The organism is Nitrospirota bacterium (assembly GCA_023229435.1).
Classification (GTDB): Bacteria; Nitrospirota; UBA9217; order UBA9217; family UBA9217; genus JALNZF01.
Map to the genome: position 1 here is coordinate 1 of JALNZF010000014.1, position 57,671 is coordinate 57,671.

A 57,671-nucleotide genomic window follows, 5' to 3' on the forward strand; every position below is an offset into this window, starting at 1 on the left:
AATGATAGAATGTTTCATGACCTGCCTCCTTGGTGTGGCTCTGTATTTGGGAACTGGGTTCCCAAGTATAACCCACGTTGCAAGGGGCAGGTCACTTGATTTTCAACTGTCAACCATTATGTCTATATGTTCTCAGGCAGGACATCTGCACACGTTTCCCATCTCCTATTTCCCACTTTCCTGCTTTCTCTTAGCTATCTCTATCTCACGCAACTCTTTATCGGTAAACCCGAAATAGTGCCCAATTTCGTGGATCACCGTATCCAGGACCACCTTTTCAATCTCCTCGGGCGATTTGGCAACACTCTCGATCGTGCGCTGGTAGATAACGATGCGGTCCGGAAGCATATTGCCGTAATTCCATCCCCTCTTCGTAAGCGGCACTCCCTGATAGAGACCTAATAGCGTACCGGACCGTATCCCCATATCGTTTAACAGCTCATGGGAAGGGAGGTCTTCCACTTCAACGGAGATATTGGCGAGTTTCTTTTTAAACTTTTGGGGAAGTTTGATGAGGGAATTCTGAACAAGTATTTCGAATTCGGGTCGGTCCATGATTATCGATGAGGAAAAGGCGTCTCTCGCAGAGCACGCGGAGAGCGCAGAGTTAAATCAAAACCTTTAAGTATTGGTTTTAACCCAGAACTTTGTCAAGCTTTTCTCTGCGAACTCTGCGTCTCTGCGAGAAAATGTCTTGCCGTTTTGAGAAGAATCTGATTCTTTATTTACTAAGACTGAAAAACACTTCCCTGCCCCGATACACTGCCGCGTCTCCCAGTTCTTCTTCGATCCGTATGAGCTGATTGTACTTGGCGATGCGGTCCGTGCGAGAGAGAGATCCTGTCTTGATCTGTCCGGTGTTCGTCGCAACAGCAAGGTCCGCGATGGTCGAGTCTTCGCTCTCTCCGGAGCGATGCGAAATGACGGATGTATAACCCGCACGCTTCGCCATCTCGATGGCATCGAGGGTCTCGGTAAGCGTGCCGATCTGGTTCAACTTGATCAGGATCGAGTTGCCGATCCCTTCTGCGATGCCCTTTTTGAAGATCGAGGTGTTGGTCACGAAGATGTCATCGCCCACGATCTGGACCTTCTTGCCCAACCGGTCGGTCAGGAGCTTCCATCCCTTCCAATCCTTCTCCGACATCCCGTCCTCGATGCTGACGATGGGATATCGCTTCACCCACGCTTCGTAGAACGAGACCATCTCTTCGGATGACATCTTTTTCCCTTCACCCTTCAGATCATAGACCCCGTTTTCGTAAAACTCGCTTGCCGCGGCGTCAATCCCGAGAAAAACATCCTGCCCCGGCTTGTAACCGGCCTTTTCGATGGCCTCAAGGATCACCTGCACCGCCTCTTCGTTCGATTTAAGGTTCGGGGCAAATCCACCCTCATCGCCGACCGAGGTATTGTATCCTCTTTTCTTAAGGACTGATTTGAGATTGTGGAACACCTCTGCGCCGATGCGTATCGCCTCGGTGCAGGATGGAGCGCCGGCCGGAATGATCATGAACTCCTGGATATCGACATTGTTGTCCGCATGCGCGCCGCCGTTCAGCACATTCATCATGGGAACAGGCAATTCCTTTGCATTCGGGCCGCCGAGGTAATGGTACAACGGCAGGCCTGCATCCTCCGCGGCGGCCTTGGCCACGGCAAGCGACACGGCAAGCATGGCATTCGCGCCGAGTTTGCCCTTGTTCTCGGTACCGTCGATGTCGATCATGGTCCGGTCGATCACGGCCTGCTCGATGGCATCCATTCCCATGACTGCAGGACCGATCACCTCAATCACGTTGTTCACCGCGTTCTGGACGCCCTTTCCCTGGTAGCGAGTACCGCCGTCCCTGAGTTCAAGGGCCTCGCGCTCACCCGTTGACGCGCCGCTCGGCACAATGGCCCGGCCCATAGCACCGCTCTCAAGGATGACATCGGCCTCCACCGTGGGATTGCCCCGCGAATCCAGCACCTCGCGCGCATACACATCGATGATCTCGCTCATGGAACCTCCCTTTCGATAATGTGGAGTGCGGAGTGCCGAGTGCGGAATGAAGACAATCAGCGACTAATTCCGCACTCCGCATTCCGCAATCCGCAATAAACTCACTGCCCCAGGATGAACTGCTTCCCGGCTTCGATTAATTCTTTTATCATTTCCTCGGAAGAGGATTCGACATACACTCGCACCACCGGCTCTGTGCCTGACGCGCGCATCAGGACCCAGCTGTCGTCCTCAAGCATGTACTTGGTCCCGTCTGCGGTGGTCTTCTTACCCTTTACCCGGAGCCCGCCGAACTCGTTCAGGGGTTGACTGAGCCGCGCATATACTGCCGCGTGATTGGCTTCGGTAAGTCGTATATTGACCCGGTCGTTTAAAATGACGCCTACTTCCTTGTAGAGCCTTTTCAGCATATCATGGATGGTTTTTCGTTCGCTGGAGACCATTTCAGCCACCAGAAGACAGGCAAGAATGCCGTCCTTTTCCGGCACGTGGTCCTTGATCGTCATCCCTGCGCTTTCTTCACCGCCGAAGATGATCTTTCCCTGTACCAGCAGGTCTCCGATAAACTTGAACCCCACTCCTGTTTCGTACACCTCTATGCCGTGTTTCTTGGCTACCGCGTCGATGAGATGGGTGGTTGCAATGGAGCGGGCAGCGCCGCCTTTCCATCCCCGGGTCCGACAGAGGTAATCCAGGATCAGGGCAAGGACCTGATTCGGATTAATGTAGGACCCGTCCGGGTCCATGATTCCAAAACGGTCTGCGTCGCCGTCTACCGCCAGTCCGAGGTCAAATCGTCCCTTTTTCATCGTTGCCGAAAGTTCCGCGAGGTTTTCCTCGGACGGTTCGGGAGAGCGTCCGCCGAACAGTGCGTCGCGCTGTCCATGCACGACCGTGACCGCACAACCGGCGTCCCCGAGCACGCTGTCCAGATAGTCCCTGCCCGTCCCGTAAAGCAGATCAACCGCGACCTTCAATTTTGCTTTTTTTATAGGTTCAAAATCGATCTTTTTTCTGAGGTCATCAAGATAGGCCTTGCGGAGATCGGCGTCATCCACCATCCCTTTTTGTCTTGCCTCGGCCAGCGACATGGTTTTTATGGAGTTCTTATCAATAAGAGCGTTGGCCCGCGCTTCAATGTCTTTCGTGGTTTCAGGCAGTGCCGGACCGCCCCAGGCTGCTGAGAATTTCAGGCCGTTGTATTCAGGCGGGTTGTGACTGGCAGTGAAGTTGATGCCTCCCGCGGCCTTTCTGCGAATGATGTCGAAGGCGACCGCCGGGGTGGGGACATCCCTGTTCGAGAGAAAAGAGCGAATCCCGTTCGCCGCAAAGACCCTGACGGACTCCGCGGCAAACCGCTCGGACAAAAAGCGCGTATCATATCCTACGACCACGCCCTTGTCTTTCAGCCCCTGTGCAATAAGGTGGTCGGCGATCGCCTGGGTCACCGCCCGTACTCTGCTGAAAGTAAAATCATCAGCGATCACGCCGCGCCAGCCCGAAGTACCGAACTTTATTTTTTCAATCGCCATATAAAACAAAAAATATCACAAATAATCATTCATTGCAACTTAAAACAATTGAATTCGCAAACCACTCCCCCTCACCTCGGTCCTCTCCCTCGTTGGGGAGAGGAAACTCCCTCGCCCCTTGCGGGAGAGGGCGGGGGTGAGGGGTCTATTCATCGGTGATAGCGGTTATCTTATCGATAGATGTCAGATCCTTATTATTTCCGCTTTCAACTCGTCCCCCACCTCAAGGAGGGCAACGGAATTATACGGCGCATGCCGTTTATCGGTCGGGCTTCCCGGGTTCAGAAAATACACGCCGTTCACCTTTCCCCAGAAGGGCGTGTGCGAATGCCCGTAGACGATCAGGTCTATATCATCGAACTCTTTCCTGATCATTTCTCGCTGGAGCTCTATCTTATATTTACCGTGAATAAGGCCAACGCTGTATTTCCCGAGGGGAATGACCTTTTTATCCGGAAGATGCAAATGGACCTCGGAGCCGTCCATGTTGCCGGCGACCGCCTCGACGGGCGCAATGGTCCTGAGTTCATCGAGCACCGACATCTCGAGGATATCGCCTGCGTGGAGAATGAGGTCGACGCCCTGAAAGACTTGAAAGACAACTGCCGGCAGGGACCGCATGATGGCGGGAACGTGGGTATCGGAAATCACGCCGACTCTCATAATGGGCGCGCTGTTCTTTTCTTCAGCTCCTCTTCGATATTCCGGAGCGCGATCTCTTCCTGTTCCTTGGTCTGCATATTCCGGAGCACCGCCATCCCGCTCTTCATTTCCTGTTCACCGATGATCAGCGTATGGCCGGCCCCGGATTTGTCCGCTTTCTTCATCTGGCTCTTGAGGCTCGCGCCCATGTAATCCATCTCAACGGGTATCCCGGACGATTTGAGGCGATGGATGATCGGAAGTACCAGCGCCACCGCGTCCGGTCCCAGCGCGGCGATGAAAAGCGCGGGTCGGGGAAACACTACTCTGCCGGTATCCATGAGTGATATCGCCCGCTCGACGCCGAGCGCAAAACCGATCCCCGGGGTTGCGGGGCCGCCGATCTCCTTGACCAGGCCGTCGTACCTGCCTCCGGCGGCCACGGTGTTCTGCGCGCCCAAATGGCCCATCACCAGTTCGAATGTCGTGCGGGTATAATAGTCGAGTCCGCGTACCAGACGTTTATTGACCTCGAATGGAATGCCGAGCGTCTTAAGCCCTTGTTCCACGGTCTCGAAATGCGATTTGCAGGGATCGCAGAGATAATCGAGCATCACCGGCGAGTCCGTGAACTTGTCCGCATCCACCTTGCAATCCAGAACGCGAAGAGGGTTTGTCTCGTACCGCCGTTGGCAATCCGCGCACAGGGTCGGCAGCTTTGCCGTTAGATACTGTTTGAGTGCGTCCCGGTATGCACCCCTGCACTCGCTGTCTCCCAGAGAATTGATCTGCAGGCTCAAGCCGCTGATGCCGAGTCTGGCGAAAAGTGTGTGCAGCATCGCCAGGACCTCGATATCGACATGAGGGTGGTCGAGTCCAAGCGCCTCAACGCCGATCTGGTAGAACTGGCGGTACCGGCCTTTCTGCGGACGCTCATGCCGGAACATGGGGCCGAGGTAATACAGCTTCGTAAGCTGGGCATCGGCATACAGTTTGTGTTCAATGAACGCGCGCACCACGCCGGCGGTCCCTTCCGGCCTGAGCGTGATCTTTCTGCCGTCGCGGTCCTCAAAGGTATACATCTCCTTCTCAACAATGTCCGTTGACGCGCCGATGCTCCGGGCGAACAGTTCCGTATATTCGAACACCGGGACCCGTATCTCGGTGAACCCGTAGTCCTCGAACAGCTTGCGCGCCGTCGCTTCGAGGTATTGCCACACCGGCATGTCCTGCGGCAGCACGTCTTTCACGCCTTTGATCGCCTGGATCGACATTCAGACTCCTTTTATCATTGTGGATTCCCGAATATGCTCACGATAATGTCTTGATTGATACACGATAGTGGCCGGATATGCCGCAATACCTAGCGCTGCAGCGGAATACCGTTACGCATGGCCAGGTTATTGCGTGCATGATTTCGGTGAGCTCGAATGGTCGGCAAATAATCGGCCCGTCCCTGTTTTGCGATGACTTTGCGGATGACTTCAGTATAGAACACGCAAGAAGCGGTTGTCAACGATATTGTTCGCAACGGCAACAAGAGAGTGTATCCTATGACCCCTTGAGGCGGTCAGATAGTATGTATATTTTCAAACGACACCATTGACTTTAACTCGACTATTGATCATAATAACATCAGTTCCCTGAGTGATGAGCGGGTCGGATGATCCCTGAAGGAAGGACCGGTACTTGCGAGATGATTGGAAACCCCATGCATCAAAAAGGTTTCGCGATATCAGCAGTGCTCTCTCTTCTGTTCCTGGTCCACCTGGAGCTGTCTGTCCATGCCGCGCCGCCCATCCCTTCCGCCGCAGAGGCGCCCCAGCCCGGCCCCGCAAAGAGTGAATTCAGCATGGGTGTTTTCCCCTTTCTATCGCCCTCGATCATCGAAAGTATCTTTGCGCCGGTCGCCGCGGAATTAGGTCTGGCCCTTGGCCGCCATGTTCATATGTACAGCGCTTCGTCCTTTGATATTTTTATGGAACGATTACAGCGCCGGAAATACGATATCGCCCATGTACATCCTTTTGACTACGTTCGTATCGCGGCCCCGGCGGGATATCTTCCCATAGCCACCCGTAATGAGAAACTCTCCATGCTGTTCGTCGTGCTTGATAACAGCCCCATTCGCTCAGCCCGTGACCTCAAGGGGAAGACCATTGGCATCGCGTCATCTCTGTCGACCGCCGACTATCTGGCAAGGATAACGCTGAATCAGGCAGGCTTCCGATTGGGGAAAGACGTTACCCTGAAATATTTCAGCGATCATCTTTCGTGTCTCCAGCAGCTCCATATCGGGACCATCAGCTCCTGCGCCACGACAAGCGCCGTCATGCGAGTTTTTGAGGCCCGGAATAACGTGAAACTGCGGGGATTCATGCGGTCGCCGTTGGTCCCCCATACCCTGTTTGTTGTCCACTCCCGGGTGCCGCAAAAGGACCGCGACACCATCACCAGGACCATTCTCTCCACAACGCTTTCCGAGGTCCCGAAAGATCTGAAAGAACTGTTCGTGGAACAAAATGGCAAATACTTCAAGCCCGTTACGGATGCCGACTATGACATAGTGCGTACCTATCTTGACCGCCTGGAAAAAGAATGAAGCGGACCCTCTCCCTGAAATATCGCATTGCCTCGATCATCATCCTGCTGGCGGGGCTCATGATCGTGGCCGTGCTCTGGCTGTCGCTCTCCTTGTCGGTCTCGTCCAGGCACCGGGAACTCGCCGTAAAAGAAGACGCCTATCTCATGCTCCTGAAGGACGCCTGCCACGCAGCCCTGATCAAGGAAGAATACATGGATCTTCAGCCTTATATAGCGGGGCTCCGGCAGGACCCGCAGGTCGAGCACATAATCCTGGCTGACCGCAACAACCTCGTCCTTGTCAGTACGGACCCCTCCGAGGTGGGTCGCCCGATGCCGGCGCTGGACCGCGAAGTTGATCATGTCTGGCGCTCCCAGGAAATCACCAATCCGACGGGCAGGCTTGGCCTCCTTGCCATGCGGTTTTCGGAAACCGCACTCAAGACTGCGTACTATCGGACGCTCATCTTCAGCATCCTCATTGCCATCGGCGGCTTGACCGTCATGGCGTTCGTCGGTCTGTGGCTCGGAACACTCCTGACGAAACGTCTGGAAGTCCTGGCGGGCGCCGCTCGCCAGATGGCGGAGGGGGACCTGAGCGTTGCCCTTGCCGCCGACGGCGCCGATGAAGTGGCCGAATTGAACCGGCTGTTCAACACGATGGCGGGCAGACTTGAGACTACTATTAAAGACCTTAAAGACGGCGCCGAATATATTCACGCGCTTATGAACAAGGCCCTTGACGCCATTGTTACCATCGATGAGCAGGGCGCCGTCGAGTTGGCCAATCCGGCGGCGGAAAAAATCTTCGGATATTCTTCGGATGAGTTGTTCGGAATGAATATTTTTAAGTTGCTGCCCGGACTCCCGACAGAACAGGGGGAGAGTTCTGCATTACACTCTTTGTCGGCTATAGGGAGTACATCCGATGTAACAGCGCAAAGAAAGGACGGCACACGCTTCCCGGCAGAGCTGTCGGCGAGCGAAATGTGCCTGAGAAACAAGTGCGTAACCATCGCCATTATCCGCGATACAACGGACCGCAAGCAGGCCGAGGAGGAAAAACAAAAGCTCCAGTCCCAGTTGCTGCATGCCCATAAGATGGAAGCCGTGGGCCAGCTCGCGGGCGGCATCGCCCACGACTTCAACAACATTCTTACTGCCATCATCGGCTACGGCAGCATTATCCTCATGAAGATGGGCGCCGATGATCCCCTGCGGTCCCATATGGACCAGGTCCTCAAGGCCGCGCAACGGGCGGCCAACCTCACAAAAGGCCTTCTCACCTTCAGCCGGAAACAGGTCATCAATCCCCAACCGGTACAGCTGAACACCGTTATCGAACAGGTGGAAAAGCTCCTCCTCCGGCTCATCGGTGAGGACATTGCGCTCAAGACCGTCCTGACAAATAAAACCACCCTTGTGCTGGCCGACACGGGACAGCTCGAGCAAGTACTGATCAACCTTGCCACCAATGCCAGGGACGCGATGCCCAACGGAGGGGACCTCACCATCGTGACGGACCATGCCGATATCGACGAGCGTTTCATCCGCACTCATAGCTTCGGGAAAAAGGGCAGTTACGTTACGGTATCTGTTATGGATACCGGTTTCGGCATGGACGAAAGCACCCGGCAGAAGATCTTCGACCCGTTCTTCACTACCAAAGAAGTGGGCAAGGGCACCGGACTCGGCCTCGCCATCATTTACGGCATCATAAAGCAGCACAATGGATTCATCCGCGTCTCCAGTGAACTCGGCAAAGGGACGACGTTTACGATCTATCTGTCTCTCATAAAGACCACTGCGAGATCAGCGGCCCCTTCAGAGCTGGCCGCCCAATACATGGGCGGCACGGAAACCATTCTGCTCGTTGAAGACGATGTGACCTTGAAGAACCTGTCCAAAAAGATCCTTGAGGAATCCGGCTATACAGTCATCGAGGCTGAGGATGGTCAGGACGCCATTGACAAATTTCGGACACACTGGAACAGGATAGACCTTCTCCTGACCGACATCATCATGCCGAAGAAGAACGGCCGGGAGGTATACGAGGAGGCGAAGCGGATCGCACCGCGCATCAAGACCCTTTTCATCAGCGGCTATCCCTCCGAGATCATCCGGAATAAGGGCCTGCTCGAAGATGGCCTCATTTTCGTTTGTAAACCCTTCACCCCCCAGGAACTGCTCCAGACAGTAAGGACCGTCCTGGACAAGTGACAATGCATTCATGCCCTGATCAACACAACAGCCACACCGTATTGCTATTCCCGATTATTCCCAAAGCCCGCCCTCGAATGATTTATTCGGGGGCCTAAAGCCGGGGGAATCCAGGTTTTTCAGGATAATTACAAATCAAAAACTAAAGGTTTGTTGTCATTCTCCGTCTTATTTCATATCGTTTTGCACCGTGGTTCCGCGCGTTCTACTGCATCTTCTCCACTATTTTTCTGAAATAACGGCAGTTTTCCACAAGATCCGGGCCATGCTTGAACAACCCACCACCAATCAGAAATATCAGGTCCCGACCGTAGGTCTCGAACATCTCCGGCACATTATCGAGGCTCATGCCGCCTCCCGGTGCGGGGAATATCTGTTTGAGATGACCCATCGGCGCCGAGGTTGCGTCTGCAATCTCTTTGCATTCCTCACGGCTGAATGAGAAGCGGCCTCCAAAATTCGGGAAAATGGTAGCGTCCGCGCCCGCCAGTCGTGCAAGCTGGCCGAAGATGACGCCGTGGGAGATGCCGTTCCGGCTGGTCACAAAACTCCCCTGGAACGCCGGATGCGTCAGGGTCGGCAGCGCGAGCGATTCATCGTCCGCCAGTTCCCTCATCAGATCAAAGCCGACCAGTCCCGGCGCAGCCATCAGGCCGCCTGCCCCCGCGTCTTTTGCGATCCTGGCCCTCTTCACGATCTCTCGGTGAGGAGCGGTAATATTCGCCACGTAGATACTGCGTTGACCGGTTTCCCGGTTTGCCTTGTGCACAGCCTCAGCGCACCGTTTTACCCGTTCCTCGAACGGCGAGCAGCTTTGATCGGTCAAGCCATGGTCGTCCTTGATGATGTCCATGCCTCCCAGGACGAACCGGTATGCAAGGTCCGCAAGCTCCTTTGACGAAAGACCCATGGGTTTGATCGCCGAGGAAAGCAACGGTCGCTTTGGGACATTCAAGAGGCTTCGGAGACCCTGCCTGCCGAAACGCGGCCCTTTGAAACAGCGAAGAAGTGATTCAGGGAGAGAGAGATGTTCCACCCTGATGCCGGGTTTGATGCTGCTGTTGCCGAACACGACATTCAGGAACTGCGTCAGTTCGCCTGCCGCTATCTCCACGGCATAGCTGATGACCGCTCTGAAGCTTTCACCGTCCCAGGCGTCGAATGATTCGATCCTTCCAAAGACATGCTCCCTGATGATCCCTTCCGGTACTTCATCAGCGGGAAATTCCACGGTCTGTTCAATGCAGATATCCTCCGCCCTGGCACGAGCGTCTTTCTCGCTGCCGAACAACCGGTAGGTGACGGAGAAGCGGTCGCCGGAAAAGAGCGTGGATGGGGTGCAGGTATTCTGGATAATAGACATCGGATGCGGCTGTGCTCCTTTGATCAAAGAGATTTGATGAACCTACTGTTATTGCATTCGGGCTACCACTCAATGGGGAAATAATCTTTAAGAAATTTTCCGCACCAGTGTTTCCCTGTTGCAATTCCGTCAAAGAAGGGATCGCAGACCCTGGCGGCTCCATCGACAATATCCAGGGGTGGCTGAAAATCATGCACTTGTTGCTTGTACTGGGAAAGCTCCGCGGGATCTTCATCCGTGACCCAGCCCGTATCAACGGCATTCATAAAGATGCCGTCTTTGGCCAGGTCTTCCGCCGACGTATGGGTCATCATATTCAGGGCTGCTTTCGCCATGTTCGTGTGGGGATGGCGCGGGTCTTTTTTGAACCGGAAAAACTTTCCTTCCATTGCCGTCACGTTGACAATATGCTTTTGGCCGGTATAATCACGCCGCATTAGCGATGACAGCCTGTTGCACAGCACAAAGGGCGCCACGGCATTCACCAGCTGCACTTCAAGCATTTCAGTTGTCGGGATCTCTCCCAAACGCAGGCGCCAGCTGTTTGTCTTGCGCAGATCAACCTGTTGAAGATCCGCATCGAGCTTTCCTGCAGGGAATAGTTCCTCAGCCGCGAGCGAGCTGTCGTGGCTATACGGGACCTGTGACAGCCGGGCCGATTCGCGCAAACCGATCCCGGGGTTCTGATTATGCCACGCAACAGGAAGGTCGGAGTTTTGGCCGTTATCGTTCTGACAAAGTGATTGGACCTGTTTCTTGCACTCCTCATGGTCAGCAAGAAGCTTCTGCGCCTCCCTGGACAATACGCTGAAACCGGTTTTTTCATTCTCCATCAGATGGGCATAAAAACCCGGAGGCCGCCTCACCGTCTGAGCGGCATTATTGATCAGGATATCAAGACGCCCGTAGTGCTGTTCCACATAACTTGCGAAGAGTTCAACACTGGGGATATGCCTCAGATCAAGACCATGGATCTTGAGCCTTTCTCCCCATACGGCATATCCCTCTTCTCTGGAGTATCTGAGGGCCGCGTCAACAGGAAAGCGGGTTGTGGCGATCACCGTAGCGCCGGCGCGCAGCATCATCAGAGTCGCCTGATATCCAATTTTAAGACGTGCGCCGGTAATGAACGCGACCTGTCCATGAAGCGACGCGGACTGAAACCGCTTCCGGTAATTCAGGTCACCGCATTTTTTGCACATGGTATCATAGAAATGGTGCAGCCGGGTGTACTCTTCTTTGCATATATAGCAATTGCGCGGCGAATTCAGTTCTTCGCGTTTCTGTTCCGCTTCGAACGAATCACCTTCAATCTGCGCAGGCGCAATAAAAGTTGCATCAACGCGCGCATTACGGATCCCCGTGGAATTTCTGGCGCGCCGGTTTTTTTCGAGAGTTGCCAGACTCTGTGTTTTTCTTGCCGTCTTGTTTCGCTTTTTTCTTTCAGTTCTATCGGGACGGGATATCTCGCCGGTCGCTTTCAGAAGAGCAATCCTTTGTTCTTCCGGAAGATTAGCAAGCTGTTCCGTATCGTTTACGAGATTTGCAAGCAGGGTAATGCAATATTCAATGTCTTCCGACGAGTGTTTCACTTGACTTTATTCTCTTTCATTTTCACTCCGTATTCCGTATTCCGCACTGCTTTTACAGCGCCTCCGCCTTTGCCGCACTGTGCACAGGGGCGACGTGCGTCGCGCTCAACTCATCTTCCGTGATATTGAATTTCCGGCCAACCATTGTTTCCACCGCTTCGACCAGAGAAAGCGCGTCCATCTTGTGTTCCTTCAGAAGATACTGCTTGCTCGCCCCATGACTGAAGGTGTCCTGGAGACCAATCCGGACGAGCTTTTTCGCGATGCCGGATTCGGCCATCTTCTCGGCAATGATGGAACCCAGACCTCCCACAATGGTGTGGTTTTCCATGGTGATTACACCGGATAGGGACCTCGCTATCGCGTCAAGTACGGACTGGTCGTTAAAAGGCTTCAAGGTCGAGATATGCATGTGCTGAATGGATAGGCCGCGCTTCTTGAGCACCTGTATCGCCCGCATGGCCTCCTCGGTCATGATGCCGCTTGAAAGGACGACAAGATCCTTCCCTTCGGTCAGGACGCGCGACTTGCCAAACACCATTGGAGAGTCGAACAGCCGCGGGATCTCGCCGCGCAGCATTCGCACATACACCGGGCCTTTGATCTCCTGCATCAGTTCGAGGACGGATTCCACCTCGGTCGCGTCCCCGCACTCAAGCACCGTCATATTCGGCAACGCACGCATGATCGCGATGTCCTCGATGGCCTGATGCGTCGCCCCGCCCGGTGTAGTGATGCCCGGAAGAAATCCGATCATCCGGACCAACAGATTGGGATAGGCGATGGACATGGCGATCTGATCGTATGCGCGGCGATAGATAAACACCGCAAAGGTATGCACAAAGGGGATGAACCCTTCCCGCGCAAGGCCGGCCGCAAAGCTCAGCATGTTCTGTTCCGCAACGCCCATGGAGAGAAAGCGGTCGGGATAGGTCTTGCGAAAAAGGTCGATCTCGGTCGAGCTGGTAAGGTCTGCTGAAAGGACAAGCACCTTCGGCTTGTCCGCGGCCCACGCGACGAGGTTCTTCGCGTGTACCTGCGAGACGATCTCAGGGCCTCCCATTGCTTTTGGCTCAGCTGTGCGGGCAGACGGAAGGGCAAGCTTCTGTCCGCACATTTGCTCATAGGCAGCCGCGTATTGTTCCTTTTCCTGCTGAGACGTAAAGCGGACGTAGTGCATCTTCGGAGCGCGTGACTTGAGGACATCGAGTCCCCGCGCGGCGTCCGTATCGCAGAGAACAACGATCGGCCTTCCATCGGGCGTTAATTCTCCGGCATCCGCGAGACGTTTGACGTCATGTCCATTCACCCGGAATACCCGGCAGCCGAACGCCTCAAGCCGCTTATCCAGCGGTTCAACGTCCATGACCGTGCTCATCTTGCCGTCGCACTGGAACCCGTTCACATCAACATAGATGATCACGTTGTCGAGCATGTGGAAGGAAAGGGACTGGAGCGCCTCCCAGGTCTGGCCGATCTGGAACTCGCCGTCGGACATGAAGATGAACACCCTGCCCTTCTCGCTCTTTCTCTTTCTGGCCATGGCAATGCCTGCCGCCTGGCTGATTCCCTGTCCGAGCGAGCCGGTCATGGTCTCCATGCCCGGCGAATGTTCGGCGCCGATCATTTCGACCGAGCTTCCATCCCTGTTGAACTGGAGAATCCCCTCCTCCGCCATGCGGCCGGTCTCGATCAGGGTCGCGTAGAGCACCAGTGCGTATTGGGCCGGTGAGAGAAAGAAGCGGTCATGATCCGGACCCGGTCCGTTGAATGATGCGCCGGTAAAGTAATTTGGGTTGTCCGGCCCAGGCACACCGGGAAACGGCTGGGGCACGAGCGGGGTCTCGATCGCGCCGAGGTCCATGATCTTCACATACAGCGTGGCCAGGATTTCCGCCGACGAACAGGCCTGGGAGAGATATCCCCCATTGTTTCTGATCGTATGTTCCAGCACGCGTTTCCGTATGCCCGCGGCTACGCGCTTCACCTCGTCCTGCCAGCTCGTTGATCCTTTTTTTCTATCAACAGACTTCATGACTCCCTCAAATATTCCTCGCCTCGCGTTGTCAAGATTTAACCACAGAGTACACAGAGAAGATCTTGATTGAATGGATGAACTGCCTCCGTGTCCTCTCTCCCCTCTGCGCCTTGGTTGTTTTACCAGTTCCATTGATTGTTCATTATCTTTAAATCGCGAGAACGCTGAGGATATTATTGATAAATAAACTCAAGGTGTTTTTCCCCAAGACATTCCTCAGTGCCCTCTGTGGTGAATCAGCGTCAATAAAATTGAAAAAGGCCATCCTCTCTTTCTTGATTTTGAACCGGTTGGAGCAACTGATAAACTCAACCGAAGAAAGGAGCATAGCCGTCAGAAAGATTGCATCTACTCAGGTCAATATCTGTTAGCCACGAAAGGACGCAAGGATCGCAGAGAGATATAAAGCTGAAATACATGGTTTCAGGTTTTTTCTTTGAGTTCTTTGCGTTCTTTTGCGGCCAATCTGATTAGTTACGAAAGATTTAACTAAAAAATGACCAGGGTACTGCCCTTACCCCCGGTGCTTCAATCCCGCGATCTCCGCCATTCGCAGTTCCGCCAGGTGGGTCTTTCCCTGCCGAATAAGGTCGATGACATCGGAGTCCACAAGCGCCTGAAAGATCTTCTGTCGTTTTTTCTCATCAGAGATCTCTTCAATTACCCGAGGCCGGATCGCTGACAGCTTATCGAGAAAGACCTCATACTCCGCGCCGTACCTCTGTTCGATATCCTGCCTGATCTTCTTCGCCAGCGCCGGGCTTGCGCCGCTCGTGGAGATCGCGATCAGGAGATCGCCCCGCTCCACCACGGAGGGCACAATAAAACTGTTCGCTTCGGGAGGCACGGCCACATTCACCAGCATATGTTTTTTCCTGCATGCCGCCGCCACAAGGGTGTTTACCTCGGGCGATGGGGTCGCGGCGATCACCAGGAACTCGCCGGAAAGGTCTTTTTCCTCGTACTGCTTCTGGAGATGGGTGATCTTACCGGTGTCGGAGAGTTCGCGCAGTTTCGTCGTGAGCGCGGGGCTTATGATCGTTACCTCGGCCCCCGCTTCAAGGAGCGCGAGCGCCTTGCGCTCGGCCACCGTGCCGCCGCCGATTACCACGCAGGGCCGATCGCGCAGATCCAAATATACGGGATAATATTTCATGGCAGGTGCAGTTTCTCGATGTTATACAGCGCCGTCTTCTTCATGGCCGGATATTTTTGTGCGAGGGTCTCGAACCGGGCGCGCGCCAGGTCCTTCTCGCCAAGTTCCCTGTACGAAAGGCCCGCGTAGTAAAGCGCGTCCTTTTCCGAACGCGTGTCAGGGTAATCCCTCAGCAGTTTCTCGCACCTTCCCACAGCCGCTTGATAAGACCCTTTCTTGTAGTAGAACCGTGCGACATAAAGTTCGTACTCCGCGACCCAGTCCGTGCAGATGGAAATATATTTCCTCGCCTGATCTTCATAGCCGCTTTTCGGATATTTTTCGAGGACCTTTTGCATCTCTCTGATCACGGCATGGGCAGGCGCGGGGTCGCGGTCAAAGGTCGTGAGGTCTTTGTAGCTGCACATCCCGATCTGATACTGGGCGTATGCCGCGTCCCTGTGCACAGGATGGTAATTCAGGAAAGCCTGGTACTCGACCTGCGCTTCGCTGTACTGTTCCTCGCCGTAGTAGGTGTCGGCGATACGAAGCATCAGGTCGGCGTCGTAACTTTTATCCGGCGACTTTTCCTGGATCTCCTGGTACCCCTTACGGGCCTTTTCAAAGGACTCCGCGCGCATGTTCTTTTCGGCTTCCTTGAACACGGCCACCGCGTCAAAGGGAGGTTCTTTCGACGCGCACCCGGCGAGAAGTGCAAAGATCATTATGATGAGTATTTTTTTCATGAGCGGTTAATTATCAAAATAACAAGCACCACATTCCAATTGTTTCGATAATGCGAATTGTGGATTGGTAAATCATGTATCTACTCAGGCCATATCAGGTCAAAATCTGTTAGCCGCAAAAGAACCCCCGATAAGACATTTCGAGGGCAGGCTCCAGGATCGCAGAGAGAATTACAATGAAATACATGGTTTCAGGTTTTTTCTTTGAGTTCTTTGCGTTCTGCGGCCAATCTGAGCAGTTACAAAATTATTTAATATATTTTTATTTGAAATTTGGACATTCAAAGTATGGTGCCGAAGGGGGGACTCGAACCCCCACAGGATTGCTCCCACTGCGCCCTGAACGCAGCGCGTCTACCAGTTCCACCACTTCGGCACGGGTGACATGATAAAGTGAAAGCCCGCGCTTGTCAAGGACGTTTTTCCCCGGCCCGGCACGTGTCAGCGATACGTTTCAATTTTCACTGGATCGCAGAAAAATCAGCTTGACAACACCCCGGTCGCGTGTTTTAATTCGCCGTGTAGTTATTGAGTTCTCGATCCATTCCAATAGAGTCGCTGACTATAACAATAGCTGATCAAAACCCATGAAACAACTGGAGCGGTATGAATAAAACAGAGCGCATCGAGACGAACCAGGGGTTTATTACGGCCGCTGTCATACTGATTCTGGTACTGACCGGGTCTTCCTTGTTGCGGAACGCCGTTTATCACGAGGAGATCAGATTGTGGGAGGATGTGGTCGCAAAAAGCCCTGGGAAAATGCGCGCTCTGGACAACCTCGGTTCGGCCTATGCGGCCCGGAACAGGTTTGACGCAGCCATAGAAACATACCGCAACGCGATAACGGCGCATCCAAACGCTTCCGTCACCTGGTATAACCGGGGGTTGGCCTATTCCCGCCAGGAAAAGTACGAACAAGCCATCGAGGATTATACCCGGGCAATCTCGTTGGAACCGGCAGGGATCGCGCGTTATTATACGGACCGCGGTTCTGCTTATGCAAAACTGAAGAAATGGGACCTGGCGCTCAACGATTACAACAAGGCCCTTTCCCTCGAGCCTGCGTCTGCCGCTGCCTATGTCAACCGCGCCGCGGTCTATGAGGCCAATGACCAGGGGGCCCTGGCGTTTGCTGACTACAGCAAGGCCATTGAGCTCGATCCCCATTACGCCGCGGCATGGGTCAAGCGTTCTTCATTCTCCATCGCCAAAGGACAGTTCGATAAAGCCATACAGGATTGTTCCCTCGGTATTTCCGCCAATCCTGATTCTTCAGACCTGTATCTCTATCGTGGTTTTGCGCATACCGGTGTTGGAAAGGTCGAGACGGCCATTGAGGATTATACGCAGGCCATTTCCTTGAACCCGGAGTCCGTGGAGGCCTATGCCAAGAGAGGGCTTGCGTACGCGGGGATGGGAAACTACGATGCCGCGATCAAGGATTATGCGCAAGCGATGGCGTTAAGGCCGGACTATGCCGAGGCGTATAACAACCGGGGGCTTGCCCTCGCGGCCACCAAACAGTTCTATGCGGCCATCCAGGACTACAACATGGCCATTTCCCTGAAACAGGACAATCTTGACGCCTATCTGAACCGCGGGGTCGCCTATGCCATGAGCAACAGGCATGCCGACTCGGTAGCGGATTTCAGCATCGTGATCAAGTTGGCGCCAAAGGACAACCGGGGCTATGCGAACCGGGGCATTGCCAATTATCAGAAAGGATTGATCAAGGAAGCGATACCGGACCTGCGGAAGGGCTGCGATCTGGGGAACCGGAACGCCTGCGGATTGCTGAAGAACGCTCTTCAGCAAAGGAAATAGTCATCCTCGAGTGATTCTATCGGGGATATTGTTTCCAGAACAAACCGGAACTAAAACGTAAAAAAAAGGCATCTCTCGCAGAGGCGCAGAGAACGCAGAGTTAATTCATGATTATTGAGTCTTGGTTCTAACCCAGAATATTTATTGATTTTTTCTCTGCGAGCTCTGCGCCTCTGCGAGAAATATTCCTGCCGTTTGATGTAGAATTTGATTCCTTGGACATATTCCCCCTCACCTCGGTCCTCTCCCTCCAGGGGAGAGGAGTTTAACATTAGCTTCCATACTGGAAAGCCACGCGTATTTTCATCGTGTCAGGCGGGATGATGATCCGGGAGAATTCCGCATAAAAGATCTCAAACCCTTTTCGGTACAGAATGACATTGTCCGCAGCTTTTCCCGCGGCCCATCCTTTCGGCACGAGCGCCCTCTTCAGACCAGTTGCATAATACGATTTGACCTTGTCGTAGTCGTTCTCACGTTGGACAGGCACTTCGTATATAGCGGCAAGCAAAGGGCTGTCCTTTGATTTCTTTCTAACCTCAACGAACGTTACGCCTTTATACATCGGGATACCCATTCCCGAGAGTTTTTTTCTGAAGGCATCCTGGTCCGCAGCACTGACCGGCTGGACGTCTTCCTGCCGCATTACAGGCTTCTTTTCCTGAGCGCCCTTCCCTGTATCTGAACACCCTATGACAGTCATAATCATGATAATTATGATAAAATTCCAACTTTTAATTTGTTGTCCTGGCATCTGAATGTTACCTCTCAAAAAGTAATATGGTTTCGTCGAATAGATTCAAGCCCTGCTCACAAGAAAAGGGGGATCCGAATGGATCCCCCTTGAGTGGTAGCAATACAGAAGTTGGTTTAGTTGCTCAATTGCCGCACAACATTGCTGACGGCACTGCCTGTGGTGATGTTCTGGAGTTCGCTGCCACCTTCATTCAACGTCAATCCCGAGTTCGCCTGCGTGCTCTTAATGATAAATGGCTGATTAGAGGCCGCAAGAGATGTGAACGTTACAACCGATCCGGCACGGTCAGCCGTCGTTCCTGTGATGGCAGAATTCGGCGTCAACGTCATGGTCAGTCCGTCGGCGGAGAGAACAGCCTGGAAATCGAAATTAGTATTCGTATTATTTGACGCCAAACCAGCAGCATTAAATCCGGTCGTGGTCAGAATGATCGGCTGGTTGAACGTTACGGTCAGAACCCCGCTTGCCGTGACAGAACCCGGTGCCTGGTTCGATGCGGCGGTTGCATAGAGCGCATTATTCGTTACTGCCATATTCACCACGCGCGTTGTGGAAGCTGTACCAACAATAAACGCCGCAGGTGTGTTTGCAGCAAGCTGCATACCACCGATATTTATGGGTTCAACCGAGACTCTGTAGCCGCCGCCCAGAACCAGGTCTGCACTGCTGAATGTTGCCAGACCTGAGGCATTCGTAGTGGTGGTAAGGCTTGTATACAGACCGGCAGCTGGAATAAGCCGGTTACCCGTATAAGCAGTCTCGGTGTTGTTGGCTTCATCCTGCTGCAGAAGGACCGTTGCATTCGGGACCACGTCTCCCTGAGGATCGTAAACATATACACTCACGTCACCGGCTGTAGTTCCGAGCGGGAAGAGATAAATGTTCCCGATCATATTGATCACCGTATTCAGAAGGTCATTGTTACCGCTAAAGTTAACAACGGCCTCAATCGTGCTAACATTCGCTTCAAATCTCTGATACCCGGACTTTACAACAACGATCTTGAACGTGATCTCGCCAGTATTGATGTCAACCGGAATGCCTGAAAAGGCATATTCACCGCACAGAGGACTGTTTATGTCACGATCGAGTTTATCAGCCCCGCGGTTTTCAGTGCCCTGGATCAACCAGATATTGAGTTCGCCGTCAGCATCATTGCCGATAGAGCCACCGGTGACAGCATCCATGATCTTGCCTTGGAGCGTTCCGGTCTTATTATAGTCCTGAGTTGGAAGCTGAGAATTAGTTGTCGAACCATTGTCTGTCTTCCCGCAGCCGACAAAAAGCATGGTCGCTATAAGCAGAAGGCCCAGTACAACAAAGAGTTTTTTCATTGTTTGTCTCTCCCTTTCAATAAGAAATTTTTAAAATTGATACTGCCGTAACAACCTGATGACTAAACATGGATGCAATTGTTGAATAAAACAGTAGTCTTTGCTGTGATCACCCCCTCCTTATCATATTTACAGTAAAAACAGACTCTTCAAATCAATATTCTGCTGAATCTAAAATATTTTCTTGAATTATCCCGGAGTGAGTAAGAGTGATTCTATCGGTTAAATGTTACTTCCAGCTTTGATTTTATCATCATTATCCATCTTGTCAAGTAGATATTCACTTTTTATGGCCATATCCGGGGCATGTTCAAAGAAAAGAGCGACTATTCTTTCCTCATACGGTCATGGCAGTAGGGAAAGATAGTTCAATAATTTCTTTCTCGTCCCTTCATCAGCCTGGGCCCTCACATGTCCGGGCATTGCGGGCACCCAGAATTCCCTGGGCAACAGGGCGGCATCGTACAATTGACGGCCATGGTGTTCGGGGACTATATCGTCAGCCCTCCCGTGGATAATAACGATCGGGACAGGCGCGATTCTATGAACATAATTTATCGGGCTGAAGTCATCGTTGATCAGCAAGGAAAGCGGGTACTGAAACGGCCAGCCAATGATGGAATCCGAGATCTTTTCCCGCGCAATGGCACGATAACTCGAGAACACACTATCCAGGATGAGCGCTTTCACCCTGTATTTATGAGGCGAATTCGCCACAGTGTAGACAGCCACTGCGCCGCCGAGGCTTTTCCCGAAGATAATGATATTGTCATACTTCGCGCGCGGCAGCGTAAAAAGAAGCGTTTCGAGCGCGGCCTCGGCGTCAAGCTGGATGCCTTTCACATCCGGACTGCCCTCCGACCTTCCGTACCCGCGGTAATCGAAGATGAAAAGATTGTAGCCCGCGTCGATCAGCCACAAGTCGAGCATCACATGGGTGCTGAGGTTCTCCACATTGCCGTGGCAGATGAGGATGGTACCGCGCTCTTCACGCGCCCTGAAATACCATCCATGCAGGGTCAGGCCGTCAGAAGATCTGAAGTAAACATCGGATGGTGAATACTTTAGTATTGCGGGGTTTATGACAAGTTCTTTTGTTGGTTTGAAAAATAGATGAGTACAGCCGGGGGCGAGCAGGATGATTGAGAGAAGAATAAATATTAATGCGGACCTGGAGACGAGTGTTTGGATAAGAATGGGCACGGATATTGTGGATGTATAAAGCGCCTTCACAGATATTTTTTAGCATGTTCCTGACAGACATGTCAATGGATTTTCTAACAATCCGCTTGCAATGTTTGATAGCAGGGATTAATATCTTTAACACTGAAAAATAATAAGGAGAAAGGGAGAAGATGGAGAAATGGGGGAAAGATCGATCCAGTACGTCGTTGACCCGATAGAGATCAGGGGTTCGTTTCTCCTTTTCTCCAATATCCCCATTTCCCCTTAATCTTTTGATTTGTTATCAGCGATAGTACGCTGTCCAACATTTGTTGCTATGAGCCAAAATAATTTCTTTTCCATGAATCGGTCGTCAGACATGATGATCGACCTCAAATCCCTCACTCCCCGTGAAATGGACCTGTTCTGCACGCGTACGCTGGGACAACGGGCCGGCCAGGGGACCCGGGTCGCTGTCCGGCTTTACCGGAAGAAGATCGAAGATATCGATTCCATGGCGGACCTGAACAAGCCCTTTCGGGATCAACTGAAACGCGCCTGTACAATATCCGCGCTCGCGATCAAGCAGCGCAGCACGTCCGACGACGGCACACAGAAACTGTTGTATCAGCTGGATGACGGGAACACGATCGAAGGCGTGCTCATCCCCGGTCCGGGCGGACGGCTCACGCTCTGCGTTTCGTCACAGGTCGGTTGCGCATCGGGCTGCGGCTTCTGCCTCACCGGCTCAAGCGGACTCGTGCGGAACCTCACGGTTTCGGAACTCGTGAACCAGGTATTCGCAGCATGGAGCATCGTCGGGGACAAAACGATCTCGAACATCGTATTGATGGGCACCGGCGAGCCGCTCAGTAATTATGAAGCAGTCAGAACGTTCATCGAGATCGCCACGGACCGGAACGGGATGGGGTTCTCGCCCCGGAAGGTGACGCTCTCTACCTGCGGACTCGCGCCGATGATCGAGAAACTCGCGGATGACGGTGTGGAGGTGAGCCTTGCGGTTTCGTTGAACGCTGTGACGGATGAGATGCGGGACACGATGATGCCGGTGAATAAAACGTATCCGCTCGCGCGGTTGATGCAGGCAGTGCGGTATTACTGCGACAAGACCGGCAGGACGGTGACAATAGAATATGTGCTCTTCAAGGGAATTAATGATTCAACAAATGATGTGAAACTGCTTATGGAGCTGCTAAAGGACCTGCCCTGCATGATCAATATCCTGCTCTTCAACCCCTTCCCCGGTTCGTCTTTTGACCGCCCCGATGAACAGCGGGCCTTCTTCTTCCGTGATACCCTCGTGAATAACGGCTACGTGGCCGTGGTCAGGAACAGCCGCGGCCGCGACATCCACGCGGCCTGTGGCCAGCTCAGGGCGGCTTCATCAAGGGACTGATTCAGGCCCATTTGGTTCTTAGTACTGCAGCAAACCTTTTTCGTCATTCCCGAATGCCTTGGTTCGAGCCTGCCCCGGGGAGCCTGCCCTCGAACGGTTTAATCGGGGGATTAAAGCCGAGGGGAATCCAGGTATTTCAAAACTTTCTAGATTCCGGGTCAAGCCCGGAATGACGGATTAAAGACATAACAGACCAAGATTCCAACAATAGTTTGCTGTAGTATTAGCACGGTTTCTCATTCCGTTTCATCTTCCTCAGTTTCTCAATCATCCCGGCCATGTCCTCCGGCGGCGGGGCGATGAACGTCATCGGTTTTCGGGTGTCCGGATGGAGAAACGAAAGCGATTCCGCATGAAGCATCTGGCGGGTGATGATGGTTTCTCCGAAATGTGTCGCTTTCCCGCCGCCATACACCCGGTCGCCGAGCACTGGATAGCCGATATGCGCCAGGTGCACGCGGATCTGGTGCGTGCGGCCGGTCTTGATCTCCACCTCCACCAGCGTTGCTTTTGGGTATCGCTCCTTCACCGTGAACAGGGTGATTGCCTCGCGTGCCATGTTCGTGTGCACGCTGATCTTCTTCCGCTCCTTCACATGGCGGCCAAGGCCGACCGCGATCGTTCCTGATCCTTTCTTGATCACGCCCGCGACCAGCGCGATGTAGCGCTTCTTGACCACACGGTCCTTGAACTGCATGGACAACGAGCGGAGCGCCTCCTGTGTCCGGGCCACGACCATGACTCCCGAGGTGTCCTTGTCCAGGCGGTGCACGATGCCGGCGCGTTCGCGCGCGTCCCCTTCCGTGCCCGGGCTTCGAGACGGCAGGCTGCCGTAATGATACAACAGCGCGTTCACGAGCGTGCCGGTATAGTTCCCGGGCGCGGGATGCACCACGAGACCCGGCGGTTTGTTCAGCACGACAATGTGGGAATCTTCGTAGAGAATGGAAAGCGGGATCGGTTCGGGCAGGACGTCGTGGAATTTTCTTTCCGGGAGCTCGAGCGTGATGTTTTCACCAAGCTTTACCTTATACCCCGGCTTTTCCTGCTTGCCGTTCACGAGCGCAAGGCCGCTCTTGATCAGGGTCTGGATGCGGTTGCGGGAGATGTGCGGCTCGTAATGCGCAATATAGATATCGAGGCGCTTGCTGACGTGCTTTTCAGTGACCATGTGAGTGATAAGAGGCATAGATATGGCTAAATGCAAATTTCAAAATGCAAAAGTAATAACGCAAAATAATGAGGCGGTGCAAATCAATTTGCAATTTGCATTTTGCCTTTTTCATTTTGCATTACGTGTCTTCCCCAGCTTCCACAGCATAAACAGAGAGAACCCGAACAGGAACACCGCGATGATCTGCGACGTGGAGACCACGCCTCCGAAGTACAGGCCGCGATCCGCATCCCCCCGGAAAAACTCCATGATGAACCGCAGGACCGAATAAAAGAGCGGGTAGAGCCAGAAGAGCTGGCCATCGAACTTTCTGTGCCGCCACAGGACCATCAGAATTCCGAAGATCAGGAACTCGCCTCCGGACTCCATAAGCTGGGTCGGGAAAAGCGACACCCCCAGGGGCGCAAGCGAGTGCGAATCATGGAAGGTTATGCAAACCGGACCGCTGCACAGGGATCCGTAACAGCATCCGGCGAAAAAACAGCCGAGCCTGCCGAATGCGTGTCCAAGAGCGATGTAAGGCGCCACGATGTCCGCGATCTTCCAGACCGGTAGTTTGTGCTTCCGCACGTACCAGATCCCGACAGGGACGGCGGCGATCAGACCTCCATAGAACACGAGCCCCCCCTTCCAGATCGCGAAGGCATCCAGCGGGTTCGCGGTGAATTCCCGCAGCGTTGTCAGTACATAAAGGGCCCGTGAGCCGACAATGGCCGCGATAAGCAGGTAAACGCCCATGTCCATGATGCGGTCAGGATTGATACCCTCCTTCCTGGCACGCCGCGACGCCAGCAAAACAGCAAGGAGGAAGCCGATACCGATCATCAGGCCGTACATCCTGATCGGAATGGGGCCCAGCGTCCAGCTCCCGATCGTGATTCCGGGTATTTCGAACAGTATAGGGTGCATGATGAGCCTTTCCTGCCCCTCACCTTAGTCCTCTCCCCGGCGGGGAGAGGGTGGGGAGAGGGGGATTCCGTAGGAATGTAACAATAATTACTTCGTTTGGATTGGCGCTTGTGATTTGGCGCCTGCCCCGAACAGCATCTCGATCGCCAGCAGTACAACACCGAGCGTAATGGCCGAATCCGCCACGTTGAACGACGGCCAATAGTACGATTTCACGTACCACTGGATGAAGTCCACCACCTCACCGTACCTGATACGGTCGACCACATTGCCCATTGCCCCGCCCGCGATGAGCGAGAACGCATACACCGTGAGCCGATCGCGTGTTTTCACGATGAGTGCGATGATCACCGCTATGGCAACGATCGTGACCGCGATGAAGAACGCGCTCCTCCAGAACTCCGGCAGATTGGAAAGAATGCCGAAGGCCGCGCCCTTGTTGCGCACATGGGTGATATTAAAGAAGCCGGGAACAACGATGATAACGTCATGCAGCCGGATGCGCGACTCCACGAGATACTTGGTAATCTGGTCCAGGACCAGCACGATGCCCACGATCGATCCTGCTTGGAGATATTTATTTTTCATTCTGCCTCAAATCTTTTCACCACTAAGGCACCAAGACTCGAAGGTGTTCTTAGTGTCTTCGTGTCTTTGTGGTAAAGTTATTAGAGATTCCCCGCGCACCTTCCGCAGATCTCCGGATGTTCTTTCACGGACCCCACGGTCTTGCTGTACATCCAGCAGCGGCCGCACTTCACGCCCTCGGCCGGCCCGGCCGCGATCCTGAGCCCATTGATCACCTCGCTCGCAACAGCGTCAGCCGGCGCGTCTGCTGACCGTGCCAGTGACACTGACGAAACGATGAAGATGAAGGCCAGGTCGTTTGTATACGCATTCAGAAGCCCGTACAGTTCCGGCGCCACATAGAGCGTCAAACCCGCGTCGAGCGAATGTCCGATCTTCTTGTCTCTGCGGAGCGCTTCGAGCACCTTCGCGGCCTCGCCGCGCACCGCGAGGATCTTAGTCCATCGCGCCTCAAGTTCGTCATCGATATACTTCTCTTCCACCCGGGGAAACTCCGCAAGGAACACGCTCGTCGTTTTTGCGCCCTCTTTCATGTAACCCCAGACCTCGTCCGCCGTGAACGACAGCACCGGCGCCATCATGCGGACCATCGCGGAGAGGACCGCATGCATTACGGTCTGGCCTGACCGGCGTTGCAGCGATGACGTTTGAGCGGTATAGAGCCGGTCTTTCAGGATGTCGAGGTAGAACGCGCTCATGTCAACGGCGCAAAAGTTGTGCAGCGAGTGGAACACGACATGGAACTCGAATTCGTCGTAGGCCTTCTCCACGCGCTGGACCAGCTTCTGCAGCCGATGCAGTGCCCAGCGATCGATCTCCACAAGGTCCTTGTCCGCGACCCGGTCCCTCTCGGGATCGAAGTCGGAGAGATTGCCGAGCAGATAGCGGCTGGTGTTCCTGATCCTGCGGTAGGCCTCCGCGAGATGGGTCAGGATCTCCGGAGAGATGCGGACATCGTCGCGATAGTCCGCTGCCGAGACCCAGAGCCGGAGCACCTCCGCCCCGTACTTGTCGATCACTTCCTGGGGCGCGACCACGTTCCCGGCCGACTTGCTCATCTTCTTGCCTGAGCCGTCAACGGTGAATCCGTGCGTCAGCACCGTCCGATAGGGCGCCATGCCGGTGGTTCCCACGGACGTGAGGAGCGATGACTGGAACCACCCCCGGTGCTGGTCGCTTCCTTCAAGATACAGGTCCGCGGGCCAGGAGAGTTCCGGCCGCTGCTTCAGTACCGCGGCATGGCTCACGCCCGAATCGAACCACACGTCGAGGATGTCCATCTCCTTCTCGAAGTCCTTTTTCCCGCACTTTTTGCATGAAATGCCGGGGGGCATCAGTGCGGCAGCCGGCCTGGTGAACCAGACATCAGCGCCTTCCTGTTCAACGATCGCGGCCACATGGTCGATGATCGTCCTGTCCAGGAGCAGTTGGCCGCAATCCTTGCAGGTGAATGCCGCGATGGACACACCCCACGCCCGCTGGCGCGAGATGCACCAGTCAGGCCGCTTCTCGACCATCGAAAGGAACCGGTCCTTGCCCCATCCCGGGACCCAGGTGACCTTGTGGACGTTCTCCACGGTCTTTTTGAGCAGGTCATTGTTCTTCATGGAGATGAACCACTGCTCGGTGGCGCGGAAGATGACGGGGTGCTTGCATCGCCAGCAATGGGGATAGGAGTGGGATATTTTTTCCTCGGCAAGCAGCGCGTTCTTTTCTTTCAGGAGCGTGATGATGCCCTTGTTCGCCTTGTGCACGTGCTCGCCCGCGAACTGGCCGGCCTCTTTGGTGAATCTGGCTTTATGATCGACAGGCGCATACACTTCAAGACCGTACCGAATGCCGACCTCGTAGTCCTCCTGGCCGTGGCCCGGAGCGGTATGCACGACGCCGGTGCCCGCCTCGAGCGTGACATGCTCTCCGAGGATGACCCGGGAATCCCGGTCTATGAACGGGTGGCGCGCCATGAGGCCTTCAAGCTTGCGGCCTTTGAACTTCTCGATGACCCGGTGCTCTTTCACCTCGAACTTCTGGAGGGACTGTGCGAGGAGCGCCTCGGCAACAATGATGACCGAGTCGGAACCGATGTCAACGGCAACGTAGTCGAACTCCGGATGAAGCGCCACGGCAAGGTTCGAAACGAGCGTCCAGGGGGTGGTGGTCCAGATCACGACCGCGACGTTCTTTCCCGCGAGCACCGGGAATGCCTTTGCCGCGTCCGGCAGCGCGAATCTGACCGAGATGGATGGCGATTCGTGGTCCGCATACTCCACCTCCGCCTCGGCAAGAGCTGTCTCGCAGGACCCGCACCAGTACACCGGCTTCTTCCCTTTATACACGCCTCCGGCGCCCACGAACTTGCCGAGCTCCCGCACGATCGCGGCCTCATAGGCATAGTTCATGGTGAGATAGGGATTGTCCCAGTCGCCGAACACGCCAAGCCGTTTGAACTCTTCCCGCTGAATGTCGATGAACTTTCCGGCATACTCGCGGCAAAGCGTCCGTATCTCGGCCTTGCTCATCGTCTCCTTTTTCGGTCCGAGGTTCTTGAGCACCTGGTGCTCAATGGGAAGGCCGTGGCAGTCCCAGCCCGGTACATAGGGAGAGGAAAACCCCTGCATGGACTTGTACTTCACGATGATGTCCTTCAGGATCTTGTTCAGCGCGTGGCCGATGTGGATATGGCCGTTCGCGTAAGGCGGCCCGTCATGCAGAATGTAGGTCTTCTTTCCCTTGTTCCTCTCCTGGATCCGGCCATAGGTCCCCTGCTCTTTCCAGCGCAGTATCGTCCTCTGCTCCAGGTCCTTTAAATTGGCCTTCATGGGAAAGTCGGTCTTCGGTAAATTCAGCGTCGTCTTATAATCCATTCAAGTTGCCTCTTCCATTCCGCAATTCACGGTCCGTAACAAATATGATCCGCAGATTTCGCTGATTAACGCAGATTTTTAAACCAGGACTGAGTCCTTAATCTGTGAAATCTGTGTAATCTGCGGATAAAGACTCTCGAGACTCCGTATTCCGAACTGGTTCGACTCATGCTCACCATCATGAGCGACAGTCGAATGATCCGAACTGTAGTCAGTCCGTTATCTCTTCAGGATTTATTTTTGTCATCGTGGCCTCACTCGCAACACCCTGGTCCAGATCGAAGAAATTCGTCTTCGATTTTTTTACCGTATCCGCGTACTGCGTCGGTTCGGTCCCCCGGCGGAAGACATCATGATAGACCTCCGCGGCGCCTTCACGCGCCAGGAGCCCGCTCTCGGGGTCGATCGTCACGAATACCACTTCGTCGGTCGCGATGAAATCCTCGGCGGAGTTGTCCTCGAGCGCCTTTGCCATGACTCTGATCCAGATCGGGAGCGCGGCGCGCGCGCCGGTCTCTTTGTCTCCGAGAGAGGCCTGAGCGTTATCATATCCCACCCACACACCCGTGACGATGCTCGGAGCGTACCCCATGAACCAGGCATCCACATAATTGTTCGTGGTTCCGGTCTTGCCCGCCAGCGGCTTCCCGAGGACTTGCGCGCCCCTTCCCGTGCCCTCCTCCACCACGCTTTTGAGCAGGCTCGTGACGAGATAGGCCGTGGTACGGTCGATGGCCTCGACGGGCTGGGGTTCAAAGCTCTCGAGCACCGTGCCGCTGCCGTCAATGATGCTCTTGATGATGATGGGCCCGGTCCGTATCCCCTGGGATGCGAAGGTCGCGTACGCCGAGGTGAGCTCGAGGGGCGTCACCGCTGATGAGCCGAGGGCTGTTGTGTAATCGTAGCTGATCGGGCTCGTGATGCCGGCCTTCCGGGCGAAATCAATGGTCTTGTCCAGTCCGATCTTCTCGAGCAGGCCGACCGTAACGGCATTTCGCGAGAGGGCGAGCGCCGTCCGCAAACGCATGGGGCCGAGGAAACGTTCGTCGTAATTCGTCGGCTTCCACCCCTTCTTATCGTATTCATCCTTCTCGTGGATCACCGGCAGGTCCATAAGGATGGATGCCGGGGTGAACCCGCTCTCGAGCGCCGCGCCGTAGATAAAGGGCTTGAACGACGACCCGGGCTGGCGCTTCGCCTCCATGGCATGGTTGAATCCGCCTTCAACAAAGTCATAGCCGCCGACCAGGGCGCGCACGTATCCGGTGAACGGCTCGATCGATACGACCGCGCCCTCCACCAGCGGCGTCTGCTCCAGGAGGAACGAGGCAAGCTGTTTCTTCCTGTCGTAAGCCTTCAGGCGGACCTTGATGATGTCTCCGGGCTGAACGAGAGCGGCCGGTTTTTTGAACTCGTCGGGCGCGTCCTTTGTCTTCTTGTGAATGATAAGCGCCCAGGCCATGTCGTCATGCGCGATGTAGCCCATCATACCGCGGCCCTTGACCGTGATCGAGGAATCGTCGACCGCGAGCACATGGGCATTGAACGATTCTCCGGGCTTCACCATGACGTGGAGCGAGCTCCAATCGATCGGCGCGGACTTGAGCTGTTTGAACCCGAAGCGGCCGCGGAAGCCCTGCCGCTTGTCGAGCGCGCGGAGTCCCTCCTTGAGCGCGATGCCCGCGGTACGCTGAATGTCCATGTCAATGGAGGTGGTGACCTTGAGCCCTCCCTGGTAAAGCGTGTCAGGCCCGTATTTCTTCTCGATATATTTCCGGACATAATCGACGACGAACGGAGCGATCTCTTCCAGGGGCCTCAGGTTCTCAAGGTTGAGCGGCTGGTCATAGATCTTTACGCTCTTCTCCTCGGTGAGATATCCCTCCGCCACCATTCGCTTCAGCACATGCTTCTGCCGGAGCTTGGTCAGGTCGATGTCGCTGTAAGGCGAAAAAGCCGAGGGAGACTTGGGGAGCCCTGCAAGGAGCGCCGCCTCCGCCTGGTTTACCTCCCAGATGTTCTTGCCGAAATAGGTCTTGGATGCCATCTGCACGCCGTAGGCGCCGTGCCCAAAGTAGATCTTGTTCAGATAGAGTTCGAGGATCTCGTCCTTCGTCAGCTCCTTCTCGAGCCTGCGCGCCAGGATGATCTCCTTGATCTTGCGCTTGAATTTCCGCTCCGGCGACAGGAACACCACCTTGGTGAGCTGCTGCGTGATGGTGCTGCCGCCCTGCGACACGCGGACCGCCATGATGTTCTTGAGCGCCGCCCTCAGAATACCGCGATAGTCTATGCCCGTGTGCTGGAAGAAGCGAGGGTCTTCGGTCGCCAGGAGCGCGTTCACCATGTACTTCGGTATGCGCTTGAGGGGTACGTAGATGCCCTTCTCGATCTTGATCTGGCCCAGCACCCGGCCGTCCTCGGCAAGGATCGTCGTGCCCGGGCTTGGCTTGTAGTCCTTGAGCGACTCCACGGTCGGCAGACCGAACGAGAGAATGAAGAACAGGAACGCGACAAAGAGAACACCGGATACGAAAGCGATCCCCAGGAGCTTCAATGCCTTCCCGGGAGTAAGATGCTTGAGCCACGGCACCGCGATGGTGAACCAGAATATCTTGAACTGTTCCCAGGCGGATCGAGCCAGCTTGGTGACCGTTTCACGGGTCGTTTCCAACCATTTTTTCATCATATGTATCGGCAACCTCAGGGTATTTCGCTCTTTTTGAGCAGTGCCGAAAATAATAACATCCCGGAGGGATAAAATCAAACGAAAAGTGTGTTTGAGAGGCATTATCGTGTCATAAAAGATTCATTACGAAGAGAGTGACATTGACAATAATCAGATAGGGACCGCCCTGAGCGCGTTGAAAAGCCTGGCTTCATTGACAATATGCCGACTGTCTGATAAAATCAATGCATCAATAATCGGAACGATGCGGCAACCACTATCCGATTTCCCCGGAAGCCCTTATCCGGGACCCGGGACCGTTGAAAACCGCTGGATTCCCGATGAACGCGTTCAGGAATGACGACACTATGCAATGTGACGGTTAAAAACGTATCGCGGTTCAATTCCAAGCCATCTGAGCAGCACCCAATAATTACTATATCAACCGTTTACGACGAAAAGAGGCGCCCTTTCATGGCATCACGTCCCGGCTCCGACCATATGCGTTATAAGATGGTTCTCCTTTTCATCATGCTTGCGCTCTGCATAGTATCTGCGGGATATCTGTACTACCTCACCCAAAAAGAACATATTAAAAAAAGCATCCAGAACGAGTTGTCCGCCATTGCAGACCTCAAGGTCGATCAGATCACCACCTGGCGCAAGGAGCGTTTGGGAAATGCCACGGTGATCTTCAAAAACACGTTTATAGCAGCGGCGGTCCGGAAGTTCCTGGAAACTCCCGAAGCACCCGGGCTCAAACAAGAGCTGCTTGACTGGATGAAGTCCCGCGCGGAGACCTATGACTATAAAAGCGTTTATCTCGTTGATGCCCAGGGGATCATCAGGATCTCAACAATAAAGGGTGACCGGCAATCGCAGTTGGACCCGCCGACAAGAAAAGCGCTTTCTGAAGCGTTTAACGCGAAACACGCGGTCCTCTCCGACATTCACAGCAAACCTGCCTCCACAGACATTCATCTTGACCTCGTCGCCCCCTTCATTCTGCGCAAAGGATCTTCCGACGTCCTGATCGGAGCGATCGTATTCGACATAGACCCGCACTCATTTTTATACCCCTTAATCCAAACGTGGCAGGGTCAGAGCGAGACAGCGGAAACCGTTCTCTTGCGCCTTGAAGGACGGGATATACTTTTTCTCAATGACCTCCGCCATCGGGAACAAACCGCCCTCACGTTCAGGATTCCGCTCGACGAATCAAAGATGCGGGACATCGATGCCGCCCGGGCCGGGAATAAGGGCGTTGTCGAACAACGTGACTACCGAGCTGTGCCGGTGCTTGCCACCCTGCGAGTTGTCCCCCAGACATCCTGGTTCCTGGTCGCCAAAATGGACCTCACGGAAATTTACGCGCCTATCGTCACACAAGCCCGGCAGGTGACGTTCGCGAGCGTCCTCCTGATCGCGGCCACAAGCCTGGCCATCGTCTTCTGGTGGCGCAAAAAAATCACGGAGTACGCCCGGAAGCAGTACGATGCGGAACTGGCGAGCAAAGTGCTGTCACAGAGATACGACTACCTGAGCAAATACGCGAATGACATAATCCTTCTCTGTGACCCGGAGGGGAAAATATTAGAAGCAAATGACCGGGCAATAGCGGCCTACGGCTATTCACGCGACGAACTGCTCCGGTTGCATATCAGGGACATTCGCTCTCCAGAAACATGGCCTGATATTACGGGACAGATGCAACAGGTGCGGGCGCAAAGCGGGATGATCTTTGAGACCGTACACCTGCGAAAAAACGGAGAGGCATTCCCGGTCGAGGTCAGTTCACGCCTTATCGACAGCGACGGAAAGATTTTATTTCAGAGCATCATCCGGGACATCACCGAGAGGAAACAGGCGGAAGTTGCCTTGATCAACGAAAAGAACAAGTCGCAAGCAATCATCGCGGCCATTGGCGACGGGATCAGCATCCAGGACTTGGATTTCAGGGTCATATACCAGAACCAGGTCGACAAAAACCTCCATGGCGATCATATCGGAGAATATTGCTACCAGGCCTATGAACAGAAAGACCAGACCTGTGATAACTGCGCACTGGCGGCATCATTCAAGGACGGCATGATCCATACAACGGAGAGAACGGTCCAGACCGCCAATGGGCCGCTCCATGTCGAAATAACGGTATCTCCGCTTAAGAACGAATCCGGGGAGATCGTTGCGGGGATCGAAGCGGTCAGGAATATAACGGGACGAAAACAGCTGGAAAATTCGCTGAGAGAGCGTAATGTCTTTATAGAAGCGGTCATGGACAACCTGCCGATCGGACTTGGGGTGAACGATATCAAGAACGGCAAAGCGATCTATATGAACTCCGCCTTTGAAGAGATCTATGGCTGGCCGGATACGGTTCTGGTGAATGTAACGGAATTCTTCAGTCATGTGTATCCTGATCCTGTTCAGAGAAAAGCAATAAAGGAGAGAATAATCACTGATATCGCCACGGGCGATCCATCGCGTATGCGATGGGAAAACATGGAAATTACGACGATGACCGGAAAAAAGAAGCTTGTCAATGCCGTCAATATTCCCGTATTCGAGCAGAACATGATGATCTCAACCGTTCAGGACGTCACCGCGCGCAAGCAATCGGAAAAGCGGCTCATCATGTTGAACGAGTGTCTTTTAAGTTTCGGTCCGAACCCGGATGAGAATATCAACCGGCTGGTTGCCTTGTGCGGGGAACAACTGGATGCCGCCTGCGCGATTTACTATCGTCTGGAAGGGGACACCTTATACGCGCTGGGGCAATGGAATACGCCTCCGGATTTTGAACCCAGAGCTAAACCCGAAGGCCATTTTTGCTACGATATTATAAAAAAAGGAGGACAGGATGTGTGCGTGATCCGGGACCTTCCGGCCACTTCCTACGCACAAACAGATCCGCACGTGAGCAGCTACGGATTAAAGACCTATATCGGCAAGGCCGTGTCCTTCGGCGGCGATTTCGTCGGTGCCCTCTGTACTGCCTATCAGATCGACCCCATGCTTTCCGATGTTGAGCTGAAATTTCTGGAAATAGTTGCATCCGCTGTCGGCGTCGAGGAAAGCCGCAAAGAGACGATCAGCGCCTTGCGGGAAAGTGAAAACCGCTACAAGCGGCTCGTCAGATCAGTGACCGATTATATCGTTACCATCGACGTTGAGAATGGGCGCGCCATCGCAACGTATCACAGCCCGGGGTGTGTAACCGTAACCGGCTACACCTCGAATGAATACAATGCAGACCCAGGCCTCTGGTACCGCATGATATTCGATGGGGACAGGAATACCGTCATCGAACAGACGAACGCGGTCCTGTCCGGGGCGCCCGCCGCTCCCTTTGAGCACAGGATCATTCACAAGGACGGCTCTATCCGCTGGGTCAGGCACACGCCGGTTTCGCGCGCCGACGGCACAGAACAGGTGATCACCGTGGATAGCCTGATCACCGACATCACTCAGCTGAAACTGCTCGAAAACCAGCTGCGCCAGGCGCAGAAGATGGAGGCTGTCGGTCAGCTGGCAGGCGGGATAGCTCATGACTTCAATAATATCCTGACGGCGATCATCGGATACAGCCACCTTCTCCTGATGAAAATGGATGCGGGCAATCCGGATCGTCCCTTTGTGCAGCACATCATTGCATCATCAGAACGGGCGGCGCATCTGACGCAAAGCCTTCTTTCCTTCAGCCGGAAGCAGGTCATCGACCTGAAGCCGATCGACCTGAACGACATCATCGGGCGGACGGAACATCTGCTGGGAAGAATCATCGGCGAGGACATCGAATTCAAGACCATGCTCGCGGAAGAAGGCCTGCCGGTGCTGGCCGACGGCATGCACATCGAACAGGTGCTGATGAACCTCGCGGCCAATGCCCGGGACGCCATGCCGAACGGCGGAATGTTGCGCTTGGAATCGGGAGCGTTTAAAATGGGAGAGGATTTTATCAGGACCCATGCCTACGGCCGGCCCGGGACGTACGCATGCCTGTCGATAACGGATACCGGTATCGGCATGGATGAAAACATCAGCCGCAGGATCTTCGAGCCCTTCTTTACAACCAAGGAGGTCGGGAAAGGCACGGGACTCGGTCTCTCTATGGTATATGGCATCATAAAGCAGCACCACGGTTATATCGAGGTATACAGCGAACCGGGAAAAGGCACAACATTCACGATATACCTTCCCTTGCTCGCCACGGCTGCCGTCGAAAAACCGGCCACTGCTCCCGCCGAGCTCGCGCGGGGAACGGAAACCGTGCTTTTAGCCGAGGATGACAAAACCGTACGCGACCTCGCCGGACAGGTATTGGAAAACTCCGGCTATCGGGTCATTGCAGCCGCTGACGGTGAGGAGGCTGTGGGGAAGTTCCTCGATAACAGGAAAGGGATAGATCTCCTCGTATTCGATATCATCATGCCGAAGAAGAACGGAAAGGAAGCGTATCTGGAGATAAAAAAGATCCGCCCGGATATCAAGGCCCTGTTCATGAGCGGATATACTGCGGACATGGTGTTCAAAAAAGAGACCCCCGAGACGGATTTTGATGTTGTCTTGAAACCCATCAGCCCTTCGGATCTTCTGAAGAAGGTTCGGGAGATACTTGATAGATAATAGTTCGGAGTGATTAAATACAGTTCGGAGCAATGAGTTCGGAGTTGGGAGTTGGGAGTTGGGAGTTGGGAGTTGGGAGTTGGGAGTTGGGAGTTGGGAATGCACAATGAACTCATGAAATCTCTTTAAAGGCAATTCTCACCTAACTAATGCAAGCGCATAAAATATTGTTACATGTAGGGCAAGGCTTTAGCCTTGCTTTAAGCAACCCTGAAGGGTTGCCCTACAAATGATATAACAACAATTATTGCGTTTGCTATAATTACTCCGAACGCAGCCTGCCCTCGAACGTTTCTATCGGGGGAACTGATCACTCCGAACTCTTCCTGCTTCTCAGGAAGGCGCCGAACTTCATATCCACCTTCATGATATGGTCGACGATCCAGTCCACCACCACCTGGTTCGTGGTTGCGGACAGATCATAGGAGACGCCCTGCACCCGGGGAAGCGACGCCTGTTCCTTCAGATCGGCAAGCACCGCAAGATATTTTTTGTGGTCCTCCCGCTGCTCCTCCAACCCGCCATAGTTCGTATCGCGCATGTGTTTTTCCTCCTCGGAGAAGTGGACCCGCGCGTAATCATCCAGGAACTTGATCGTCCCGTCGATCTCGGACTTGCAGCGTTGCTGTTTTATGGCGATGACCAGGTTATTGATCCGTTTGAACAGTTCCTTGTGCTGGCTGTCGATGGTGCTGATGCCGGTCGCCAGTTTCTCCGTCCATTTCATGATAATTCTCCTGATGTCGCGTGGTGGATACTGGATAGTAACAAGCACGGGGAAGGATGTCAAGGGAAGGAGAATATATTGTGTCTGCTGTGGTTCATCCCCGCACGTGCGGGGAACATACGTCCAGATCGCCGAGACCTGTTCCGGTTTCCGGTTCATCCCCGCACGTGCGGGGAACATTTATATCCAGATGCAATTCGTGTCCATATCCACGGTTCATCCCCGCACGTGCGGGGAACATATTACCTGGACTGAGCGGGCAAATCCGAAAAACGGTTCATCCCCGCACGTGCGGGGAACATTTACACCTACCTCAGTTTAAAACCACATTCAACGGTTCATCCCCGCACGTGCGGGGAACATTTCATAGCGATTTGCACCATGATCGGCATTGCCGGTTCATCCCCGCACGTGCGGGGAACATCGGTGATCGACGAGGCCGCGTTCCACGACGATCGGTTCATCCCCGCACGTGCGGGGAACATGCCAAATTACAACGCCCAGCCACACCGTCCGGCGGTTCATCCCCGCACGTGCGGGGAACATGCCGGATCTCCCAGCACGATCGATTTGATCGCCGGTTCATCCCCGCACGTGCGGGGAACATCATTGCGCGCGTCTCCTTACATTAGTTTTTGACGGTTCATCCCCGCACGTGCGGGGAACATGCATCTACCTTGTCACCAAAGCATTCCTTCCTCGGTTCATCCCCGCACGTGCGGGGAACATGACTTTTGTGCGTCTGAATGACAGCACATCCTCGGTTCATCCCCGCACGTGCGGGGAACATGCAGAAAAAACATCGCGTCCGCAGTCGCCAGACGGTTCATCCCCGCACGTGCGGGGAACATTGTTCATGTTTTCCCCCTGTAGGCTTTACTTCCGGTTCATCCCCGCACGTGCGGGGAACATATGTAGACCATCTCGTCAATGTCCATCTCGTGCGGTTCATCCCCGCACGTGCGGGGAACATTCTCCGGTGCCGGGTTGACCGGCTATGGATACCGGTTCATCCCCGCACGTGCGGGGAACATCTGAGGGGAGAGGATAAAAGGGAAGGGAAAAGCGGTTCATCCCCGCACGTGCGGGGAACATAGCTTAACGCAAGGATCACCGCCGATATCAGCCGGTTCATCCCCGCACGTGCGGGGAACATACAATAGAAGTGGTCGCCAGGCACGCGGGCATCGGTTCATCCCCGCACGTGCGGGGAACATCATGAGAACTGCTTCGACGCGAGGATGACGGACGGTTCATCCCCGCACGTGCGGGGAACATTCGGTCGTGGATGTTTTTTTACAGAATGGGCACGGTTCATCCCCGCACGTGCGGGGAACATGGACTCACCGAAGGACAGTGGCTCTACCTCTACGGTTCATCCCCGCACGTGCGGGGAACATTCAAATATCACTACGATACTCCTCCGGAAACACGGTTCATCCCCGCACGTGCGGGGAACATATCTCCGGGCTTTAAATATTCCGTCAAATGGACGGTTCATCCCCGCACGTGCGGGGAACATTTCATCTATTCGCGGCGGCATCGCCATAGACCCGGTTCATCCCCGCACGTGCGGGGAACATTGTGCTATGTCGTCCTCGTAAATATCCCCAGCCGGTTCATCCCCGCACGTGCGGGGAACATCCGCACAAGGAAAGGGGTAATGATATGAACTACGGTTCATCCCCGCACGTGCGGGGAACATGAGCCGACCGAGCCCCCTGCGTTCGGTGCAGGCGGTTCATCCCCGCACGTGCGGGGAACATATAGCAACGGGCAGACTCGAGATCAAGCCGAACGGTTCATCCCCGCACGTGCGGGGAACATAATATGACTTTAATCTCTGCCTTGTATCGCACCGGTTCATCCCCGCACGTGCGGGGAACATCCGGAGAAAAGCCGGGGCACCGGCAGCACCATCGGTTCATCCCCGCACGTGCGGGGAACATGGAGGCCGTAGATGTCGAAGAAAATAAAACATCGGTTCATCCCCGCACGTGCGGGGAACATTAAAGCTGAGATGGCGTCCCGTTCGACAACGACGGTTCATCCCCGCACGTGCGGGGAACATCCAAGGCCGGTCAGTCCCCGCTGCGAAGCGGCCGGTTCATCCCCGCACGTGCGGGGAACATCTTTGCCGGCAGCTACAGATAGGTCTATTTCGCGGTTCATCCCCGCACGTGCGGGGAACATATATGAGGATGGGTCCTTTGGCCAAGAATAACCGGTTCATCCCCGCACGTGCGGGGAACATTCATCCAGAAAAGAACGACGATGATGAACCCTCGGTTCATCCCCGCACGTGCGGGGAACATAAGTGCCCGCCATCACCGATGAGGACAAGGCGCGGTTCATCCCCGCACGTGCGGGGAACATCTGGGGATTCGGGACAAAGTGGGCGTCGAAGCCGGTTCATCCCCGCACGTGCGGGGAACATATAACAGTCGCGTTACGCTCATAATCCCGTCCCGGTTCATCCCCGCACGTGCGGGGAACATTTTTTGATCCACAAAACGGGCAGGGCTTCAACCGGTTCATCCCCGCACGTGCGGGGAACATAAGATCCCGAAGCCCGGCGGAGGCTATATCCACGGTTCATCCCCGCACGTGCGGGGAACATTCGGCGGTGGTCCAACATACTGCGTCGGCAACCGGTTCATCCCCGCACGTGCGGGGAACATGCCAGCTGCCGTTTCATGACGGCAAGCTCCAGCGGTTCATCCCCGCACGTGCGGGGAACATATTGAAACATTCGGGCAGGTCTTGCCCTGCGCCGGTTCATCCCCGCACGTGCGGGGAACATTCTGCTGGAGCAGCACCCCGGGGATGCTTTTGCGGTTCATCCCCGCACGTGCGGGGAACATCGATCATCCTGTGATGCCAAAGGGGAATCTCTCGGTTCATCCCCGCACGTGCGGGGAACATTTCAAGAGACTCGGAGAAATACGGTCTAACATCGGTTCATCCCCGCACGTGCGGGGAACATTCCCACGTTATCAGCCAATATTGCCAGTGGTGCGGTTCATCCCCGCACGTGCGGGGAACATGGTATAGGTTATGGCTTCATCGAGGCCGAACGCGGTTCATCCCCGCACGTGCGGGGAACATGTCCGCTTTCCAACCGGCCAATATAATTTCTACGGTTCATCCCCGCACGTGCGGGGAACATTGACATGGGCGGCCTCCTTGTTACCGTTTGTTCGGTTCATCCCCGCACGTGCGGGGAACATGGTAATCACAACCCTCCCGAGCGCACTTTCCTCGGTTCATCCCCGCACGTGCGGGGAACATAACAATACCTGCATGGTAAAGTGAACCGCTGGCGGTTCATCCCCGCACGTGCGGGGAACATGAGGTGTTTCAGGCCCAAGAAGAAATGAAGCGCGGTTCATCCCCGCACGTGCGGGGAACATTGCCGATAATTTATTTCCGTGAAATCGGTTGCCGGTTCATCCCCGCACGTGCGGGGAACATACTTCCGCTACCTCCCCGAAATCATGAAGCAATTTCGAGGGTCAGTAATCTACCGAACAAAATGCCATAAAACTACCCATCACGTCACTTATGAGTCTGCACCAATTGAAGCCCCGTTTCCCGGTAGAAACGATACGAGCTTGATGCCGTCCATTTCCTTCGGTATTCTACGATTTTTGCCAAGAGTCATAAAGTCAAAACCCGATTCCGTATTCGTCGTCCAGGCCATGACCACATTCCCCTCCTCCATTCCCTTTTCAATCTGTCCCCAAATCATTTCACGCACACGGCGCGAAACCTTTCCGACATAGACCCCGGCCCGCACTTCGAGCAGCCATATTGCCAACCGTCCCCGTAAACGAGGCGGCACATTCTCAACCACGATGACCAGCATCTCCGATACCCTCCTTATTGGGTATTGCAGGAGCAACAGCCTCTTCATGCGGCTTCGGCACTTCCAGACCACCAGCTGCTAAAACCTGTTCAATGGCGGGGATTATCCGTTGAAGCACTTTGGATTGCCTGAATGCATCCCGGCAGGCTATTCGAACGTCTCTCTCCGGATTACCGGGGTTCCTAGCCGCGATTCGGAACGCCACGGGAACAACGGTTTCGAACTTGAAAATGTCAGCGATGTCATACACAAAGGACTGCGGCTTGCCGGTATGGATGAAACCAATAGCCGGGGCATACCCAGCAGCCAGAATCGCCGCCTCGCTGATACCATAGAGACAGGCCGTTGCGGAACTGAGGCACCGGTTCGGCACGTCACCACTCCCCCATTCCGTGTGATCGTAGTTTCGATGTTTCCATTCAACCTTATACTGCTTTGCAAGTAGATCATACATCTTTCGGACCCGGACACCCTCGATGCCGCGCAGTTGTTCCACGCTGCGTCTTTCCGGCGGTTCTTCCTTAAATCGCATGGCGTACATTTTGCGGACGACTTTCAATCGGGCATTGTCATCCAGCGCCAGCTTTGCCTGATAGAGAAGCCGATCCGCTCGCGCCCCTCCCGGCTGGCCCGAGGCATACAGCCGCACCCCACCGTCACCAACCCAAACGAGCAGACACCCCACCCGCGAAGCGAGCGTCACCGCCGCATGGGACACCCGCGTCCCCGGCTCCAGCATCAGACACGCCACTCCGCCCACGGGAATGTGCGTCCGCACGCCTGTCTTGTCCACGATCACAAACGCGCCGTCAAGAACGTCGAGGTTCCCCTTCTCCACGAATAGGACCGAAACACGGTCCTTCATAGGAATAGGCTTAAGCGGTGGGAGAATGAGTTCGGTCATAATGATGTCACTTCCTTCTTGACTTCATATACGGCATTGCCGTATACTTGGTCATGCTCTGGGAATTCATTGAACTGCCGCCCTTTGCCGAATTGAGAGACGCACTGTTTACCGATGACGAGTTTATCTCTCTGCAAGAATTTCTGTGCGAGCATCCCGAAACGGGCGATGTCATCCCCGGAACTGGAGGCTGCCGCAAAATGCGCTGGGCCGCCAAAGGAAAAGGGAAACGCGGCGGCGCACGAGTCATCTATTATCTCCGGACTGCTGAAGGACAGATCGTTCTGGTCACGGCATACGGAAAAGGAGATCGCGACGACGTGCCACGGCCATGGCTGAAACGAATCAAGGAGGTGTTTGAACGTGAGCAAAGCTAAAGAAGCAGTACGCCGTTTCATCGAGACCATTGACAAAGGCGGTAAGGTTGAATGGGCGCGAAAGACCCGTTTCATTCCCAAACCGGATGGATCAATCCGCCGTTTAGTAACGCGCAAGGACGGGACCGTGGAGAAAGACGAAATCATTCCAGCGGATAGGGCGCTGGTGGCCGAAGCCCGCGCAAAGACCGGCCTGTCGCAGGACAAATTTGCAACGCTTCTCGGCATTTCCGCGCGCACCCTCCGCGACTGGGAGCAGGGCCGCCGGTCGCCGTCGGGCGCGGCCAAAACACTCCTCCGCATAGCAGCCAAGCATCCCGAAGTGCTGCGCGAGGTGGCGTAGCGATACATGTGATCTTCCTTCAATATCATCTTCAAGCTACCATCGAAAGGAGTGGTACAAATTGTACCCCTCCTTTTTCTGTCTGCCGTAATGAAGGGTGGTGGCAATTTGCCGCCCTCCTTTCCCCGATTTTCAGTCAACATCATCCTGTGACAAAATGTCACGACTTCACATCTGTATTCATTGCGCATTCCTTTTTAACCGGGGGCTTTATTTTTGCCACAGCCTGTGGCAAAATTGGACCGAGTGCGGGATAGGCGCGGTAAAAGGCTATCATCCTCCCTATATTCCGCTCGGAAAACCCTTTTATTTCAGGAAGCTCATTGCGGAGATCGCGCGCCAGCCGGGGTATGACCGCAGCTCCCCAGCCCTCCCTGTGCTGTCGCTCTTGAAGCATTCTACCGATGTCCCAATACATGTTGATCAACTCAGCATTGGCGGACAGCATGGCCCGGGTCTGCCCCTGCCTGATGCGTTGTTTGATCTGGCCGAGCAGTTCGGCATAGTGGACAAATGGTTGCGGCATATTTTGAACTCCTCAATCAGCCTGTGGTTGAGAATATTTCAGTTGTACGATTTTATCGGACAACTGAGTTGTCGACATAATGTCTACGACTGAACTCCTCAAGGAGGGGGACAGGATGTCCCTACCCTTTACCAAGCTCCACAATGAAAGAACCATTTATCAGCAACTGTCCGGTTATTTCGGACGGTTCGATAAAGGGGGGTGGCAATTTGCCCCCACCCTTTTTCCGGAATTTCAGCCAACGTCAGCCCGTGACAAAATGTCACGACCTCACATCCCAACCGCACGAGCCCGAACGCTCACACCCGCCTCACCAGCATGAGCCCGCAGCCGAAGCCTTTGGCCTATGCCCTTGCAAGAGAAAGCATACCACACCCGAATGCTTTGGCTGGACCTACGCCGCTTTGCACCAATTCCACCATGGCTTCCGGTTTTGTTACCGCGAGGACACCCTGAAAATTGACAGGCTGTATCTTCCCAGCCCTGTCTTCCTTGCTTTTCCTGAATCGGAGCGATGATACGGGATCAATAACAAGGGACTCGATTGTTGCTGCATCCCCAAATTTCCGTTCTATCCATGAGCGCTGTTCCTCCTCACGCACAAGTGGCACACGACATTTCTTTGGATCTCCTTTGGTGTTTTTCCGTCCACCTTCATCGATGATAGTTTTCACCGGGTTGGCAACAAGAAGAAACCGCAACCGCTGGTCAGCCAGCATCGATAACGGATATTCCCTGGAAGCCAGTATTCGCGCAAATTTTGATGAAGTTTCCGGCTCTCGTGCCGATTGCATCAGTATCTCGGCTTGGTTTTGGTCCAACTGCCCGACACGGAAGAGAAAATCACGTTCAGCATCTTTCGCTTCAGGGAACAGATTCCATAATACGCAGTGAATTTCATAGGGATTGCGGCAGGCTGCCCCGGTTATCATGACTTTACTCAGATACATTGTCACCTCCGTGAACATAGAGGTTCCGCGCGGCAAACTGGCGCGGCTGATGGATGAGCGGTACGTCACGGACTCGCTTCATGCGGTCGCTCACCTTTTCTTCGCTATAGATCGTCCCGCCCGGCGGTTCTATTCCTTTGAAGGCTTCCAGAACATCCGATGATTTCTGTCGCGCTTGAAACAATGGCCGTGCAATCGGGCAACTGCGCCGTCCCAGGTACGGCGTGAAGAATGGCTGTTTTACCGATTTTTCCAGATCGTCCAGGCTGATTACGGCGTTTGGATAATTCCAAATCGCCACGGTAAATTCAGCATCATATAAGTACTCACGCCAGGTTTGGATGGTTTCGTGGCTCTTCAGCCCGGCATAATCTTCGCGAGCGTCTTTCACAGTATGATAGTCAGTGATCTTCATCACGCGCAATGGACGTTTCGTTCCATCTTTGCGGATTAAGCTCCGTTTGTCCAAGCGTACCGCCATTCCGACACTATCTGCCAATGTTTGAAGTCTCAGACGGTCGTTACGTTTGATGCCGAGGCATGCGCCGAGAAGCCCCAACATACCGCTTCTCGTGGGAAAATTGGCGGATGGTCGCAACCCCTCGAAGGTATGCTCGCCCCAAGCCTGCATAGGGCCGTGCAATTTGAGAATGAGAAATTCCCGCATGGTTACACCTCACCGTTGCCGAGCACCCACAACTTCAGCTCTTCCAGCGTTTTTGCGGCCTTCACTCCTGCTGGTGGTGCATCCGTCAGAGCGAACTCACCGCATCTCTCATCTAGACCATAGCCGGTGTGAACGGCCTGCCAGTATTTATGAAGCGCCTTGATCGAGGGTTTGAGAAACCCACCATCATCTTCATGCTTAACTGGCGCTTCAAAGGCATTCGCCAGCGAGACAGGAAGATCAGAGAAGGAAACCATTGCCATATCGGCAAGATTATGAGCGGCGAAGCTCTGCTGTTTTGCCGAAGGTACGACTGTAGCCATCAAGTGAAGCCAATGAGAGGCAATTACGAGAGCTTTTTTTCGACTCTCGGAAGTTTCCAGTGCCTTTACGTCGGAAATGAGACCAAGATTCATTTGTAGTTGCTTGAGATTGAGGCTGGCATATCTGTAGAAAACACCGCTGGAAAACTCCTGAGTGTCAAGATGACCGGAGCCCTTTTTTTGTAGATCATCCACCGCTGTGAACCAATCGATATCTGCATCCACTGCATGTGTTGTAACAGAATGCGCAACTGCCATAGCCCCGTCAATCGTTGTCATAAGGCCTGATGTTGCCATGCGTCCTGATAGCGCAACATCAACAGCAGACCCGACAGCTTTCGAAAGAGCTTCAGCATGTACGGCTATTCTATTTTCAATCTTCTTTGTATATATTTGATCCATGAAATACTCAGCATCCTTTTTCTTCTTTCCTTTTTGCTTTTCATATTTTTCCATTGCCTTTTGTCGTTCATCTTCAGCCAGTCCTTTTTGTTTGACTTCCTTGACTGCCTGACACAAAATCCTGAACTCTTCTTTTACCCAAGGAGCTACAGCCAATTTTTTCTCAGAGTTATCATTGCCTTCACTTTCTGAATCTTCATCAGTATCATCGTTAGTTTTTGTTCTTACAAAACGCTCCAGCGTTTCCTGAATAATGTTCTCTTCAAATTCACCGTTCAGCAGCTGTAAGAATTCTTCCTTTAGCAAATCCAAGTGCTTGCAACGGATGCTCGCTTCACCCAAATGGTTGCGATAATAGTCGCTAGTGCGCATGGTCCTCTTGAGACTCTGACTGGAGATACGCACACGACGCTTGCCGCCGAATACAGCGGACTTCTGCATATTCATATCGTCGCGATTGAGGCATGAGGGGCTGTGAGAAATCAGAATGTGAAAATTGATAAAATTCTTGTCCATGATTTTTCCCTTTCTTTATGGATGGTTTATTTTTCTCGACTGATTCATGAAATAGCCTTCTAGTAAGTCACGTTTACTTCGCTCGTTCCAATACCAAAGAAGCTTTGCCGACATGAACCAATCTGCGGATGGCTCAACCATCTGTAGTATTCGGCGCAATTGGATCATGTCATTAGGGGCATCGGAGCGGATCACCTGAAATAGCCGCTTCTCACTGACTTTTCGCCCTCCGGCGATAGCCTTGCCTAAGCTGTCCGCACCGTTCTTGTGCCTGATATAAGGCAGGCAGAAAATCAAACGCTGGTATGCTTGTTTTTCCCACTCCTGCTCAGCATTTCCACTGAACAAGCGGTAAAAGGCTGGCACCTCTATCAACTCCTGTGGCCTACGGACACGTCTAAGCTCAGCTTTTGCACCGGGTGGCAAATGTTCCCATACTTTATATAGCACCATGAAATCAGGTAGTTTCTGTTGTTCCATTGTCCCCTCCTTTATCTCGTTGTGGTTCAAGATCGTATAGTTTGTTCCGTAGATAAATTTTTCTTACAGCGACCATTGTCTTCATAAGTTCCGGGTCATTCAAGTAAGGCCTTACTGATTCTTCGAAAAGTTCTTCAGTAATACTTCTGAGTTCTTTTCGCATCTTAGTCAATACCGGTTCAGGATTTTCAAAGTCAATGCATGCAAGTGTGTTCTCAATTGTCGGTTCCGATCTGCGATAGAATTGGGTTACCGCAACTTTCGGCAATTCTATTTTGTCCCCAAGGCCCTTCAATTTGTGAGTCTTGTCCTTCATGCCTTTGCAAAAAAAGAATAGCGCCACTCTTATGGCTTCTTTGTAGGCAGTTCCTAATGAAACAATTTCATTAATTACATTTGTGTGCCGATCCCAACCGTGATTGAGAGTAAATACCTCGTGACGACGATCAACTATAGATGCCTTTCTTCGTACATAACCGCCTATTAGCAATCGTAGTTTTTGTGCTTTAAATCCATAGAGCTTTTTGGATTGAAGCACAACTGCCGCTGGCTCATACCCCTCAATTTTTCCTTGCGGGGATAATTGAGCTACAAACCTGTTCAATTGGGTCCATGCCGGCGCAGTAATGTTGAATGACATAAACCACGAATTAAAAGTTCCCTCTTTCTTGAGCTCCACAGTGCGCGGAGAATGCGGGTGCGGCCAAGTATTTTCTACGGAATAGTTTGAAAACTTGGCTTTCGAGAATCCCGGATAACCGTGCGCTATACTGCAGCCACAGCATGAACAAAAACTGTTTACGTCAATTGGGGGTAGCAACTCCAAATGCGCTGGTTGCCAGAAAAGACCGCGTACAAATCCAATATTTTGTGCATGATTTGTTCCTGCCTGGATAGGCTCCATCCACGTAGGCAACTGGCGATTGGTGCTATGATGCCATGGCATTATCCGTGCGACTTCACTGTCAGATAGCACATTAAGCCAGACAGTCTGACGGAGGTGGTTGCCCTGTACAAGTGTTGTGATTGGCGTTCCACCACGTAATGGATCCTTAAATCCACCACCAAACCCAGGTGTGCAGGTCGCCTGATTAAACAGGGCAATTGCAGCACATCCGCCACAGAGTTGTGCCGCCAAGCCGGGCTCATTCATAAAACAACAATTCTCTGCACCTGTAAGCCCTGCAAATAGTTTATCCATCTGCGTAATGATGCTTGCTGCGACCTTGCGCGTCTGCATAAAGGGGAATTTCGGGTGATTCAGGTTAAACCAGTCGGCACACGGATGGATAGTTGCATCATACTCCTCCGACGTAATTCTCTTTGCAATGCGACCTTTCAACTCGTCATCGTCTTTCGGGGTAAAGAGCGCCTGCGTCATGCAGATCAGCAACTGCACAGCAGCAAGCTCCATGTCATCCCTCGGCAGGCACAATTCCCACGCTTCGTTTCCGCAAAGGAGTTGTTTCAGCGAAATCTTTTTCATCGCTCCCGTGGGGAGCGGTCGAACCGGAATCCATTCTTCGATCAGCAAGTTCATTTCTTTTTCTCCAATCCGATGTCCTTGTGATAGCTGAACGTCACATCCTTTATCTTCCCTGTGTAGAATTCACCATCTTGCTCCATCTCAAGCCAGCGCCTCCCTTCTTTGTCGATTTCTTCGGCTCCGAAGCAATAGCCCCAAGATTTGGGAACCCCCACGCTATTCAATGATAATGCTTCGAGACTTTGGCGCTCATCCAGCGACTCCAGAACGGTCCCATCCATCAGCATCCGTCCCTGAGAAGTCCGGCAGTACGGGATAACCGTCCGGTTCATGTCGCCGTCACGCGTTACTGCCGTAATCGCCTCGTCCGTATCTGCAAACGGATTCATCCCCTTTGCTCTCTCAATCATTTGTTGTGCTAAATATCCCTTAACATTCTGGACTTCATCTCTAAATTTTTCATAACTCGCTGTCATATCATCAGGTTCATTTTCCCACGATTCTTCCTGATAAACCGACTCTATCCAGGTTCGATAGGCAAGAGGAAAAACAACCTCTCTTCCTGTTGCAGAAAGCAGTTTCTGTCCAGTACGCCAGAGTGAACGCTTGTTTGCGTAGATAACCCCATGCAGACCGTAACTATCGTCGTCAGGCAGAAGCACCGTGCATCGAGGCTTTTCGAACCCCTTCGGACGGGAAGGGCGACCATGACGATGCAACCGCCCCATGCGCTGGAAAAGGAGATCGACGGGACAAAGCTGCGTGATTAGCCAATCAAAATCAAGGTCAAGGGACTGTTCGATAACCTGCGTCGCCACAATAATACGCCCCTTTGCGCGGTCTCCTTTTGGACCGAAACGGGCAATAGCATCCAGTTCCTTTTCCCGGCGATGGATGAAACAGTAGCGGGCGTGGAACAGATCAACCGGCAAGGCAGTCATCGTTCTCAAGTGTCGGGCTAAACCCTGGGCAATATCAACCAGGTTGCAGACGATTGCCACCTGCGCGCCCTGCTCGGCGGCAGCCACAATACGACGAATCAAATTCTCGTCGGGCACAATCTGAGGAACGCGAATCGGCTCTACAATCACGGAATTATTCTGTGGGAGTTGGGATGGATCGAGAACGAAAGGCAGAATTGTCCGTTCGCCAGCCCAAGTCGCCAATGGATAGGGCGTCTCATCTCCTCGTTTCTCTAACTTTACACCCCAGGCATCGCAAAGCTGCTGCCGTTGATGCTCGGGAAGAGTTGCCGAGAGCAGCAATGCTGATCCACCTGCTTTGTGCTGTTCTCGCAATACCTCTTCCAGAAGACCGTACATGTAAGCATCATAAGCATGCACCTCGTCAACGATAAGAACGCTCCGTCCGATTCCAAACCCACGCACAAAGCGGTGCTTGACTGGAAGCACGGAAATCAGCACCTGGTCAACGGTGCAAACGCCGATCTGTCCCAAAAATACGCGTTTGCGGCTCTCAGCCAGCCATTCACTGCATTGCACCCAACCGTCTTCCTTTTCATACCCTTTGAGTGTTGCATGTTTTATTTCAGCAAATTCTTTATTAAAACGAGCCGAGCCGTGGGCCAACAGTAAGTTAAGATGATCAGCGAAGAGCAGTGGAGCAATTCGCCTGAGACGCCCGAGCATAGCATTAGCGGTGGCCTGTGTCGGCAAAGCGAATACAATTGAATCTGCCAGTCCAGCATTGATGAGTCTCCAGGCATAAGCAAGCGCCGCTTCCGTCTTTCCGCTGCCTGTTGGGGCCTCGATAATAGTCAAACCAGGCTCAAGCGGCAGTCTGTCTACTATAGTTTGCAAAGAGCGGGGCTGATCGTCATGCTCAAGCAAATCACTTACGCTGCCGTATTGACGTGGATGACCGATGATACCGGCAAAACGGAGGACCCGACGGGCATCGCCCTCACGTATCGCCTCGAAATACTCATTCAGCTCCATTGCCTGATAATGATAAACAAAATTGTCGGCATCACACCGCGACCCGAGCCAATCACTAACGGAACAAAAACCAGCCATGAGTGGTGAGCAGTCAGGAGGAGAATCGTTGATGGAGAGCCCAACGGGCTTTAAAAAGAGTTGCTCCAATGCCGCCAGCCATTCAGTTCTGGCTTCTCGGTCAACTACTGCTAAACGCCGGTCGCATGTCGGCGGCAATGACGCGATATCTATATATTCAGAAGGCCTTACGTAACCGTGATGGCCAGCGACAGCCTCCAGCCATGATTTCCAGTTCTGCCAAAGATTCGAGGAGGATTCTTCTGGATCATCCAAAAAACTCAGACCAGTGTTTGAGTCATTAGATTCAAGTCCGAGCATTCTTCCGTGATCTTTCATGAACCAGGCCAAGCCTCGTTCACCATGATAATACGTATGGCAATCATGTATCGCCGGAAGGGCATCGTAGCTTCCCGCGTTCGGATAGAGCGTCTGCCAGATAGGCCTAACACGAAGCTGAAAACGCACATCGAACTTGCCATAGTCATGCAGCGCGACAAAAAAGAGCACCCATGCGCGTAATTGCTCTTCCGGCAAACCGTTCCGGCGACGAAAAGAGCGACGGATGGTCGAACTGTCCTCCCACCATGCTGCAGCCACCGCCGCCACATCAAGGCAGTGATACGGCAAGAGATGATAACCATCTCCTTCCTTCTCCGCCTTACCCCAATACCGATAATAACTTTGCAATAAATCGTTCACCTTTTCATCATCTCCACCCACACTCTCGCCACCAATTGCGCGTCGTCAAGAGCGCGGTGGCGCATGGTCTGTTCAGGTATTCTGCCGAATAGGTGCCGGTAGACCGTTTCAAGTCTGTGATTCAACAGCTTCGGATACAGTCTCCTGCTCAGTTCCAGCGTGCAGTTATATGGATTCGTCAGCCCCACGCCAAGCCGCAGGAATTCGTGGCTAATAAATCCCATGTCGAATCTCGCATTATGAGCCACGAGCGTGCTGTCTGTGACAAACTTCCTGAATTCCGGCATAACCTCTTCCGCTAGCGGTTTACCGAGCAGCATCTCATTAGTGATACCGTGCACCTGTTGTGCAGCCCAATGAATCCGCTCATTTACTCTGATGAGCGCATGGAACTCCTCGCCGATTCGGTCCCCTTCAAGCACAACAGCGCCGATTTCAATGATCCGGTCTCCGCGCCTTGTCGAAAGTCCGGTTGTCTCAACATCTACCGCGATGAATCGCCCCGCCGCCTTGGAATACTGGTTTTGAACGCCATCTTTTATGGTTCTTGATTTCATAGTCTACCATGTGCCAGGCTCAAAACATGAGCCTGCTGCCACTTCAATTTCACCTGAAAAGCCCCCCTCACCTTTGTCCTCTCCCCCGAGGGGAGAGGAGAGGATAGTGCGATTTGAGCCGCCTGCTTTCTTCGAACTAATCTTCTGCTGCCGCAACAGCGCCTTGCCCAGCAAGTTTACGACTTCAGCCCGCAGAGACGCCGGCCCGATAACCTCCACCTCCGGCCCATGCTTCAGGATTTCCATAACCAACTCGCGGTGGTCCGCATACGGGACCTCAAGAACATAGTGCTCGCCGTCGAACCGGCCCTTCTGCTTTGGATGCCACGATTCATCGGCCACCCAGCGGCTGCGTTCCGGCGTAAAGCGCAATACTGCCGTATGCCTGGCTTTGCCCGCGAAGATGCCGAAGGCTGAAGCAAAATGAGCATTGAGTTTTGCGTCGGAGATTTCCCTAGCGGGCTTGTCGAGAACGTGCACCTGCTTGAGGCGGTCAACGGAAAAGCTCCTGAGCGCCCGTTTGGTGTGGTCCCACGCGTCGAGGTACCAGTTGTCCCGGTAGTGCGCCAGCCGCTGGGGGGAAACCACACGCTCGGTTGTCCTGTTGTCAGCACGGCCGTGATAAATGATGTTCAGGCGCTTGCGACGGAGAACAGCGTCCGCCACAGTGGGAAAGTACGCTGGATCGACACGTCGGGAAGCCATGCTCAAAATGCGGATGCGGCTGGTAATGTCTCCCTGGGAAGCGTCCCGTGACTTTAGTATTCGCTCTATGCGTTCACGCAACGGCATCAGATGGCTGTCGAGCAGGCCAGGCTGTATCTCGCTGAGCAGGCGCTGAACGGTCAAGAGCGCGTAAAGCTCGGAGGCATTGAACCAGAGGCCGGGGAGTTCGTAGGGATGCTCGCCTGTCGGCACATAATGGTAGCCTTCGGCGCCGCGGCCATACTCGATCGGCGCTCCCAGGCCATCCCGCATATGGCGAATGACCCGGTTGACTGTGGCGCGGGAGCATTCAAGGCGTTCCTGGAGGACAGAATGCGAAACAGGGTAGCGAGATTGATTGAGCACACGATGCAAACAGTAAATCCGGTCGAAAAGGTCCATGACGCTCCTTTCGTACGGCGCTTATGAAAAAGGCTACAGGCTACTGTCCGGCAATGTTGTCTGATGGGATGAAACGACTATAGTCCAGACGTGGGAAAAACTCAAGATGAGATTGCTGATAATTCTGCGGCGAGTGTTTCATGTAAGAATTGACAGCGTTTGATAAAAGCGTTAAGTTGATCATAATGAAAACAGCCGTGGTGAAATTCAGTTCGGAGTTATGAGTTCGTAGTTCGGAGTAATGTAATGAAAACCGCGGTAGAAATATATAAGTTCCTGCCTAAAACCAACTGCGGCAAGTGCGGCCTTCCAAGTTGTTTCGGCTTTGCCGCGAAACTTGCCACGCACCAGGCCTCACCGGATGATTGTCCTTCCATGACCGAGGCGGGGCGAGAAGCACTGCGGGAGGCGGACCATGGACAACGCAACTCGCCCGGCACGGTGTATGAGCAGGCACTGGCGTCCTTGCAGCCCAGGATTCAAGCATTGGATTTCGAGAAAACAGCGCGCCTGTTCGGCGTGATAATCACCGGTCCTGACACTTTTAAGCTCGAGTTCCTGAATGAAAACTACGTGGTCACGAAAGAAAAGATCCTGGACCCCACGGGCAAGGAACCGCGCCCCTGGATATCGATCCTCATCTACAACCATCTCTGCATGCCTGATCCACCTTCATTGTCGGGAGAATGGGTCACCTTCGGTTCGGTGCCTGCATCCCATGCCAAGGACAAGGCGTGGGCCGCTCATGTCGAGGACGTGATCGCTAAACATTTTTCCGAAAAGGTGGATGCGCTCAAAACCGCGTGCGAGCGGCTCGGGGGAGTTAAAGCGGACGTACCGGGAAACCACGACGCGGCCTATGCATTCAGGTTCTTCCCTCACTATCCCGCTCTATTGCTGTTCTCTGATGCTGTTCCTGATGAAGATTTCCCCGTACAATGCAGACTGCTTCTGGACAGGACCGCGCCGCGTTATCTGGACATTGAGTCGATGGTGGTTTTGGGAGAGGAGTTTGCTACGCGGCTTACAGCCGCGTAGTTCGGAGTTATGAGTTCGTAGTTCGTAGCTAGAGTGATTTCATGAGTCCAGTCAGCATTTTCGACAATTCAATGCACTGCGACCTTGATTGACTTCTTTCCTCGCTACGGACATAAGTTTGCCGATATACAATCTCGGTTATCGCAACGCATTCTCTGGCGGATCTTCGCGATATTTTGAGGTAGTGCTTGAATTCAGTTTTGCTGCCACCGCTTCCCTCCGCAATATTCAAGCATATCGAAGTTGCCGCTCTTCTGAATTGATCTGTCAAAGAAAATAACTCTTCCTTCGGAAATGTCTTCGTGAACTTATAAACAAAATCAACATATTCCAAAGCTCGTTGATAAACCTTCAGGTTTTCAAAATCAAACTTTTCTTCGCTCATTTTGCTCCCCACTTTTTCCAGTCTCCGAACTCCGAACTCATAACTCCGAACTATTTCTTATTCACGCTTAACCGCGTGAATAAGAAATTCCACATTCCCGTCTTGGCCCTGAATCGGTGAAGAAATTATACCCTTCACGTCAAGACCGATACTTCGGATAAAATCCTCGATTCTTTTGACTGCCGCATTTCTCGCGCCCTCATCCCGTACGATACCACCCTTACCTACCTGTTCTTTCCCCACCTCGAACTGGGGTTTGATGAGTGCGATGAGATCCGCATGCGGCTTGAGGAACTGCAGGATGGAAGGAACGACCTTTTCGAGGGAAATGAACGAGACGTCGATAACCGCGATATCAATGGGTTCAGGTATAAGCACAGGATCGATGTGACGAATGTTCACCCTTTCGATGACAACGACGCGCGGGTCCTGCCTGAGCTTCCAGGCCAACTGGCCGTAGCCCACGTCCACGGCATAGACCTTTGAGCATCCATGCTGGAGCAGGCAGTCGGTAAAGCCGCCGGTGGACGCACCCACATCAAGGGCAGTCTTGTTTTCCGCGGAGACCTTGAATTCCTTCAAAGCCGCTTCAAGCTTCACGCCTCCCCGGCTCACATAGGGAAGTTGCTCTCCGAGAATTCGGATTTCAGCGTCTTCAGGCACAAGCCCGCCGGACTTGTCCCGCTTCTGACCGTTCACGAGGACATTTCCGGCAAGGATCATCGCCTGTCCTCGCTCACGGCTTTCCACCAGGCCGCGCTCAACAAGCAGTCGGTCAAGACGAACTTTATTTGCTTTCTTGTTTTCTGGTTTATGAGCAGGCATAGTAACAATGAGCGAGACGTTGCCTCAGACCAACGATTCAGGCCCCCTCACCCCAGCCCTCTCCCCGATGGGGCGAGGGAGTTTATATTTCCTCTCCAATCAGGGGAGAGGATTAAGGTGAGGGGTAGTTGCCTGTAAATAAATAACTAAACTCAAAATTAGAGATCTAAGCTTTAAGAGCACGTTGATTTTAGAATTGAGCGTACCAGAAGCGGAACAGCCTGTCAACGGTCAATCATCTCATCAATTATCCATGGACACCTTTTACCGGCAGGATTAAACTATTAATCGATAAATACGTCTAAATAGCAAGAATGGAGGGTTTACCTATGAGAAGCACAAGCGTGTTATTTTGTCTTCTTGCCTTTATGGCAATACCCTGCGTTAACGCCTACGCCGATTCGCTTGACTGCAAGGGAGGAATTGTCTCTGTCGGCGATTCCCGCGTTGACCTGATGACGAAATGCGGTGAGCCCGACTGGAAAGACTCGCATAACGAAGAAATCAGCGAACGGCTTGACAAGGATACAAGAAACAAACTGATCGTCACTGTCGATGAATGGACCTATAATTTCGGCCCAAGTCAGTTCATACGGATTGTCACGATGAGAAACGGCAGGATTGCGGATATCCGGACCGGCGGCTATGGGTACAACAAGAGTACGAAGCCCGAATAACACGAGTGCAGCGATGAAATCGTCTCGATCTGAGAAGTGAGAAAAGCAACGACTACAGCACGCACCCCTCACCTTGTACTCCACTCCATGGAGAGGACAATCTAAACTCACCCTCGCCCTTGTGGGGAGAGGGTTGGGGTGAGGGGTTTTTCTCTCATCTCCTGCGCACCGTTTAATCCCACCTCGCGAACGCCTTGTGATACAGCTAACGCAGTTACGCCTCCAAGTGAGTACGCCCTGCCGGGCGCACCATAAAAAAGGGCCGAAATAAATCTCCGGCCCTTGACTGTTTCATTTCTATTTCACCTTCTTCGTATCGGGCTTAAGGGAGCTGACATTCCAAAGACCGATCCCCTGCCATACCAGTTACCAACTTAACGTCCCGCTTGTCGCCTTGACGTTGTTGGTTTCGTTGTACTCGTTTATCGTGCTGTCCGCATCGTCCACAACCAGTACATAATAGCTCTCCCCGGTAACTGCACCACTCGGTTTGTAACAGGTCTTGTTGCTCGTGCTGCTGCTCGATCCGGCAGACAACGAACTCACCGTGCGGCTGCACGTTCCCGTACCATTGGAAGCGCTTGCCAGGGCAATATCACCGGAACCATACGTCCTGTCTGTCGACAGGTAATACCTGATGGTGAAACTTCCGGTCCCACTGCTCCCCTGGTTATTCACCGTTTCACTCACCCGAACTGTGGTGGCGCTGTACTTCGTTGCATTCATTGCCGTGGGTTCAAGATCGATGCTGACGCAATTTCCGGACTGGCATGTGCCATTAGGAACCTCGGTACAGTCTGTTCCATCGGCAACCGATACATAGACGCATGCGCCAGTCTCCGGATCGCAAGAATCGTTTGTGCAAATATTGCTGTCATCGCATCGCACGACAGCATCATCGCAGAGCTCGACAACCGTTCCGCGAAAGATGAACGTAAAATTCACGCCGGCCATTGGTCCAGCCGGCAACACCTGTGAGTAGCTCATGCTCCAGGTTTTGTGGACGGGATCGCTCTGATCGATCTGATAGTCGTTGACGAAGATGCCATTTATCTGATCCCACGTGCATGATGGTAGGGTACATCCGGCAGCGCTGCCAAACGGGATTATACTGCCATTCCACGCTTCGTTGAATACCTTGAGCTCGGTTTTGTAAATACAGTCCGCCCCCGTACATGAGGTGCTATTGAATATGTTGAGGGTGCCGGACGAGCTTGTGAAAAACGTGGCGTAGCCGCCTGCGCCCCCCCACGCGTTGGTCAACTCGCCGTCTGTTGCAATATTCGAGATTTCCTGCCCGCCGGATGCCTGGGCCTTGCCTACCACGAAACCACCGTCTGTGCCTGGACCAAAATCAGTCCAGTAGATACTGCCAGGGCTTAGCTCCATGCCGAAGCACGACCCTGTTTCACACGGGGTATTCAGCCCTGACCCCGTACCCTGGTCGATGCCAAGTAGTGTCCCTGCTGGCAGGGAAATGCCAGGGAGTCCACAGGTTGGTGAGATTAGTGTGTTGAGACAAGCGCCCGTTGCAGTATCACAGGTGTCGGTTGTGCAAATGTTGTTGTCATTGCAGTTCTTTGACGTTCCGGGAACACAAACTCCACCGGCACATCTATCGCTCAACGTGCAGGCATTATTGTCGGTGCATAGAGCGGTATTATTCATATGTATGCAAGCACCTGTTGTCGCATTGCAGAAATCGGATGTGCAAATGTTGTTATCATTGCAGTTCTTGGCTTTTCCCTTGCAAACTCCGTTCGAACAAATGTCATTTTCTGTGCAAAGTTTGTTGTCGTTGCATACCGCCATATTGTTGGTGTGTATGCAAGCGCCTGTTTGAGGATCGCAGAAATCGTCTGTGCAGGCATTGTTGTCGTTGCAAACAATCGGGGTGTAGACGCACCCGACGGACGGATTGCACGTATCAATCGTGCAGGCATTGTTGTCATTGCAGACAATCGGTGTGTAGACGCAGCCGGTCGCTGTATTGCAGGTGTCGATGGTGCAGGCGTTGTTGTCATTGCAACAGGATATATCATATTCATCGGCGCCGATGTCAGGAGGGTTATCCCTTAACTGACCATCTAAATCGTCGATAACCAAGCCAGTGCTAACGCCCTTATCAATATATGGCGAACTACACATTAAATGAAAATCTCCTGAATCGGGAGCAACAAACATTGGATCAATGTTTTCCAAATTGCCACCGCCGGATTGATCTAAAAACAATTGATTAGAATAACCATTCCAACCGTTATTGTGGATAGAATTACTTACAACGCTTATAACGCTATTCTCCAGATAAAATTCTCCCGAAAGATTATTTGAGGAAATGTTGTTAACTAAATTCCAATTTGTGCAATTTTCATCTGCCAATACTGAATTGTATTTTACCGATGAAAATATCCTAAAACCAACTCCATGGTTGTTACTGGACGTATTGTTCATCACAAATACAGTAGAAGGCTCATAATCGCAATGATCGCCAGCCGTAAAGGATAATGAATAACGGTCTGCCCATGGAGTGAGAACAAAACCGTCTCCAGCATTCGCATATGAGACAGAATTGAAAACCTTATTACCGTTGACTCCTAAGATGTGAAATCCATCTCTTCCACTATGGTGGGACGAAATATTCCTCCAAATACCGTTTTCAGCAAGTCCGCCTCCAATTATTACACCTGTATCTCCAGAATAGCCAACATCTATATCTGCAATCTCCACAATTCCGCAGTTTCCATGTTCGTACCCATGGTAAAAGTAGCGCAAATTAGCACCATACAAGCTCATATGCGTACATCCTTCAATCCCAGTTGTCTGGCCACTTACACATTCAATGGGTAGGCTTGATGGGTCTATTGTATCGTTTCTATAAGTTATTATTTGCGTGGTAGGATCATAAACATATTGGTTATCATTCGTAATCGTATTGACTCTTTCAATTTTCTGTGGTGTTATTCCATCAATGTACAACGCAATAATATCAACGTTTGCCGTAGACGTATCTGAATACTGTGCACTATAAAGTTTCTCTGGACTTGACCCCGAAATCAAGTTCCAGCCACCAACCGGGATCTGTTGACTTCCATATAATTTTGCTCGTTTTTTTCCTCGTTCAGCAGGATTTTCAGTACTGCCGGTAGCATCAAAAAAGAAATTCAATCCACCAAGAACAAGAAATATATTATTCTTTCTTCGATAGGGGGTTTCTGTAGCCTTAATGTAAATATTAGGAGAAGGACCCCCTGGTGGTACTTGCATCGCAATGCCAAATACAGGAGCTAAAGACTCAAAAGCATCATTCCAACTAGTGCCACTGTTATTATCGGCTCCACCTTCATTGTTTACAAAATAATTTTCTGCATAACCATAACACACGGAATTGATCAGTAAAAAAATAACCACCCACAGAAATAAAAGATGCTTTCTTCTCATGTCAATTTCCTCCTCGTTAATTATTGCGATTTTCCCGACTTACATTATAGAAGATGTACCGAACAAAACGGCAGGCTGTTACGCAACAGGCGGTGAAGGATCCGAAGATAAGGGAGGACAGGCTTGAAATATTTTTAGAGCACATAATTGAACATCTCTCCTGATGATATGACA

General features: G+C 53.1%; 42 protein-coding genes, 1 tRNA gene, 2 pseudogenes and 1 CRISPR repeat array (1 of these 46 running past the window's edge). Of the genes and pseudogenes, 9 read left to right on the forward strand and 36 right to left on the reverse strand.

Annotated features, from left to right (window positions below):
- Nucleotides 1–165 precede the first annotated feature (165 nt).
- The 5 genes from M0R70_10295 to hisS form a co-directional block, all read right to left on the reverse strand.
- Nucleotides 166–555, reverse strand: coding sequence for a metallopeptidase family protein (locus M0R70_10295; GenBank protein MCK9419757.1), 390 nt, complete (start codon nt 553–555; stop codon nt 166–168).
- 166 nt (nt 556–721) lie between these two features.
- The gene (gene eno, locus M0R70_10300) at nt 722–2,005 is read right to left on the reverse strand and encodes a phosphopyruvate hydratase (GenBank protein MCK9419758.1); all 1,284 of its coding nucleotides are present in this window, start codon (nt 2,003–2,005) and stop codon (nt 722–724) included.
- A 101-nt stretch (nt 2,006–2,106) separates the two neighbouring features.
- On the reverse strand, nt 2,107–3,531 hold the full coding sequence (locus M0R70_10305; GenBank protein ID MCK9419759.1) for a phosphoglucomutase/phosphomannomutase family protein: 1,425 nt from the start codon (nt 3,529–3,531) through the stop codon (nt 2,107–2,109).
- A 189-nt stretch (nt 3,532–3,720) separates the two neighbouring features.
- Complete coding sequence (locus M0R70_10310; GenBank protein ID MCK9419760.1) at nt 3,721–4,188, reverse strand: metallophosphatase family protein; 468 nt, start codon at nt 4,186–4,188, stop codon at nt 3,721–3,723.
- An 8-nt stretch (nt 4,189–4,196) separates the two neighbouring features.
- Nucleotides 4,197–5,453, reverse strand: a complete 1,257-nt coding sequence (hisS, locus tag M0R70_10315) for a histidine--tRNA ligase (GenBank protein MCK9419761.1) — start codon at nt 5,451–5,453, stop codon at nt 4,197–4,199.
- Between the two features lie 437 nt (nt 5,454–5,890).
- Between hisS and M0R70_10320 the strand changes: the two genes are divergently transcribed.
- Nucleotides 5,891–6,781 carry a phosphate/phosphite/phosphonate ABC transporter substrate-binding protein gene (locus M0R70_10320; protein MCK9419762.1) on the forward strand — a complete coding sequence of 297 codons (891 nt, stop codon included), beginning with the start codon at nt 5,891–5,893 and terminating at the stop codon, nt 6,779–6,781.
- Complete coding sequence (locus tag M0R70_10325) at nt 6,778–8,982, forward strand: PAS domain S-box protein (GenBank protein MCK9419763.1); 2,205 nt, start codon at nt 6,778–6,780, stop codon at nt 8,980–8,982. Before M0R70_10320 ends, M0R70_10325 begins: the two co-directional genes overlap by 4 nt.
- A gap of 205 nt (nt 8,983–9,187) precedes the next feature.
- On the opposite strand, the gene M0R70_10330 is transcribed toward M0R70_10325, so the two are convergent.
- From M0R70_10330 to M0R70_10360, 7 genes and pseudogenes are all read right to left on the reverse strand, one after another.
- On the reverse strand, nt 9,188–10,345 hold the full coding sequence (locus M0R70_10330) for a RuBisCO large subunit C-terminal-like domain-containing protein (GenBank protein ID MCK9419764.1): 1,158 nt from the start codon (nt 10,343–10,345) through the stop codon (nt 9,188–9,190).
- Between the two features lie 62 nt (nt 10,346–10,407).
- Complete coding sequence (locus tag M0R70_10335) at nt 10,408–11,937, reverse strand: SDR family oxidoreductase (protein MCK9419765.1); 1,530 nt, start codon at nt 11,935–11,937, stop codon at nt 10,408–10,410.
- 52 nt (nt 11,938–11,989) lie between these two features.
- On the reverse strand, nt 11,990–13,000 hold the full coding sequence (locus M0R70_10340) for a transketolase (protein ID MCK9419766.1): 1,011 nt from the start codon (nt 12,998–13,000) through the stop codon (nt 11,990–11,992).
- Nucleotides 13,001–13,078: 78 nt separating this feature from the next.
- Nucleotides 13,079–13,972: pseudogene (locus tag M0R70_10345) on the reverse strand (transketolase).
- Between the two features lie 517 nt (nt 13,973–14,489).
- Nucleotides 14,490–15,131, reverse strand: a complete 642-nt coding sequence (locus M0R70_10350; protein ID MCK9419767.1) for a bifunctional precorrin-2 dehydrogenase/sirohydrochlorin ferrochelatase — start codon at nt 15,129–15,131, stop codon at nt 14,490–14,492.
- The gene (locus M0R70_10355) at nt 15,128–15,856 is read right to left on the reverse strand and encodes an outer membrane protein assembly factor BamD (GenBank protein MCK9419768.1); all 729 of its coding nucleotides are present in this window, start codon (nt 15,854–15,856) and stop codon (nt 15,128–15,130) included. The genes M0R70_10350 and M0R70_10355 overlap by 4 nt, the downstream gene beginning before the upstream one ends.
- Before the next feature lie 289 nt (nt 15,857–16,145).
- Nucleotides 16,146–16,232 (reverse strand) — tRNA-Leu (locus M0R70_10360).
- Nucleotides 16,233–16,462: 230 nt separating this feature from the next.
- On the opposite strand from M0R70_10360, the gene M0R70_10365 reads away from it, so the two are divergent.
- Nucleotides 16,463–17,683, forward strand: coding sequence for a tetratricopeptide repeat protein (locus tag M0R70_10365; protein MCK9419769.1), 1,221 nt, complete (start codon nt 16,463–16,465; stop codon nt 17,681–17,683).
- Between the two features lie 271 nt (nt 17,684–17,954).
- Here M0R70_10365 and M0R70_10370 read toward each other — a convergent pair whose 3' ends face one another.
- From M0R70_10370 to M0R70_10380, 3 genes are all read right to left on the reverse strand, one after another.
- Nucleotides 17,955–18,329 carry a hypothetical protein gene (locus M0R70_10370; protein MCK9419770.1) on the reverse strand — a complete coding sequence of 125 codons (375 nt, stop codon included), beginning with the start codon at nt 18,327–18,329 and terminating at the stop codon, nt 17,955–17,957.
- A gap of 224 nt (nt 18,330–18,553) precedes the next feature.
- Nucleotides 18,554–19,774 (reverse strand): hypothetical protein, encoded by a 1,221-nt coding sequence (locus M0R70_10375; GenBank protein MCK9419771.1) that lies wholly within the window; start codon nt 19,772–19,774, stop codon nt 18,554–18,556.
- A 345-nt stretch (nt 19,775–20,119) separates the two neighbouring features.
- Nucleotides 20,120–20,977, reverse strand: coding sequence for an alpha/beta hydrolase (locus M0R70_10380; GenBank protein MCK9419772.1), 858 nt, complete (start codon nt 20,975–20,977; stop codon nt 20,120–20,122).
- A gap of 322 nt (nt 20,978–21,299) precedes the next feature.
- On the opposite strand from M0R70_10380, the gene rlmN reads away from it, so the two are divergent.
- Nucleotides 21,300–22,355, forward strand: a complete 1,056-nt coding sequence (rlmN, locus tag M0R70_10385; GenBank protein MCK9419773.1) for a 23S rRNA (adenine(2503)-C(2))-methyltransferase RlmN — start codon at nt 21,300–21,302, stop codon at nt 22,353–22,355.
- A 223-nt stretch (nt 22,356–22,578) separates the two neighbouring features.
- On the opposite strand, the gene M0R70_10390 is transcribed toward rlmN, so the two are convergent.
- The 5 genes from M0R70_10390 to M0R70_10410 all read right to left on the reverse strand — a co-directional run bounded on the left by M0R70_10390 (nt 22,579) and on the right by M0R70_10410 (nt 30,579).
- Nucleotides 22,579–23,544, reverse strand: a complete 966-nt coding sequence (locus M0R70_10390) for an RluA family pseudouridine synthase (protein MCK9419774.1) — start codon at nt 23,542–23,544, stop codon at nt 22,579–22,581.
- Between the two features lie 93 nt (nt 23,545–23,637).
- Entirely contained in the window at nt 23,638–24,438 is an 801-nt protein-coding gene (gene lgt / locus M0R70_10395) for a prolipoprotein diacylglyceryl transferase (GenBank protein ID MCK9419775.1), read from the reverse strand.
- Nucleotides 24,439–24,525: 87 nt separating this feature from the next.
- On the reverse strand, nt 24,526–25,026 hold the full coding sequence (gene lspA / locus M0R70_10400; protein ID MCK9419776.1) for a signal peptidase II: 501 nt from the start codon (nt 25,024–25,026) through the stop codon (nt 24,526–24,528).
- An 80-nt stretch (nt 25,027–25,106) separates the two neighbouring features.
- A complete protein-coding gene (gene ileS, locus M0R70_10405) occupies nt 25,107–27,890 on the reverse strand; it encodes an isoleucine--tRNA ligase (protein MCK9419777.1) in 2,784 nt (927 codons plus the stop codon).
- 211 nt (nt 27,891–28,101) lie between these two features.
- The gene (locus M0R70_10410) at nt 28,102–30,579 is read right to left on the reverse strand and encodes a PBP1A family penicillin-binding protein (protein ID MCK9419778.1); all 2,478 of its coding nucleotides are present in this window, start codon (nt 30,577–30,579) and stop codon (nt 28,102–28,104) included.
- 453 nt (nt 30,580–31,032) lie between these two features.
- Between M0R70_10410 and M0R70_10415 the strand changes: the two genes are divergently transcribed.
- Nucleotides 31,033–35,184: a PAS domain S-box protein gene (locus M0R70_10415; protein ID MCK9419779.1), complete on the forward strand. Its 4,152-nt coding sequence runs from the start codon at nt 31,033–31,035 to the stop codon at nt 35,182–35,184.
- 310 nt (nt 35,185–35,494) lie between these two features.
- Here the strand turns inward: M0R70_10415 and M0R70_10420 are convergent, their stop codons facing one another.
- The 3 genes from M0R70_10420 to cas1e all read right to left on the reverse strand — a co-directional run bounded on the left by M0R70_10420 (nt 35,495) and on the right by cas1e (nt 40,683).
- Complete coding sequence (locus M0R70_10420) at nt 35,495–35,911, reverse strand: bacteriohemerythrin (protein ID MCK9419780.1); 417 nt, start codon at nt 35,909–35,911, stop codon at nt 35,495–35,497.
- Nucleotides 35,912–36,001: 90 nt separating this feature from the next.
- A CRISPR array of direct repeats spans nt 36,002–39,385; the repeat unit is 29 nt; unit sequence CGGTTCATCCCCGCACGTGCGGGGAACAT.
- An 88-nt stretch (nt 39,386–39,473) separates the two neighbouring features.
- The gene (cas2e, locus tag M0R70_10425; protein MCK9419781.1) at nt 39,474–39,779 is read right to left on the reverse strand and encodes a type I-E CRISPR-associated endoribonuclease Cas2e; all 306 of its coding nucleotides are present in this window, start codon (nt 39,777–39,779) and stop codon (nt 39,474–39,476) included.
- Complete coding sequence (cas1e, locus tag M0R70_10430; GenBank protein MCK9419782.1) at nt 39,760–40,683, reverse strand: type I-E CRISPR-associated endonuclease Cas1e; 924 nt, start codon at nt 40,681–40,683, stop codon at nt 39,760–39,762. The genes cas2e and cas1e overlap by 20 nt, the downstream gene beginning before the upstream one ends.
- 53 nt (nt 40,684–40,736) lie before the next feature.
- Here cas1e and M0R70_10435 point away from each other — a divergent pair, with 53 nt between their 5' ends.
- Both M0R70_10435 and M0R70_10440 read left to right on the forward strand, forming a co-directional pair.
- Nucleotides 40,737–41,060: a type II toxin-antitoxin system RelE/ParE family toxin gene (locus M0R70_10435; GenBank protein ID MCK9419783.1), complete on the forward strand. Its 324-nt coding sequence runs from the start codon at nt 40,737–40,739 to the stop codon at nt 41,058–41,060.
- Nucleotides 41,047–41,403 carry a helix-turn-helix domain-containing protein gene (locus M0R70_10440; GenBank protein MCK9419784.1) on the forward strand — a complete coding sequence of 119 codons (357 nt, stop codon included), beginning with the start codon at nt 41,047–41,049 and terminating at the stop codon, nt 41,401–41,403. Before M0R70_10435 ends, M0R70_10440 begins: the two co-directional genes overlap by 14 nt.
- A 244-nt stretch (nt 41,404–41,647) precedes the next feature.
- Here M0R70_10440 and M0R70_10445 read toward each other — a convergent pair.
- From M0R70_10445 to M0R70_10485, 9 genes and pseudogenes are all read right to left on the reverse strand, one after another.
- Nucleotides 41,648–41,929 (reverse strand): annotated as a pseudogene (locus M0R70_10445) (DUF1016 N-terminal domain-containing protein).
- Between the two features lie 344 nt (nt 41,930–42,273).
- On the reverse strand, nt 42,274–42,879 hold the full coding sequence (cas6e, locus tag M0R70_10450) for a type I-E CRISPR-associated protein Cas6/Cse3/CasE (protein MCK9419785.1): 606 nt from the start codon (nt 42,877–42,879) through the stop codon (nt 42,274–42,276).
- Complete coding sequence (gene cas5e / locus M0R70_10455; GenBank protein ID MCK9419786.1) at nt 42,866–43,546, reverse strand: type I-E CRISPR-associated protein Cas5/CasD; 681 nt, start codon at nt 43,544–43,546, stop codon at nt 42,866–42,868. Before cas5e ends, cas6e begins: the two co-directional genes overlap by 14 nt.
- Before the next feature lie 2 nt (nt 43,547–43,548).
- On the reverse strand, nt 43,549–44,787 hold the full coding sequence (gene cas7e / locus M0R70_10460; protein ID MCK9419787.1) for a type I-E CRISPR-associated protein Cas7/Cse4/CasC: 1,239 nt from the start codon (nt 44,785–44,787) through the stop codon (nt 43,549–43,551).
- Between the two features lie 15 nt (nt 44,788–44,802).
- Nucleotides 44,803–45,267 (reverse strand): type I-E CRISPR-associated protein Cse2/CasB, encoded by a 465-nt coding sequence (gene casB, locus M0R70_10465; protein MCK9419788.1) that lies wholly within the window; start codon nt 45,265–45,267, stop codon nt 44,803–44,805.
- Nucleotides 45,245–46,807, reverse strand: a complete 1,563-nt coding sequence (casA, locus tag M0R70_10470; GenBank protein ID MCK9419789.1) for a type I-E CRISPR-associated protein Cse1/CasA — start codon at nt 46,805–46,807, stop codon at nt 45,245–45,247. Before casA ends, casB begins: the two co-directional genes overlap by 23 nt.
- Entirely contained in the window at nt 46,804–49,491 is a 2,688-nt protein-coding gene (gene cas3 / locus M0R70_10475; GenBank protein ID MCK9419790.1) for a CRISPR-associated helicase/endonuclease Cas3, read from the reverse strand. Before cas3 ends, casA begins: the two co-directional genes overlap by 4 nt.
- The gene (locus M0R70_10480; GenBank protein MCK9419791.1) at nt 49,467–50,027 is read right to left on the reverse strand and encodes a 3'-5' exonuclease; all 561 of its coding nucleotides are present in this window, start codon (nt 50,025–50,027) and stop codon (nt 49,467–49,469) included. The genes cas3 and M0R70_10480 overlap by 25 nt, the downstream gene beginning before the upstream one ends.
- 3 nt (nt 50,028–50,030) lie before the next feature.
- The gene (locus M0R70_10485) at nt 50,031–51,134 is read right to left on the reverse strand and encodes a YafY family transcriptional regulator (GenBank protein ID MCK9419792.1); all 1,104 of its coding nucleotides are present in this window, start codon (nt 51,132–51,134) and stop codon (nt 50,031–50,033) included.
- 246 nt (nt 51,135–51,380) lie between these two features.
- On the opposite strand from M0R70_10485, the gene M0R70_10490 reads away from it, so the two are divergent.
- Nucleotides 51,381–52,172, forward strand: a complete 792-nt coding sequence (locus M0R70_10490; protein MCK9419793.1) for a DUF3786 domain-containing protein — start codon at nt 51,381–51,383, stop codon at nt 52,170–52,172.
- 28 nt (nt 52,173–52,200) lie between these two features.
- Here M0R70_10490 and M0R70_10495 read toward each other — a convergent pair whose 3' ends face one another.
- Entirely contained in the window at nt 52,201–52,557 is a 357-nt protein-coding gene (locus M0R70_10495; protein ID MCK9419794.1) for a four helix bundle protein, read from the reverse strand.
- 57 nt (nt 52,558–52,614) lie between these two features.
- Nucleotides 52,615–53,382, reverse strand: coding sequence for a TlyA family RNA methyltransferase (locus M0R70_10500; protein MCK9419795.1), 768 nt, complete (start codon nt 53,380–53,382; stop codon nt 52,615–52,617).
- A 329-nt stretch (nt 53,383–53,711) separates the two neighbouring features.
- On the opposite strand from M0R70_10500, the gene M0R70_10505 reads away from it, so the two are divergent.
- Nucleotides 53,712–54,059, forward strand: a complete 348-nt coding sequence (locus M0R70_10505) for a DUF2845 domain-containing protein (GenBank protein MCK9419796.1) — start codon at nt 53,712–53,714, stop codon at nt 54,057–54,059.
- Nucleotides 54,060–54,425: 366 nt separating this feature from the next.
- Here M0R70_10505 and M0R70_10510 read toward each other — a convergent pair whose 3' ends face one another.
- Together M0R70_10510 and M0R70_10515 are read right to left on the reverse strand one after the other, a co-directional pair.
- Complete coding sequence (locus M0R70_10510; protein ID MCK9419797.1) at nt 54,426–57,497, reverse strand: hypothetical protein; 3,072 nt, start codon at nt 57,495–57,497, stop codon at nt 54,426–54,428.
- 78 nt (nt 57,498–57,575) lie between these two features.
- Nucleotides 57,576–57,671: the final stretch of a hypothetical protein gene (locus M0R70_10515; protein ID MCK9419798.1), read on the reverse strand. Its footprint extends 294 nt past the window's final position; the window shows 96 of its 390 coding nt (coding positions 295–390); its start codon lies off the right edge, out of view; the stop codon is at nt 57,576–57,578.

Excerpts from the sequence above, each read along its gene's own strand:
- M0R70_10295 (MCK9419757.1), bottom strand. The coding sequence starts at position 555 with ATGGACCGACCCGAATTCGAAATACTTGTTCAGAATTCCCTCATCAAA.
- eno (MCK9419758.1), bottom strand. The coding sequence starts at position 2,005 with ATGAGCGAGATCATCGATGTGTATGCGCGCGAGGTGCTGGATTCGCGG.
- hisS (MCK9419761.1), bottom strand. The coding sequence starts at position 5,453 with ATGTCGATCCAGGCGATCAAAGGCGTGAAAGACGTGCTGCCGCAGGAC.
- M0R70_10320 (MCK9419762.1), top strand. The coding sequence starts at position 5,891 with ATGCATCAAAAAGGTTTCGCGATATCAGCAGTGCTCTCTCTTCTGTTC.
- M0R70_10325 (MCK9419763.1), top strand. The coding sequence starts at position 6,778 with ATGAAGCGGACCCTCTCCCTGAAATATCGCATTGCCTCGATCATCATC.
- M0R70_10330 (MCK9419764.1), bottom strand. The coding sequence starts at position 10,345 with ATGTCTATTATCCAGAATACCTGCACCCCATCCACGCTCTTTTCCGGC.
- M0R70_10340 (MCK9419766.1), bottom strand. The coding sequence starts at position 13,000 with ATGGGAGGCCCTGAGATCGTCTCGCAGGTACACGCGAAGAACCTCGTC.
- M0R70_10350 (MCK9419767.1), bottom strand. The coding sequence starts at position 15,131 with ATGAAATATTATCCCGTATATTTGGATCTGCGCGATCGGCCCTGCGTG.
- M0R70_10355 (MCK9419768.1), bottom strand. The coding sequence starts at position 15,856 with ATGAAAAAAATACTCATCATAATGATCTTTGCACTTCTCGCCGGGTGC.
- M0R70_10365 (MCK9419769.1), top strand. The coding sequence starts at position 16,463 with ATGAATAAAACAGAGCGCATCGAGACGAACCAGGGGTTTATTACGGCC.
- M0R70_10370 (MCK9419770.1), bottom strand. The coding sequence starts at position 18,329 with ATGCGGCAGGAAGACGTCCAGCCGGTCAGTGCTGCGGACCAGGATGCC.
- M0R70_10375 (MCK9419771.1), bottom strand. The coding sequence starts at position 19,774 with ATGAAAAAACTCTTTGTTGTACTGGGCCTTCTGCTTATAGCGACCATG.
- rlmN (MCK9419773.1), top strand. The coding sequence starts at position 21,300 with ATGAATCGGTCGTCAGACATGATGATCGACCTCAAATCCCTCACTCCC.
- M0R70_10390 (MCK9419774.1), bottom strand. The coding sequence starts at position 23,544 with ATGCCTCTTATCACTCACATGGTCACTGAAAAGCACGTCAGCAAGCGC.
- lgt (MCK9419775.1), bottom strand. The coding sequence starts at position 24,438 with ATGCACCCTATACTGTTCGAAATACCCGGAATCACGATCGGGAGCTGG.
- lspA (MCK9419776.1), bottom strand. The coding sequence starts at position 25,026 with ATGAAAAATAAATATCTCCAAGCAGGATCGATCGTGGGCATCGTGCTG.
- ileS (MCK9419777.1), bottom strand. The coding sequence starts at position 27,890 with ATGGATTATAAGACGACGCTGAATTTACCGAAGACCGACTTTCCCATG.
- M0R70_10410 (MCK9419778.1), bottom strand. The coding sequence starts at position 30,579 with ATGATGAAAAAATGGTTGGAAACGACCCGTGAAACGGTCACCAAGCTG.
- M0R70_10415 (MCK9419779.1), top strand. The coding sequence starts at position 31,033 with ATGGCATCACGTCCCGGCTCCGACCATATGCGTTATAAGATGGTTCTC.
- M0R70_10420 (MCK9419780.1), bottom strand. The coding sequence starts at position 35,911 with ATGAAATGGACGGAGAAACTGGCGACCGGCATCAGCACCATCGACAGC.
- cas2e (MCK9419781.1), bottom strand. The coding sequence starts at position 39,779 with ATGCTGGTCATCGTGGTTGAGAATGTGCCGCCTCGTTTACGGGGACGG.
- cas1e (MCK9419782.1), bottom strand. The coding sequence starts at position 40,683 with ATGACCGAACTCATTCTCCCACCGCTTAAGCCTATTCCTATGAAGGAC.
- M0R70_10435 (MCK9419783.1), top strand. The coding sequence starts at position 40,737 with ATGCTCTGGGAATTCATTGAACTGCCGCCCTTTGCCGAATTGAGAGAC.
- cas6e (MCK9419785.1), bottom strand. The coding sequence starts at position 42,879 with ATGTATCTGAGTAAAGTCATGATAACCGGGGCAGCCTGCCGCAATCCC.
- cas5e (MCK9419786.1), bottom strand. The coding sequence starts at position 43,546 with ATGCGGGAATTTCTCATTCTCAAATTGCACGGCCCTATGCAGGCTTGG.
- cas7e (MCK9419787.1), bottom strand. The coding sequence starts at position 44,787 with ATGGACAAGAATTTTATCAATTTTCACATTCTGATTTCTCACAGCCCC.
- casB (MCK9419788.1), bottom strand. The coding sequence starts at position 45,267 with ATGGAACAACAGAAACTACCTGATTTCATGGTGCTATATAAAGTATGG.
- casA (MCK9419789.1), bottom strand. The coding sequence starts at position 46,807 with ATGAACTTGCTGATCGAAGAATGGATTCCGGTTCGACCGCTCCCCACG.
- M0R70_10480 (MCK9419791.1), bottom strand. The coding sequence starts at position 50,027 with ATGAAATCAAGAACCATAAAAGATGGCGTTCAAAACCAGTATTCCAAG.
- M0R70_10485 (MCK9419792.1), bottom strand. The coding sequence starts at position 51,134 with ATGGACCTTTTCGACCGGATTTACTGTTTGCATCGTGTGCTCAATCAA.
- M0R70_10490 (MCK9419793.1), top strand. The coding sequence starts at position 51,381 with ATGAAAACCGCGGTAGAAATATATAAGTTCCTGCCTAAAACCAACTGC.
- M0R70_10495 (MCK9419794.1), bottom strand. The coding sequence starts at position 52,557 with ATGAGCGAAGAAAAGTTTGATTTTGAAAACCTGAAGGTTTATCAACGA.
- M0R70_10500 (MCK9419795.1), bottom strand. The coding sequence starts at position 53,382 with ATGCCTGCTCATAAACCAGAAAACAAGAAAGCAAATAAAGTTCGTCTT.
- M0R70_10505 (MCK9419796.1), top strand. The coding sequence starts at position 53,712 with ATGAGAAGCACAAGCGTGTTATTTTGTCTTCTTGCCTTTATGGCAATA.
- M0R70_10510 (MCK9419797.1), bottom strand. The coding sequence starts at position 57,497 with ATGAGAAGAAAGCATCTTTTATTTCTGTGGGTGGTTATTTTTTTACTG.